Source organism: Luteimonas sp. A649 (assembly GCF_054072735.1).
In genome coordinates, this window is the sequence record NZ_JBSVRQ010000002.1 from 337,071 (window position 1) to 392,562 (window position 55,492).

Here is a 55,492-nt window from a genome sequence, read left to right on the forward strand (position 1 = left end):
TATGATGTGGTGGACCTTGGGATCGGCCTGGAGCAGGGGGTCAGCAAGGCGCCTGCCCAGTTCGACCTGAGCACCATCGACTTCGACCGGTTGCGGGCGGAGTTCCAGAACATCAAGCAGAAGAACCTGGTCGCGCTGAACCTCATGGAGAAGATCGAGGAAGGGCTGAAGGCCATGGTGCTGGAGAACCCGACGCGGATCGACCTGTACGAGAAGTTCCAGCGCATCGTGGCCGAGTACAACACCGACAAGGATGAGGCCGAGATCCAGAAGGTGATGGGGGAGCTGTTTGCCACCCATGACGAGATGGACGAGGAAGCCAGGCGTTTCCAGCGGGAAGGCCTGGAGACCGAGCAGCAGCTCGCCGTGTTCGACCTGCTGCGGAAGAAGTCACTCAGCCGGAAGGATCACGAGGCGGTCAAGAAGGCGGCTGTCGAGCTGCTGGCCAGGCTGGAGGAGCGCAATCTGCTGATGGGCCACCTGCGCGACATGGCCGCGAAGCAGGCGCAGTTGCGTCACGAGATCGAGAACCATCTGTGGGGCAGCGGAATGGCCGACATGGGCTATTCCGAAGACGAGGTGGTGAGCAAGGGCGATGCCGTGTTCGCCTATCTGTTTGCCGGTGCTGCCAGCGGCAGCGCACGGATGCTTCATTGACAGGAGGCCGAGCGGCTCTCGCATCTGCTCCGGTAGCCAAATCGCCCGGATTCCAAAGCAGACCGTTCGCACCCAACTGACGACGCCAACCTTCTAGGCAGGTTGGCGGCGGAGACGGCCAAGCTGCCGCCACGGGTGACGAAGCGTATCGACCCGGACCTCTGCTGATTGGTAGCGGATGGGGGTTGGGGTGGGGCCAACCACGACTGCGTCACGGCCGGAGAACGGATCGCGTGGGCAGTGACGGAACGGGGAGCAATGGCTCCCCGTTCGCGTATGTGCTTGATTCCGCAGCCGATCGTTCCGTGGCCAGCGTTGATTGGTAACGGGGCAGTGACGTTTGCAAAAACCTTGATTTTTTCTCCATGGGCTTCCGTTTCGCCGTGGGGCCAAATGCTCCCCGCTGGATCACCTCCAGCCAGGAACTCCGGCCGGATTCCTTCCTATCACGACCCAAATCAAAGGAATCCAACATGGAACACCACACGAACCGTCCGTCGTCGAACGCGGACTGCAACCAGCCTACCCATGGAGCCGCGCGTGCGGATGGGGTTGCCACCGGCTGGCCGGATAGCCCGACCCTGCGCCTCAAGGACCTTCTCAAGGTGCTCTCGGTCAGCAAGAGCAAGGCGTACGAGCTGATGAAGACCGATCCGGAATTCCCGAAGGGCGTCCCGCTCTACGACAGCGACCGGTCTCCCAAGTTCTACTGGTCCCACGAAGCGATCGCGTGGATCGAAGGCCGCGCCTCCAAGTTCCGCACGCAGCAGGAGGGCAACTGATCATGAGCATCCTCACTGAAACCTGGCCAGATGCGAGCAACCCGCTGAAGGAGCTTGAGCTGGCCTTGCAGCAGGAACTCACTGGGGGCAGGAGTAAGGTCGAAATCGACTTCAAAGAGGCCTATCCACTGTTCGAACAGGGCATTGCGCAGAAACTGCGCAAGCGCAAGCTGATGGACCGGTTCAATGCCGCCTACAAGCACGAGCTGAATCTCGCCCAGTTCCGCAAGTTGCTGAACGCTGAGCGCGACCGTCGCAATGCTTCCGGTGACACGGTGACATGCGCTGCCTGCAGTCAACCATTGGTTGCCGCAGCCGGTGCAGAAACCCTGGAGGATGCGTGATGAATGCGATGTTCTCGCGGCTGCCGCCGATGTACCCCATGGACGCGTTTCTTGCAGTCGTGCGTAATGCCGGGCACGAAATTATCCGTAACGTGCAGGCGCCTGACGCACTCGTCGGAATGAGCCTTATCAACGCGATGTCCATGGCCTGCCAAGCGCTGATCGACGTGAAGCTGCCGACGGGTCAGGTGCGACCAGTCTCGCAGAATCTGTTGATCGTGGCCGAATCGGGTGAACGCAAATCGACCGTAGCATCGCTTGTGATGGCGCCTTTTCGCGAAGCAGACACTATCGCACTGGCGTCCTACAAGCTGACGATGGCGCGATATCAGGCTGAGATTGGATCGTGGCAGGCGAAGGCGAAGGGGATGCGCTCCGCCATCAGCACTGCTACCAGCCAAGGCAAACCTACGAACGACTTGGACAAACAGCTACTTGACCACGCTTTGACCAAGCCGGCCGAGCCGCGCCTTCGCTACTTCCTGCGCGAAGACGTTACCGCCACTGCTGTCAGGGAGGCCTTGCAGGGCGATGGCGAGTCGATCGCCATCACTACTGACGAGGGCCACATGCTTTTCAAGGGCGACGCCATGCGCCACATCGGGTTGCTCAACCGTCTGTGGGACTCCCCCGAAGTCTTGCCGCGCGATCGGGGCGACGACGAACACTTGCTGGTGATGAACCCGCGCGTGTCCATCAGCATCATGACTCAGCACGCGCCACTGAAGGCATTCCTGGAGAAGGCTGGGACGATCGCCAAGGGAAGCGGACATTGGGCCCGCTACTTGGTCGGCTGGCCGAAATCGACGATGGGCTATCGCATTGTCAACGGTGAGGAGCCGACCTGGGAGTATCTGCCAGCGTTCCACGCGCGCATCCGGGAGCTGTTGGAGCAGCACCGAGAAATGATCGAATCGGGACAGGTCGAACGGATGCGCGTCGGCTTCACGGTCGACGCGAAGGCGAGGTGGGTTGACTTGGCGGGCCAGACGGAGCGCATGCTGCGTGAGGGCGAGTACCTCAACGACATCAACGACTTCGCCTCGAAGGTGATGGAAATCCTCGCTCGGCTCGCAGCCACCATGCATTACTTCAGCAATGAAGCCGGGGACATCACGCTCGACACCCTTGAGCGTGCCTTCGCGATCGTCCAGTGGCACATCGAGGAGTATAAGTACCTGTTCTCACCGCAGTTCGTGGCGTCACAGGAGCTGGTCGATGCGCAGGCGGTAGCGGCTTACCTCCAATCGCGCATCTGGCTGGGTCCGAACTCGGACACCCACGTTCCGAAGAACCATGTGTTGCGTAGCGGCCCCGTGCGCGACCGCGGCCGACTGAATGCTGCACTGGACGTTCTCTGTGCGCGAGGAGCGATCTGGATTTGTACAGGCGCACGAGACAAGAAGACCTATCTGCGCTTGTGCAACGCCTTCCTTCGTCAGACGCCAATGCCTCTGTAGGCCGCTCCCTGGAAACACCGCCCCGGCCCTGTGCCGGGGCTTTTTCTTGCCAAGGTGAAGGCAACCCGTGCGATTCCGCGACTTTGTCGCAGAGTCGCCCCCTCAGCGGGCGGCCGCGGGACTGTCTAGCTGGCCGTGCCGCCGTCCGCGGTCCCGGTCCGAAATGCAGCATATCGCGCCCTCTCGGCTGGTGCCATGCCCTCGATAAATCGCGGCCCCAAGTGGCGTTCTGCACGCCGTTGCAGGCCTTGGTCCCGAAGGCTGCGATGGTCGACCCGGGCTTCATGTCCGTGCTGGGCGAGCACCTGGTTCTTGGTGTCGGCGACCAGCTCACCTGCTGACGCAGCTCCATGGGGCTCTTGCCCCCACTGCCCTTGCGGCATCCCCCAGCGCACGGCTTGGCGGTGTTATAGCGGCCGAACCATCGTTCCGGCGAGCGGTCGATTCCGTCTGGGATCCTGTCGGAGCACATCAGGTGCACATGTGGGTTCTGGATTCCGCCCAGTTTCCCGTCGGGCGCATGGATCGCGTACTGGTATGGTTTGCTGCCGATCAGATTGCGAACCAGTTGCTCTGTAAGGTCGATCAGCTGCGCTTGGTTCAACTCGTTGGGCAGGGCGATTTCATGCTCGCGGTATGCCGCCCCATTGGCTCGTTCATGGCGATCGGCCATGCTCCAGAATAGGGTTGGATCGCCCTCAGCCCACCCCGGCATGTTCCCGTAGCTGGAATGGACTAAGTCCTCTTGGGTGCTATGCGCACCTTGGCGTTCGATGTAGGTAGCGTGTCTGCGTGCGCTGCCCTTTTTGCCGCTCTTGATGCTGTAGTGGAAGCTTGCCATCGTTATATCACCCTTTCTCCGTAGACAGAAAAAAGCCGCCAGGATCGCTCCTGCCGGCTGTCTTGGAGATGGGTTCGCACGCTTCTAGTCGGGCTCCTGCGGGAAACGGTAAGTGCGCGTGCACTTCCATCTCCCTATCCGCTGCATCAGTCAGTCATCTTTCTGTGCCATCGGACTATTGGTTCCATCTCCATAAGCATATGGGTTGTGGTGTAAATATTTACCGATCGAGTGCAGGTGATCGATAACAATATCCTTAGCCTTATCCAGGCAGAGGAAATTAATACCCATCACGCCGGTGACCATGGCGACGATGTCGTTGAGCTGGATGATGCGCAGATACGCCTTCGTGCGTGACCCTTGGTACTGTACCCATGCCTGATGTACTTCGGTCGTTCCCGTGAATGCAGCCTGGAATTCGTAGAACCGGTTCAGGTAGATCTGGAGCACACCTTGGTGCTGGTGGGGATCGCTCTTTCTCAGTCCTTTATCGAATAGTCGTTGTGGGTCCTTTCCTTGATCGACTTGTCCGTGCCAATAGGGCTTGTACTCGGTGCGGACCTTCTGCTGGTATCGGAATGAGCAAAGCGCCGCAACGATGTCACAAACAGACAGAATGCTTGCGTCTGCGTCGGTGCTGTCGAGTGAGCGATATGCATACGAGCTCAGTAACGCTTTAGCTCTGATTATATGGTCTTCAAGTTGTCTCGGTGTGGTTTCGAATCCTGTTGCTACCTTGACCAAGGATGTGACTTCTTTGGGCCACCCGAGGACCAAGTGATGAAAGTTATTGAGTGTGAACTGCTGGTCGAAGGGGCTCAATTCAGAATGGCGATCTTCACTGACAAGCGCACACAGCTTCGATGCGCCTTCGTAGAAGTCTCCGATGTCGTGCTTGATCCGTATCTCTTCCGCATGTCTCGGATACTTCTGTACGAAATGACGGAATGCCAAGGTCTCCAAGTACACGAAGGCGGATTCGCTCGCGGCGGTGGTTGATTCGTCAGTGCGCCTGATGTGGATGGAGTCCATCAAATCGGAGAGCGTCCTGTAGGCGCGGGCGAGCTTCTCGTGATTCCCGGCAAGCTCGCCAGTCAAGATATGTGTTACCTGGTCATTGGCATGTTCAGCGTGGAGCAGAAGCTTCTCGGCTGTGGTGTGTAGTTTCTTGTCGCCCAGCATCCGAGAGAAGAGCTTGATTTTCTCTGGATCAATATCGATAGACAAGATCTGCACCATGGACCTGATGAGCGCAGAAGCGTCTCTGTCGCGTGGAATAGTGGTGACGGTACTGAACTCCATCGTCGCTCCGTCACTCGAGCTCGGCGGCGCGAGTAGGCGGATGACGTTACTATTGGAGTTGGCGTCCTCGACGTAGAACATCTTGATCGTTCTTAGCGTCGAAAGGGGCAGCTCCTGATCTGCGCTGGCTACTTCAATGCCAATGGCCTGGCTGATAAATACAAGTGTTCTTTTGAGGCTCTTTGGCGTAATGGGTTCGCCGCTAGCCTTGGCGTGTTGAGCGTTGAGATTTGCGATTAGGTCGCGAAGGGTCCCGAGGTCCTCGGTGCGTTGGAAGTCATAGCGCGACACACGGCTGCTGTCTTGGTTGGCGTTCATGAAGCCAAGTCTAGTTCACTCGAACGGAGCTGCTCCTGAGGTTTTGCCGCTATTTGATGTGCCTGCCCGCTTTATGGCCCGGAGTGCTCGACGGTGCAAACCTATTTCAGTTCCGGTTGAAGCCGTGATCTCGCGACAGAAGAACGGACTTCCAGTGGTTTTCTCGTTCGCGAAGGTCGGCCTCAGTAGCCGACAAGTCTGCGATTTCCAAGACGGCAAAGCGCAGGGCGTGACGGCGCTCGTCGGTTGCCTCGATGCCGAACTCTTGGCGCAGGGCTACGTTCCCTCCGTGTCCGTTTGCCGCGTACGCACACCAGCGGCCCCAGATGCCGTCGGCGCCCGATGCCTTGCCGACGTAGAGCCGGCCGGTGGCCGTGTCAGTGATGACGTAGACCCCCTTAACCGACGAAAGAGCTGCGCGCCAGGCGGCGGATTGGCTGCGCACCACTATGTCTAGCTGCGCTTTGGTGAGGTTCGCTGCCTTGAAGCCGGGGAAGTCGGCGATTGACAGCCGCTCGGGCAGCAGTTCGACCACCGTGAGATCGTCGGCCAAAGTTTCGCCGCGGGGGTAGGAATGTCGTTCGGTGTAGACGCTTCCCAGATAGAGGCGACCCACCCACTCCTCGCAGGCGGGCACCCGCTCAAGGGTGTAGAAATAGTGGGGCTTCGGGGCGGCCTCTTCCACGTAGCCGAGGGATCGAAACAGCCCGGCGTAGAGCCAGCGCGTGGGGGAGCCCGTGTTGACCAGCGACACGACGAACTCGCGCTGGAAGTTGCGCTTGGTCTGCCAGCGCTGCCACAAGTCAAATTTCCCTTCCAGGAACACGTCCAGCGGCCGCTCGTTGCCGTTGTAACGCGCCAGGTGGACCTTGGCCTTCGGCGCGTCAAACGCGGGCTCCCACACCTTGAGCAGGTCGAAGAGTCGCATCGGCTTATGGTCCCGAGTGGCGAGCTTGGCACCGCGCCGCGTGATCGGCCAGGTGAGCCGCCTTGGGGCGGTGGACCGGTGAAGCGGGCAAGGCCAGCGCCTTGCCCTGCAAGGCGGCGTAGTCGGTAGTGAGCAGGGACGGCGCCAAGGCCACCGTATGCACGGGGGTGATCCACAGTAGTTGGCAATCAAAGAGCGTGTGGAGGTCGGCGCGCAGCAGTAGGCCGTTATCTACCCGGTTGGTATGTGTGCCCTTGTAGGGCAGCACGTGCGCGGCTTCCAGCACCTCAAGCGCCGAGCACCCGGTGATGGCGCAGCGACCGCCGTAGGCGTCCAGCAGCTTCGCGCGGAACAACGGCTGGCCGCGGCGCTGGGCCACGGCGCGCATTGCCCACACGCGGGCGTCGTGGTCGCTGTCCACTGGAGCGGCGAACGCCCCTGCTTGCGCATCTGCCTCCGCCTGCGCCTGCTCATCCATGACTAGGGGCATGACCTTCCACTTTCCGTCGCCACCCTTTTTCAGGTCCACGTGCCCGTGGTCCGCTGGATTGAACTGCACATAGCGGGTGCGCCGCGGCGGGCCGGAATCGACCAGCTTGAACAAGCGGTCGTGTGGGTGATCCTGGTCACTTCGCCAGTTCGTGCGCGAGTAGTTGTAGTGGATTCGGCTGGGCGAGTTGACCGTGAACAGCTCCAGGTCGGCGCGGGCGTTGCCCAGCGGGTCGTGAGGGTGGTGCGACAGGTCCCACTCCTCGACCTCGGCCAGCGACGCGCTGCCCAACGCCTCAATGGCGTCGACGGCTCGCCAATACTTGACGCCATCGCGTCCCGGCTTCTGTGTGGCGGCCATCGGCTACGTCCCCTGTCCAATTGTCCCCACGGCCCATGGAGGTGAGCCCCAAGCGCGGCGCGATGAAGAAGACTGGATAGTACTTTCCTGTACAGCGTGGGACTATTGCTCAACTACTTACAGCGATCGTCAGGCTTCGAATCCAGTCCCTTTCTGGGAATGTGAGTAACGATGCGAGTAACTGCGTCCGGCCGCTTGAGATAATTTCTTCCCCAACAAGCTCTTGGGGACTGAATGTGGCTGCTGGTGGGCCACCAACACTCAGCCCTTCGGCTGCCCCTTGTTCGTTAAATCAAAGTTTGTCCCACGCTGCACCTAACGCCGCACAGCCGACGAGAAGAACAAGCAGCAGGATCGAATGGTGGTATTCCTTTGATTCTGTCATGTGCATGCGAGTCACATTTGCATGACCGGTCCCGGCTGGGCCCTCTGCCGTTCTTCCAATTGCTGCTGTTCCAAGGCTTGTTGCTGGTCCAGCGATCGGTCGGCCAGATCGCTGTCGCCGGCCATGACGGCGGCGAGGTAACGGTCCACAAATGGGTCATTGAACGGGCCGGTCTGGGGCTGGAGCATGCCTTGGCGATCTTCCACCGGGCCGTTTCCTTCCTGTGCCGGTTCTTGTCGCGGCTGTTGTGCGTTCTGAGCTTCCTCCCTTCGGCGGATCACCTCGACAGCTTCGGGTAGGTCGCGCTCCACTGCGCGGGCATTGATCGCGTCGCGGGTCTGCTCATCCGCCAGTCCGCTCTCGGGGACGATGTTCTCGTCGCCTTGGAACCGACGAACGGCAGCTTGCGTATCCGCATCATAGCGACGGCTGATGCGCAGGAACTGCCCATCACTTCCACGGTAGCCGAGCCCACTCAGTTGCTCCTGCAGGTCGGCGACCGCATCGCCGCGGTCGCCGGGGTCGAGCACGCGGTCGTTCAGCGGTCCGTACAGGTCCATGATGGTCTTGAGCCGGAAATTCGGATCGGCTCGCAGCACCTCGCCCCGGATCTGGTCGAACAGGGCCTGATCCACCGTTCCGGTCCGCGGAGCGATACCTGCCATGTCCTGGTAGCTGAGCACCGCCCGCTCGGTCGAAGGCCCGAAGTCGCCGTCGGCAGACAAGGGCCGGCCCGCTGCATGGGTGATATTCAGTGCCGACAGGTATTGCTGCAACTCGAACGCGCGCGCGTTCGCGTCGCCTCGCTGCAGGGGTGCGTCGGCCTCGCGTGTCGCAGGCACCGGCGTCAGGTCGACGCCGTCGCGCTGGACCGAGGTCACCAGATCGGCGACATCCGGCTCCCGTGCGCGCGCCAGCGCGGCGATATCTGCGGCCCGGTCAGTTCCGTTGACGATCCTGCGGGCGTTTTGATAATCGGCATTGTCCGCCGTGATGTAATCGTCCAGGCCGCGTCCGGTAGTTTTGATAGTGGGTGAGATGTGCCTAACCGCGGCCGAAGTATTCCTCGCCGCTCCCATAGCCTTCTCGCTCACCGCCCTTGTAGCCTCTCACCGCTGCCTGCTTGCGGCCATAGTCTTCTTCGAGGCTGGTAAAGTTCCGGCTTTCGTGCTCCGCGGTCGCCAGGACGTAGGCGATCTGACGTTCGTCCGTGACCCCTTCTTCCAGACAGGTCTGCACGATCAGTCGGACCGTTTGCTCCCGGGTGATCGGGGAGGCCGCGCTGTATCCGTATCCATCACTCACCGCGCTTCTCTTTGCGATTCTGATTGCTCGCGGGCGTCATCAAGCTCCGGACCGTCCTTGCCGCAAGTACTGTAATTCGTGCTCTCCACGATCCTGGGAGCGCCGTATCGCACCTCTATCGTTCTCTCGCCGCGATCGCACGGTCCGCTGCGGTACCACGCGAACAGGCGGCCATCGACGATTCGCGACAAGGAATGGCCTTCCATCAGCTCCGCCAGCGCGGTGTTCTCGACCAGTCGTTGGGTCTTCGGGTCGTACAGGTAATAGGTGTACGAGGGGTCGCCATAGCTGCCGTCGGGACCACTCCAGACCATCAAGTCTTCGTGCTCGTCTGCATTGACGTCGGACAGCATGATCCCATGCCAGCTCTCGGCGAAGCCCGCGTGCGATGGTCCGCGGAACCCGGTCTCAGCTGGGTAGCGATCTGTAGGGAGTGCCCTTGGAAGCCAGACTTCCGGTAGCAACAGCGTCTGCCGGTGCAGCGTCGGAGTCGAGACGCTCAGCCGGGCGTTGCTGCAGATCAGTTTGCTTGGCAGGCGATCAGAACAGCCATCCGATTGCATGGTGATCACGGCATCGCCCAGTCGCATTTCCAGCGTGCCATTGGCGTCGGGCATATCCTCGGCCCAGTGCCCCGCTGTGGCGTTTGATAGCCGGCGGTTCAGTACGTCGTATCGCGCCATGATGCGTTCCAGCCGGCAGACCTGGCCGACGGGTGGGGCTCCGGCTGCCGGGCCACACAGCCGGTCGGTCTCCTGCTGCCAAGTGCGATGTTCAGCGTGCAGGACACCGCGCTGCGTTGAGTCGAGTTTGGCCGCCCATTCCTGATAGAGCGCGCCCATGCTCCGTTGCCGATAGGCCAGCTCCTCGTCCAGACAGAGCCCCCGTGCTTGAGAGTCGTCGCCTGCGGTCGCAACGCACTCCCGGAATTTGCGGCTACCCGATTCAAATGTGCTCCGAACCTGAATGCCGCACGATGGGGGTATGCCGTCTTCGCGCCGCAGCGACATGCCGGAGTGCATCGTGCCCGCCACGGCGCACCAAGGCGTCAGATCCGGAGATGTCCATGAATACTGCCAAGACCCTTCTTGCCCTCGGCTTCGCCACGGCCCTCGCGGCCTGCAGCAACACCGACCAGGCTGCCAATTCCGCCCAGGAAGCCGCCGAGTCGGCCACCGAAGCGCAGCAGGCCGCGCAGCACGCTGCGGCCACCGGTGACAGCGCTGCGGCCCACTCGGCCCAGGCCGCTGCCGATGCGGCCGACGCCGCAGCCGATGCCTCCGCGCAGATCGCGGGCCAGGTCGGCACCGGCGATGAAATGACCCGCCGCGACGACCTGTCCGACGCCGCCGAAAAGGCTGCCGACGCGGCCGAGCAGGCGCAGGACGCCGCCGAGGAAGCCAACGCGGCCGCCGACGGCGAGAACAACACCGACGGGATGTAATCCGTCACTTGACGAACCGTGCGACGGTCCAACGTCGCGGGATCGTGTCGCGTGGTCGTGGTCAGTCCTCGTCGTCTGGCCACGGCCGCGCGATTTTTCGTTGCAAGCCGCGCAATTCGCGCGGTCGTTCTTCAGGCGCGCCAGTGTCCGGCAATCATCACCAGCGCCCCGGCCAGGATCAGCCCGCCGCCGAGCAGGTCGATCCGATTGAGCGGCACCCGGTCCACCCAGACCAGCCAGGCCAGCGCGGTCGCAACGTAGATGCCGCCGTACGCGGCATAGATCCGGCCCGACGCGACCGGATGCAGGGTCAGCAACCAGGCAAACAGCGCCAGGCTGGCCGCGGCCGGCACCAGGAGCCACGGGCTGCCGCCGTCCTTGCGCCACAGCAGCACCACCCAGCAGCCGACGATCTCGGCCAGCGCGGTGACCGCGAACAGCGTGGCGACCTTGAAAACAAGCAGGGGACTCATCGGCTGCGGCGGCCCGCTGTCATGGCAATCCACGAGTATGTCATCGCCACCTCACCTGGCCGGCGCACCATACGCAAGCGCATTGGTCCGCGTCCGGGAAGTGCGCTCCGGGACGTTGACCTGCGTCAATGCGCCGCCCGCCAGTGTGGTAAAAATGACGGTCTTTTTCGGCCCTCCGGCCGTCCGTGAACAGGAGCCTCATGACCCGTCCTTCTTCGCTCGATCGCGAGCAGCTGCTGGCCTGTGGCCGCGGCGAAATGTTCGGCGAGGGCAATGCCCGCCTGCCGGCCCCGCCGATGCTGATGATGGACCGCATCACCCACATCTCCAGTGATGGCGGGGCCTACGGAAAGGGCGTGATCCAGGCCGAGCTCGACATCGATCCGGGCCTGTGGTTTTTCGAATGCCACTTCCTGGCCGACCCGGTGATGCCGGGTTGCCTCGGCCTTGACGCGATGTTCCAGCTCGCTGGCTTCTACTTGCCTTGGCTGGGCGAACCCGGCCGCGGCCGGGCATTGGGCTGCGGTGAACTCAAGTTCTCCGGCCAGGTACTGCCGAGCGCGAAGCGCGTGGGCTACGAAATCGACATCCGCCGGGTGATGCGCGGCAAGGTGCCGATGGTGATCGCCGATGGCCGCACGTTCGTCGACGACCGTGAGATCTACGTCGTGCGCAGCATGCGCGTGGGCCTGTTCAAGGACCTGGAGGACAACTGATGCGTCGCGTAGTCGTGACCGGCATGGGCATCGTCTCGTGCCTTGGAAACAAACTTGATGACGTCTCGCGCGCGCTGCGCGAGGGTCGCAGTGGCATCACCGCGGTGCCGAAGTACGCCGAGCTGGGCCTGCGCAGCCAGGTTGCCGGCGTGCCGGTGATCGACCTGGAGGCCGAGATCGACCGCAAGCGCAAGCGCTTCATGGGCGATGCCGCCGCGTATGCGTGGGTGGCGATGCGGGATGCGATCGCGCACGCGGGCCTGTCGCCCGACAAGGTCAGCGACCCGCGCGTGGGCGTGATCGCCGGCTCCGGCGGTGGCTCGGCGGAGTGGCAGGTCGCCACCGCCGACCTGCTGCGCGACAAGGGCGTGCGCAAGGTCGGGCCGTACATGGTGCCGCGCACGATGTGCTCGACGGTCTCGGCCACGCTGGCCACCGCATTCGGGATCCTCGGCCTGAGCTATTCGATCTCGGCCGCGTGCGCGACTTCGGCGCACTGCATCGGCGCGGCCGCGGACCTGATCCGGCACGGCGCGCAGGACGTGGTCTTTGCCGGCGGCGGCGAGGAAGAGCACTGGGCGATGAGCGTCATGTTCGATGCCATGGGCGCGCTGTCGTCCGGCTTCAACGACACGCCCGCGGTAGCCTCGCGTCCCTATGACGCCGGCCGCGACGGCTTCGTCATCGCCGGCGGCGGCGGCATGCTCGTGCTCGAGGAATACGAGCACGCGAAGGCGCGCGGCGCGACCATCCATGCCGAGTTGGTCGGCTATGGCGTGACGTCCGATGGCGCCGACATGGTCGCACCCAGCGGCGAAGGCGCGGTGCGCTGCATGAAGAACGCACTGGCATCCGTGCACGCGCCGGTGGACTACCTGAACACCCACGGCACATCGACCCCGCTGGGCGACATCGTCGAGCTCGAGGCGGTGCGCGCGGCGTTCGGCGACGCGATGCCGCCGCTGTCGTCGACCAAGGCCTTGACGGGGCATTCGCTCGGTGCGGCCAGCGTGCACGAGGCGATCTACAGCCTGCTGATGATGCGTGACGGCTTCATCGCCGGATCGGCGCACATCGACCAGCTCGACCCGCGCGCCGAGGGCTTCCCGGTCGTGCGCGAAAGCCGCGAGGCGAAGCTCGACACGGTGATGTCGAACAGCTTCGGCTTCGGTGGCACCAACGGCAGCCTGGTGTTCGCGCGCGTCTGATACGCAGCGTCGTGCCGCGGCCTTGAATGACGCCGCGGCACGGCGTGTCCGGGATCCATCGTTCCACTGCAGGACTCCCGCCAGCGGGGCCTGCGACGTAGATTGACCGCATACGTCACTGGAACACCGGACCCACTGCATGAGCACACTTTTCGACCGTCATGACCTGCGCGGCCTTGCGCTGCGCAACCGCATCGTCATGGCTCCCATGACCCGTTCTCGCGCGCCGAGCACCGTGCCCGACGCGCTCACCGCGACCTACTACGCGCAGCGCGCGGGCGCCGGGTTGATCGTCACCGAAGGCGCGCAGGTTTCGGAGCAGGCGCGCGGCTACCTGTTCACGCCGGGCCTGCATTCCAGGGCCCAGGTGGAGGGTTGGAAGGCGGTCACCTCCGCGGTGCACGACGCCGGCGGCGCGATTTTCGCGCAGCTGTGGCACGTGGGTCGCGTCGCGCACTGCTCGGTGCAGCCGGGTGAGCGCGCACCGGTGAGCTCGGTCGCGAAGGCCGCGGAAGGGGTGCAGGCCTTCGGTTATCGCGAGGACGGCACGCCCGGGCAGATACCGACCAGCACGCCGCGCGCGCTGGCCGCGGACGAACTGGCGGGCATCACCGCGGACTTCGTCGCCGCCGCGCGCAATGCGATCGAGGCGGGCTTCGACGGCGTCGAGATCCACGGCGCCAACGGCTACCTGTTCGAGCAGTTCATCAACGGCGGACTGAACGTGCGCGACGACCGTTACGGCGGCGCCGACATCGCCAATCGCCTGCGCTTCGTGCTCGAGACCGTCGACGCCGTCGCCGCGGCCGTGGGCAACCATCGCACGGGCATCCGCCTGTCGCCGTTCAACCGCGTGTTCGACATGCAGGCGTTCGATGGCGAAGCGGACACGGGGCTTGCGCTGGCCCGCGAGCTGGCCACGCGTGATCTCGCCTACGTGCACCTCAGCAACCGCGATGCGATCCTGGCCGGTGGCGGCGAGGACTTCCTCAAGGCTTACCGCGCGGCGTATGCCGGTGGAACGCTCGTCCTGGCGGGCAACTACACGCGCGAACTTGCCGAAGCAGACCTGGCCGCCGGGCTCACCGATCTGGTCGCCTTCGGTCGCCCGTTCATCGCCAATCCGGACCTGGTCGAGCGCCTGCGCAACGACTGGCCGCTGGCCGAGGCCGACAACGCCAGTTTCTATGGTGGCTCCGCGGCCGGCTACATCGACTACCCGGTGTACCAGGCGGCTGCCGAACCCGCCTGACCCGGCCCGGGCGGGGTGCCCGGCGGCTGCGGATGCGTAGTGCGATGATGCGGCGAACGTGCCGCATCATCGCGCCGCCGAACCCACCGGGAGCCGCCCCATGATCGAACTCGTCATCCAGCAGCGCCGCCGCGACCTCGGCGCGTTCGAGGTGGGCCGCGTGCTGCCCTACGCGAAGCGGCGCATGGTCGGCCCCTACATCTTCTTCGACCGCATGGGTCCCAAGGACCTTGCGCCGGGACTGCCGCGGGAAGCCGACGTGCGCCCGCATCCGCACATCGGCCTGTCGACGATCACCTATCTGTTCGACGGCGAGATCATGCACCGCGACAGCGTGGGTTCCGAGCAGGGCATCCGGCCGGGCGAGGTCAACTGGATGACCGCCGGCCGTGGCATCACGCACTCGGAACGCTTCGAACGGCTGCGCCGCGAGGGCGGTCCGATCGACGGCATCCAGGCCTGGGTGGCGCTGCCCGACGAGCGCGAGGAAATGGCGCCGGGGTTCTGGCATTACGGCAGCGAAGCGCTGCCGGTGTTCGATGGCGACGGCATCGTGGGACGCCTGATCGCGGGCCGGCTTGCGGGCGTGCAGTCACCGGTGAAGACGGACTCGCCGCAGTTCTACGTGCTCTGGGAATTACGCGCCGGTGCGCGCGCGTCGCTGCCGGCCGAATACCCGGAGCGCGCGGTGTACGTCGCACGCGGCGAAGTCGAGGTGGACGGGCAGCGGGTCGAGTCCGGGGCGATGGCGGTGCTGGCGCCCGGCAAGGCGGCGACCGTCACGGCGATCAGCGATGCGGTGGTGATGGCGCTTGGCGGCGAGCCGGTGGGTCCGCGCTTCATCGACTGGAACTTCGTGTCGTCGTCGAAGGAACGCATCGAGCAGGCGCGCGAGGACTGGAAGGCGGGGCGCATGAAGTTGCCGGACCTGGATGACGGCGAGTTCATTCCGTTGCCGCCGAAGATCGGGGAGGCGCGGGAGCCTGAGCCGATGTCCTGATGTGTTTGATTGAGCGCGCTGCGGCGATGGCTGCGGCGATGGCTGCGGCGGCGGAGGGTGCGTGGGGTACTCCGCCGGCTGCCCACGTGGTGGGCTTTATGCCGGCTGCGTACCCCACGCACCCTCCGCTTTCAGCGTTGGGGCAAGCAGGGAGTAGTTGGAAGCGCGCGCCCTTTGTAGGGGAGAGGTAGGAGCCTGCGCGCTTGTGCGGCTCAGGGGGCGGGCTGGAAGGTCACCTTGGTCGACACTGCGACATCGTTGGGGATGATCGAAAGATCGCCCCAGTCGCCGGCGCCGACGCCGAAGTCCAGGCGCTTCACGGTGCCATTGCCGGCCAGGACGGGAAGGTCGCCGGGGGTCCAGGTGAAGGTGAGGGTGACCGGCTTCTTCACTCCGCGCAGTTCCAGGGTGCCGTCTGCGGCATAGCGGTTGTCGCCGAGGCTACGGAAGCCGTTGGCCGTGTAGCGCGCCTGTGCGAACTTCGCGATGTCGAAGAATTCGGCGGTCTTGAGGGTGCTGTCGCGGTCGCCGTTCTTCGTGCTTGCGCTGGCCAGCGGGATGGTGACGTCAAGCTTCGCGTCCTGCGGTGCGGCGGGGTCGAAGCTCAGCGTGCTGCTGAAGTCCGGAAACAGGCCGACGAAGGTCTGGCCCTGGTATTCGCTGGCGAAGCTCAGCGCGCCCGAGGACTGCACGTAATCGGCGGCGGTGGCGGGTGCGGCGGCGGCGAGGGCGGCCACGAGGGCGGCGACGAGTGCCGTGGAACGCGTGCGGTTGCGGAAGGTCATGTCAGTGTTCCTGTGTCTGGTCGGCAGGGGCGCGACGCAGCGCGGGCAGCATGCGCCGCAGGGTGTCGTCGCCCTGGAAGAGGTGGTGGTAGAAGGCGGCGCCGGCGTGCATCACGACCAGCAGCAGGAGCAGCCAGAAGCCGTACTCGTGGACCTGGATGGCGGTGGCGGCCAGGTCTTCGCTGCGCCCGGCGATCGCCGGCAGGTTGAACCGCTTGAACCACTGCAGCGGATAGCCCGAGGCCGAGTTGAACACCCAGCCGCTGAGCGGGATCGCGAACAGGAGTGCGTACAGCGCCCAGTGGGTGACCGAGGCGATGCGTTCCTGCCAGGTGGGCGTGCCGGGCACGGGCTTGGGCGTGCCGGCGAACAGGCGCCAGGCCAGGCGCAGCACGACCAGCGCCAGCAGGGTCAGGCCCACCGACTTGTGCAGCGCGTAGGCGTTGATCTTGGCCGGCGTCGGCGGCATGTCGACCATGGTCAGGCCGCGCCAGGCCATCCAGGCGATCAGCGCCACGATGGCCCAGTGCAGCAGCTGGCTGATCGGACCCCAGCGGTCGGCGGAATTGCGCAGTTGCATGTGTAGCTCCGTCTTATTGAAGGCGTGGCAGGTCGAACACGAGGATCTCGGCGCCATCGCCGCGCGCGATGTCCACGCGTGGCTCGTCGGCATACAGCAGAGCGTCGCCGGCCGACAGGCTCATGCCGTTGACCACCGCGGTGCCGCGCGCCACGTGCACATAGGCCAGACGGCCGGCGGCGATGTCCAGCGCCGCGTCCTCGTCGCCGTCGAACAGTCCGGCATACATGCGCACATCCTGCTGCATGCGCACGGAACCGTTGCTGCCGTCGGGGCTGGCGACCAGGCGCAGGCGGCCGCGTTTTTCGGCGTCGGGGTAGGTCTTCTGCTCGTAGCCGGGCGCGATGCCCATGGTGTCGGGGATGATCCAGATCTGCAGGAAGTGCGTGGTCCGGTCGGCTTCGTGGTTGTACTCGGAATGGGTGACGCCGGTGCCGGCGCTCATGCGCTGGACCTCGCCGGGCACGATGCTGGCGGCGTTACCCATCGAATCCTTGTGCGCCAGGCTGCCATCGAGCACGTAGCTGATGATCTCCATGTCGCTGTGGCTGTGGGTGCCGAAGCCCTGGCCGGCCGCCACCCGGTCTTCGTTGATCACGCGCAGGGGGCCCCAGTGCACGTGGCGCGGGTCGCGGTAATCTGCGAACGAGAAGCTGTGCCAGGAATCAAGCCAGCCGTGCTGGGCGTGGCCACGTTCGTTTGCGGGTCGCAGGGTGATCATCGGTGATGCTCCATCATTTTTCAGGCGGCAGCGCCGCGTTGGAGCCCAGTCTGATTGGCTTCGATTTCAGAATAAACATGATAATATAGCCATCATTGTTCTGTAATCAGAACAGTCGCGATTGATTCAGTAGCAAGGCCGGCATGCAGGAATCAAGCCGATCATTCCATAAACGTTATCATTCGTTCTGAATTCTGCTGTTTCAAATCGAAATCAGAACGATATTCTGTGCGTCCCCGGTCGACGGATCACCGTGCCGGCCTGTTCGACCCATTCCATCCATGCAGCCATCGGAGCATCCCATGATCAACCTTCTTTCCCGCGGCGCCCTTGCCGTCAGCCTGCTCGCCGCGTCGACCTACGCGTTCTGCGCCCCGGTCACCTATACCATCGACCCGACGCATACCGATGTCGTCGCGCAGTGGAACCACCTCGGTTTCTCCAACCCGATCGCGCACTTCGGCCAGGTCGAAGGCACCATCACCTATGACGCCGACAATGTCGCCGCGTCCAGCGTCGAAGTCATTCTGCCGCTGGCCGGCCTGTCATCGCACGTGCCGGCCTTCGACGACCACCTGCGCAGCGACGACTTCTTCGACGCCGCGAAGTTCCCGCAGGCGACCTTCAAGAGCACGGCCGTGGAGGCCGTGGGCGAGGGCAAGCTGAAGATCACCGGCGACCTCACCATCAAGGACATCACCAAGGCGGTGGTGCTCGACGCTACGATCAACAAGATCGACAGCCACCCGATGACCAGCCAGCCTGCCGCCGGCTTCGATGCCGTGGCCACGCTCAAGCGCACCGACTTCGGCCTGGGCATGAATGCGCCCTACGTCAGCGACGAAGTGCAGCTGCGCATTACCACCGAGGCTTCGGTGCCGAAGCAGGGCGAGTAAGCCCGGCGCACGCAAGGGTCGCCGCAGCGCAAGGTGCGGCGGCCCTGTGCTGTCCGCGATCCAGAGGGATCAGGAAGCGGGCGGGTCGAGGTACGACGGATCGCGGGCCATCGCGTGCAGGGCAAGATCGACCGCGGGCAGTCCGTCTCGCTCGAGATCGACCTCCTCCGGGGCAAGCAGGTGCATGCGCAACGCGCCGCTGATGATGAAATGCAGGCTCCGCGCGCAGTGTTCGGCCGTCAGGTCCTCGCGCAGCTGGCCCAGCGCTTCGGCACGCTGGAACGCGGCGGTGATCCGGGCATGGGTATTGCGCATGCCTGCCTTGCGCAGCACGTTGATCGCGTCGTCTTCCGCCGGGACCTCGCAGCGCAGCTCGATCACCTCCAGGGCATTGCGCACCCGCGGGTTGTGCACGAGGTCGGCGAAGGACTGGCGCAGCATCTCGCGCAGGTCAAGCAGCGGCGTGGTGCCGTCAGGCCGCGACACGCGTTCCAGGCCGTGGAAGAAGGGCACGCTGACGCGGCTGATCACCGCGTCCAGCACCTCGGCCTTGTTCTTGAAGTGCCAGTAGACGGCGCCGCGGGTTACCCCGGCGCGGACCGCGATGGCCTCCAGGCTGGTGCGGTACAGGCCGCTCTCGCGGAAGCAGTCCTCGGCCGCGTCGAGGATGCCTTCCCGGGTCGCCTGTGCGTCCTCTTTGGTCCTGCGCGCCATTAATGCCTCCCGTACGGGGTGTCCCCCATCTGCTTTGACCAACATACATCCGTGTATGTATACTACGCCGGTTCGCTTCCGATGCCCAGCGCCGACCCCGTTCATTCGAACCCCGGCGGCTGGGCTTTCCATTTTCTGGATACCACCAAGGCTGCCTTTCATGACCACGACCCCCCGCCGTGCCCGACCCTTGCTTGCCGTCCTCGCCCTCGCGCTCGCCGCCTGTGGCGGTGGGCAGGAGGGGGGCGAGCCGCCGAAGCCGGCGGTCACCGTTGCCACCCTGCAGGCCAGCCCCGTGACCATCACCCGCGAGCTGCCCGGGCGCACCAGCGCCTGGCTGGTGGCCGAAGTCCGGCCGCAGGTCAGCGGCATCGTGGCCAAGCGGCTGTTCACCGAGGGCAGCCCGGTGGAAGCCGGCCAGCCGCTCTACCAGATCGATGACGCGACCTACCGCGCCGCCGCGAACAGCGCGCGCGCGCAGCTCAAGCGCGCCGAGGCGACCGTGGTGGCGGCGCGGCTCACCGCCAGGCGCAGCGCCGAGCTGGTGGAAATCGACGCCGTCAGCCGCCAGGACAATGACAATGCCGTCGCCGCGCTCGCGCAGGCCGAGGCCGACGTTGGCGCCGCGCGCGCCGCGCTCGATGCCGCCAACGTGACGCTTGGCTTCGCACGCATCACGTCGCCGATCAGCGGCCGCATCGGCAGGTCCAGCGTCACCCAGGGCGCCTTGGTCACCGCGAACCAGCCTGCGGCGCTGGCGACGGTGCAGCAGCTCGACCCGATCTACGTCGACCTCACCCAGTCCAGTACCGAACTGCTCGACCTGCGACGCGCACTCGCCGAGGGCAGCCTGCAGAGCACCGAAGGCATGCCGGTGAAGATCCAGCTCGAGGGTGGCGGCGAATACGCGCACCCGGGCAGCCTCAAGTTCTCCGAAGTGGCCGTCGACCCGAGCACGGGCAGCTACGCGCTGCGCGTTGAAGTACCCAATCCCGACTATGTGCTGATGCCCGGCATGTATGTGCGCGCGATGCTCGGCGCCGGCGTGCGCCAGGATGCGCTGCTGGTGCCGCAGCAGGGCGTGGCGCGCGACGCCAAGGGCAACACGTCGGCCATGGTGGTCAACGCCGAGGGCGTGGTCGAACTGCGCCCGGTGGTGGTCAGCCAGACCATCGGAAACCAGTGGCTGGTTGAATCCGGCCTGGCCGCAGGCGACCGCGTGGTGGTCGAGGGGCTGCAGAAGATCGCTCCGGGAGTCGAGGTGGAGGTCACTGCGGAAGCGAACACCCCGCGCCAGCCTGACGCGGCCGCGGCCGGATCCGGTGCCGCCGATCCGGCAGACGCTGCCGACGCCCCGGCAGCCCAGGAGTAAGCCCCGATGGCACGTTTCTTCATCGATCGACCCATCTTCGCGTGGGTCATCGCGATCATCATCATGCTCGCCGGCCTGCTGTCGATCTTCAGCCTGCCGGTGTCGATGTACCCCACCGTGGCCCCGCCCGCGGTCGAAATCCGCGCCACCTATCCCGGCGCGTCGGCCAAGGTGGTCGAGGACTCGGTGACTCAGATCATCGAGCAGAACATGAAGGGCCTCGACGGCCTGATGTACTTCTCCTCGCAGTCGTCGTCCAACGGCATGGCGACGATCACGGTCACGTTCGAAAGCGGGACCGATCCCGATATCGCCCAGGTGCAGGTGCAGAACAAGCTGCAGCTGGCGATGCCGCTACTGCCGCAGGAGGTCCAGCGCCAGGGCGTGAACGTCAGCAAGACGACGTCGAGCTTCCTGCAGGTGGTCGGCTTCGTGTCCGAGGACGGCAGCATGGACAAGGTCGACATCTCCGACTACGTCAGCGCCAACATCGTCGACCCGCTCAGCCGCGTGCCCGGCGTCGGCACCATCCAGGTGTTCGGTGGCAAATACGCCATGCGCATCTGGCTGGACCCGAACAAGCTGCACACCTACGAACTCGCCATTCCCGAAGTGACCGCGGCCATCCGTTCGCAGAACGCGCAGGTCGCCATCGGCTCGCTCGGCGGTGCGCCGGCGATCGACGGCCAGCAGCTCAACGCCACCATCAACGCCCAGGACCGGCTGCAGACGCCCGAGCAGTTCAGGGACATCATCGTGCGCTCCAACCCCGATGGCTCGGCCTTGCGCCTGGGCGACATCGCGCGGGTGGAAATGGGCACCGAGATCTACGAGTTCGACTCCCGCTACAACGGCAACCAGGCCACCGGCGTCGCGATCTCGCTGTCCACGGGCGCGAACGCGCTCGACACCGCCGCGGGCGTCGAGGCGGCCATGGCCGACCTCGAAACCTATTTCCCGCCGGGCCTGAGGGCGGTCGTGCCCTTCGACACCACGCCCTTCGTGCAGGTGTCGATCAAGGGCGTGATCGTGACCCTGGTCGAGGCCATCGCGCTGGTGGTCCTGGTGATGTACCTGTTCCTGCAGAACTTCCGCGCCACCCTGATCGTGACGATCACGGTGCCGGTTGTGCTGCTGGGCACCTTCGCCGTGCTGGCCGCGCTCGGCTTCTCGGTGAACATGCTGACCATGTTCGCGATGGTGCTGGCGATCGGCCTGCTGGTCGACGACGCCATCGTGGTGGTCGAGAACGTCGAACGCATCATGAGCGAGGAAGGACTGTCGCCGGTCGAGGCCACGCGCAAGTCCATGGACCAGATCACCGGCGCCCTGGTGGGCATCGGCGTGGTGCTGTCGGCGGTGTTCGTGCCGATGGCCTTCATGTCCGGTTCGTCAGGCGTGATCTACCAGCAGTTCTCGGTCACGATCGTGTCGGCGATGGCGCTGTCGGTGTTCATCGCCATCGTGCTCACCCCGGCGCTTTGCGCGACCATGCTCAAGCCGGTCGAGCAGGGCGCGCAGCACGACGAAGGCAAGGGGCTCTTCGCCCGGTTCTTCCGCTGGTTCAACCGCAGCTTCGAGAAGACCAGCGGCAAGTACCAGAACGGCGTGCGCGGCATCCTCGGTCGCCCGTGGAAGTTCATGGCCGTGTTCGCGGTGCTGGCGGTGCTGATGGGCCTGATGTTCGTGCGCCTGCCCACCGCCTTCCTGCCCGACGAGGACCAGGGCGTGCTGATGGCGATGATCCAGACGCCGGTCGGTGCCACCCAGGAGCGCACGCTGGAGTCGATCGCGAAGCTCGAGCAGCACTTCCTCGAGAACGAGACCGATGCGGTCGAGTCGGTGTTCGCGGTGCAGGGCTTCAGCTTCGCGGGCATGGGCCAGAACACCGGCATCGCCTTCATCAAGCTCAAGGACTGGAGCGAGCGCGCCAACGCCGAGCTCAGCGCCTCCGCGGTCGCCGGGCGCGGCATGGCGGCGATGAGCCAGGTCAAGGATGCCGCGATCTTCGTGTTCGCGCCCCCGGCCATGCCCGAGCTGGGCATCGCCACCGGCTACTCGTTCTATCTCCAGGACAACGGAGCCCAGGGCCACGACGCGCTGATCGCCGCCCGCAACCAGTTGCTCGGCCTGGCCGGGCAGAGCGGGATGCTGGCCAACGTGCGCCCCAATGGCCAGGAGGACACGCCCCAGCTGCGGATCGACGTGGACGTGGCCAAGGCGGGCGCACTGGGCCTGTCGCAGGACGCGATCAACGCCACCCTGGCGCCGGCCTGGGGCGGCCAGTACATCGATGACTTCATCGATCGTGGCCGCGTCAAGCGCGTCTACATCCAGGCCGATGCGCCGTTCCGCATGACGCCGGCAGACTTCAACGCGTGGTCGGTGAAGAATGCCTCCGGCGAGATGGTGCCGTTCTCGGCCTTTGGCAGCTCGGACTGGGAGTACGGTTCGCCGCGGCTGGAGCGCTACGACGGCGTGCCGTCGGTCGAGATCCAGGGCGAGGCCGCGCCGGGCGTGTCCTCGGGCGAGGCCATGGACGAGATCGAACGCCTGGCGCAGCAGTTGCCACCGGGCTTCGGCGTCGAGTGGACGGCGGTGTCCTTCCAGGAGCGCGAATCCGGCTCCCAGACCCCGCTGCTGTACGCGATGTCGCTGCTGATCATCTTCCTGTGCCTGGCCGCGCTGTACGAAAGCTGGACGGTGCCCACGGCGGTGCTGCTGGTGGCCCCGCTCGGCATCCTTGGCGCGGTGCTGGCCAACACGATCATGGGCATGCAGCGTGACGTCTACTTCCAGGTGGCGATGCTCACCACTGTCGGGTTGACCAGCAAGAACGCCATCCTGATCGTCGAGTTCGCAAAGGCCAACGTAGAGAGCGGGATGGAGGTGGTCGCCGCGACCATGCAGGCCGTCCGTGACCGCCTGCGCCCGATCATCATGACCTCGCTGGCCTTCGGCCTGGGCGTGCTGCCGCTGGCCCTGGCCACCGGCGCGGGCTCCGGCGCGCAGCGCGCGATCGGTACGGGCGTTGTCGGCGGCATGGCGGTCGGCACCCTGCTGGGCGTGTTCTTCATCCCGCTGTTCTTCGTGGTGATCCAGAAGATGTTCGGCGGCAAGGCCAAGGCCGGCGAACAGTCCGCGGCCGCAGGAGTGATCGAACATGAGTAAGCACGCGAGCCTCGCGCTGGCCCTGGCGGCGGTCCTCGTCGCCAGCGGTTGCGCCACCCTGGTGCCCGCGACGCCCGAGGCGCAGGCCGGTATCCCGGCCGCCTGGCCGATGCCCGAAGTGACGCAGGCAGGCGTGGATGCCGCCGGTGCCGAAGCCAGCGGTGCCGAAGCCGCGTTGCCGATGGCCGACATCGGCTGGCGCGACTTCTTCGCCGATCCGCGACTGGAGCAGGTCGTGGCGCTGGCGCTGGACAACAACCGCGACCTGCGCGTGGCGATCCTCAACGTCGAGCGCGCGCGGGCGCAGTACCGCATCCAGCGCGCCGACCGCCTGCCGTCGTTCGGCGCCGAGGCGATGATGGAGCGCGTTGGCGGTGACATCCCGGTCAGCGAGACCTACACCGCGGGCGTTGGCCTGGCGGCGTTCGAACTCGACCTGTTCGGCCGTGTTCGCAACCTGAGCGAGGCGGCCCTGCAGCAGTACCTGGCGACCGGGGAAGCGCAGCGTGCCGCGCAACTGTCGCTGGTGGCGGAAGTCGCGGGCGCCTGGCTGGGGCTGGCCGCGGACCAGGAGCAGCTGCAGCTGTCGGAGCAGGCGCTCGGCACCTACCTGCAGACGCTGGACCTGAGCATGAAGCGCCACGAACTGGGCGCCACCTCCGCGCTCCAGGTCGAGCAGGTGCGGACCCAGGTCGCGACCGCACGCACCGACGTCGAACGGCTGAAGGGCCAGGTCGCGCGCGACCGCAACGTCCTCAACCTGCTGGCGGGCGCGCAGCTGGACGCATCGCTGCTGCCGACCGCCGACGCCCGCGTTGTCCCGGTCACCGGCATCGCCGCTGTTCCAGCGGGCCTGGATGCGCAGGTGCTGCTGCGCCGCCCGGACGTGATCGCCGCCGAGCACCGCCTGCTTGCCGCCAACGCCAATATCGGCGCGGCGCGCGCGGCGTTCTTTCCGTCCATCAGCCTGACCGGCAGCATCGGTTCGGCCAGCGATGAACTCTCGGGCCTGTTCGACAGCGGCACGAGGGTGTGGAGCTTCATCCCGCGCATCAACCTGCCGATTTTCCAGGGCGGCCGCCTGAAAGCCGGCCTGGGCATGGCCACCGCCGACCGCGACATCGCTTTGGCCGAGTACGAGCGTGCGATCCAGTCCGGCTTCCGCGACGTGGCCGACGCGCTGGTGCAGGCCGAATCGCTGGCGAAGCAGGTCCGCGCGCAGCAAGACCTGGTCGACGCCGCCACGCGCGCGGAAGCGCTCGCGACCGCCCGCTACAAGGCGGGCGTCGACAGCCACCTGGTCCAGCTTGATGCACAGCGCACGCTCTATGCGGCGCAGCAGGCACTCGTCGCCACGCGCCTTGCGGAGCAGGCGAACCGGGTCACGCTGTATCGCGTGCTTGGCGGCGGCTGGCGTGCGGACAGCGCGTCGCTTGCCGTGGGTCCAGGCGAAGGCTGAGCTTCACTCGCTGTCTTCGGGCGGCGTAGGCGGCAGGCCGAGGTCGCTGGAAGCGGTCGTAGTCCCGGCCGCCGCGGCGTGTGCTTCGTACGCGCGCCGCAGGTCGTGCTGCAGCGCATCCGGATGCTTGACCATGGCCTTGAAGCGGGGCTCCAGCGCCTGCACCCGCGCCTGTGCCGCGGCGATGTCCCGGAACACCGACTGCCGCATCGTCGGCAACGCGTCCTCGCGCAGCGAAAGATAGTCGGCCACGCGCAGGCGCAGGGTCGACACCGCCACCTTCGCCTTGCCCTTCGGGCTCCACAGCGATGCCAGCACGGTGATCACCAGCACCGAAACGATGACCACCAGCGAGTCCCAGGTCCCGACCTCGATCACGGGCACCGGCGCGCCATCGTTGATGAAGGGCAGGTTGTTCTCGTGCAGTGCGTGCAGCACCAGCTTCACGCCGATGAAGGCGAGGATCGCCGCCAGGCCCAACGACAGGTAGACCAGGCGCTCGAGCAGTCCGCCCACCAGGAAGTACAGCTGGCGCAGGCCGAGCAGCGAGAACGCAGTGGCGCTGAACACGATGAAGACGTTCTGCGTCAGGCCGAAGATCGCCGGGATCGAGTCGAAGGCGAACAGGATGTCGGTGCCGCCGATGGCCAGCATCACCAGCAGCATCGGCGTGAGCGCGCGCCGTCCCTGGTAGGTGGTGAACAGCTTGTCGCCGTCGTAATGGGGACTGGAGTGGAACATCCGCCGCACCATGCGTACCACGATGTTGGGCCGGTCCTCGTCGTGGTCGTCGGGCGCAAGCAGGTTGCCGGCGGTCGCCAGGAGCACCAGGCCGAACAGGTAGAACACCCATGAGAAGCGCTCGATCAGCGCCGCGCCCAGCAGGATGAACACCGTGCGCGCGATCAGGGCGAAGGTGATGCCGAACAGCAGCACCTTCTGCTGGTCCTCGCGCGGGACCTTGAAGCTCGACATGATCACCAGGAACACGAAGACATTGTCGATCGACAGCGCCTTCTCGGTGATGTAGCCGGAGAAGTACTCCGCGCCCATGTCGGCGCCGCCCCAGCTCCACACCGCGACGCCGAACAGCAGCGCGATGCCGACGTACAGGGCGGACCAGATCGTGGCTTCGCGCAGGGTGGGGGCGTGCGCCTTGCGCACGTGGAAAAAGTAGTCGAACGCCAGCAGACCGATGATCAGCGCGATCGTCGCCTCCCAGACGAAAGGAGTGGTATTTGGCATCGGCATCCTTGGGCACGCAGCGGTCGGAGCATTGCACGCTCGGTGTGGCGCCTGCGTCACTCGAGGCGGCCAATTCGTTATCCGCACGTGAAAGTCGCGCCCCGGTGCGCGCTATATTCCGCCGCCATCCCCTTGTTCCCCGGCGAACACCTTGCATCGAAGAGAACTCCTGCTGGCGGGCCTGGCGCTGCCGGTGGCTGCGGCGCTGCCCGGCCGATCCATCGCTACCGCCACGCAGCGCGACGTGCCCTTCGACGACGACACGGTGCCGGCGCTGGCTGCGACGCTTGCCGCAAGCGCGTACCGGGCGCCGACACGCGAACTGCCCCCCGCCCTCGCCGACATCGGCTATGACCGCTACCGGGACTACCGCTACCGGCCCGAGCGGGCGCTGTGGCACGGGCAGGGCAGGGGCTTCGAGGCGCAGTTCTTCCACCGCGGTTACATGTTCCGCGAGCGCGTGGACGTGCACGTGGTCGAGGACGGGCGCAGCAAGCCGTTCGCGTACTCGCCGTCCCTGTTCCGCTTCGACCACGGCGCACCGGCACCGCCGGACGACAGCGACCTCGGCTTTGCCGGCTTCCGCCTGCATGGATGGTTGCAGGGTGGCGCCGAGGCACGGGCAGCTACGCCGCCGGACGAGATCGCCGCCTTCCTCGGCGCCAGCTACTTCCGCGCGGTCGCGCGCGGCTTGGGTTACGGGCTGTCGGCCCGTGGCCTGGCGCTGGGCAGCGGCGACCCGGGTCCCGAGGAATTCCCGGTATTCCGCGCCTTCTGGCTGGAGACGCCCGCGCCAGGCGCGACACAGCTGGTCGTGCATGCGCTGCTGGATTCGCCCAGCGTCGCCGGTGCGTACCGTTTCGTCATCGTGCCCGGCGACGAGACCGTGTTCGAGGTCGACGCGCGCCTGTATCCGCGCGTCGAACTCGCGGCGGCCGGCATCGCGCCGTTGACCAGCATGTACGAGTTCGACGCCCACGACCGCGCGCGCATCGATGATCCGCGGCCAGCGGTGCACGATTCCGACGGCCTCGCGCTGCTGGCCGGCAGCGGCGAGCAGGCCTGGCGCCCGCTGCGCAATCCGCGCGTCGTCGAGCACAGCGGCTTCCAGGACCGCGACCCGCGCGGCTTCGGGCTGATGCAGCGCAAGCGCGGTTTCGATGACTACCAGGATCTCGAGGCGGGCTACGAGCGGCGCCCCGGCTGCTGGGTCGAGCCGATGGATGCCTGGGGCGAAGGCGAGGTCCACCTGGTCGAAATCCCGACCGACAGCGAGTACGCGGACAACATCGTCGCCTTCTGGCGCCCGCGCGCGCCGCTGGCCGCGGGGCGCGAGCACCGCTGGCGCTACCGCCTGCACTGGGCGGCGGGCCACGGCTGGAACCCGTCGCTGGCACGCGTGGTGGCCACGCGCAGTGGCGCGCTGGACCGGACTGAAGGCCGCCAGTACCTGGTCGACTTCGCGGGCGGCGCCCTGCCCGAAGGAGAAGGCAGCGTGCGCGTGCACGCATCGGACAACGTCGGTGCGCTGCGCAATGCGGTCGTCTATCGCAATCCGCAGAGCGGCGGCTGGCGCGTGGGCTTCGAGCTCGAGCCCGGCGACGCGCCTGCGGTCGAAATGCGCCTCTGGCTCGAGGGCGACCAGGGGCGCGTGTCCGAAACCTGGCTGTCGAGATGGACGCCTTGAGCGCGCATCACAGCTCCCGCGCGGGCGGCGACGTCCCGCAGATGCCGCCGCTGCCACCCGATTCACCGCTGGACATGCGCGTGCAGGCGCTCGGCCACGGCCAGGTGGCCAACCCGACACGCCCGACCACGCCGCCGAACATGGCCTGGCGCCGCTTCGCGGTGATCGGTGGCGCGGCGCTGCTGACCCTCGTCGCCACCTACCAGATGTGGTGGCTGCTGCGCGGCGATGGGATCGACCCGCTCGAAGGCACGTTGCTGGTGCTGTTCGTGGCCCTGTTCGCCTGGATCGTGCAGGCCTTCGTCGGCGCGATCGCGGGCTTCGTGCTGCTGCTGCAGCGGCGCCCCTTGCGCATGGGCATGAGTGCGCAGGGCCCGCTGCCCGTGCTGTCCACGCGCACCGCGCTGCTGATGCCGATCTACAACGAGGATCCGGAGCGCCTGATGGCAGGCCTGCAGGCGATGCACGAGTCGCTGGCGGTTGCCGGGCAGCTCGGACGTTTCGACTTCTTCGTGCTCAGCGATACCCGGAAGCCGGACATCCAGGCCGCCGAGGCCGCCGCGTTCATGGCGCTGCGCGAGCGCCTGGACCCGGATGCGCGCGTGCACTACCGCCTGCGCGAGGACAACAGCGAACGCAAGGCCGGCAACATCGCCGACTGGGTGCGGCGCTGGGGCGGCGCCTGGCCGCAGTTCCTGATCCTCGACGCCGACAGCGTGATGGACGGCGGCACGATCGTGCGCCTGGCCGCGGCGATGGAGCGCCACGACGATGTTGCGCTGATCCAGACGCTGCCGGTGATCGTCAACGGCAACACCCTGTTCGCGCGCATGCAGCAGTTCGCCGGCCGCGCGTACGGCCCCGTGATCGCCTATGGCGTGGCCTGGTGGCACGGCGCGGAGAGCAACTACTGGGGCCACAACGCGATGATCCGCACCCGCGCGTTTGCCGAGTGCGCCGGGCTGCCGCAGCTCAGCGGCGTGAAGCCCTTCGCCGGCACGGTGCTCAGCCATGATTTCGTCGAAGCCGCACTGATGCGCCGCGGCGGCTGGGCGCTGCACATGATCCCCGGTCTTGGCGGCAGCTACGAGGAAGGGCCGCCCTCGCTGACCGACATGCTGGTGCGCGACCGCCGCTGGTGCCAGGGCAACTTGCAGCACGGCGCGGTGTTGCCGGCACGCGGCCTGCACTGGGTCAGCCGATGGCACCTGCTGATTGGCATCGGCCACTACTTCACCGCGCCCATGTGGGCGATGTTGATGCTGGTAGGCGTAGCGATCCCGCTGTTGCATGCCGGGTTCTCGTGGGGCCATTTCTCGCTCGCGGGCTTCACGCCCACGGCCTACTGGCGCGAGCAGGACAGCGCACGCTTCATCGGCGTCTTCATCGTCACCATGACGATGCTGCTGGCGCCGAAGCTGATGGGCTACCTCGCCACGGTCGTCGATCCGGCGATGCGCCGCGGCTGCGGCGGCCCGCTGCGCATCGCGGCCGGCGTGCTGCTGGAAACGGTGCTCGCCGCGCTGATGGCGCCGGTGACGATGTGGGTGCAGTCGCGCGGCGTGGCGGAAGTGCTCGCGGGCAAGGACTCGGGCTGGGAGTCGCAGCGGCGCGACGATGGCACGCTTCCATTGCGCGAACTGCTGCGCCTGTATGGCGGTTTGACGCTTGCCGGCATCGTGGCCGGCGTGGCCGCCTGGATGGTGTCGCCGGCGCTTGCCGCGTGGATGTCGCCGGTGGTGCTCGGCCTGGTGCTGGCGATCCCGGTCGTCGCCCTGGGCGCGTCGCGCGCCGCGGGGCAGTGGCTGCGCCAGCGCCGCATCTTCGCCACCCCCGAAGAGCTGGCGCCGCCGCCGGTACTGGTGCGTGCTGTCGAGCTGCGCGCAGCGCGCCTGCAGACGAAGGATTGACCCGCCACCGAAGCAGGATCGTCATCGAAGCCTCCTATCGTGTGCCCCACAGCCACAGGGGGCTAAGGAATGAGGCTTCATCTCGTGGGCGCGGCGCTCGTCGCGGCCCTTGTCACCAGCGCGTGCGGACAGCAGGCGCCCTCGGTCGAGGATGCGGAAACCGGGGAGTCGTTCGTGGTGCCGAGCGAGCCCGCCGAAGCCGTGGACCTGTCGCGCCGCTCGAACGCGGAGCTGATCGAGGCCGCTGACCACGCGCTGCGCGAGGGCCGTCTGTACGCGCCGGCCGGGGACAGTGCGATCGAGTACTGGCTCGAGGCCCGGAATCGGGATCCGGATGATGCGGCGGTGGTCGCCACCGTGGTCGAGCTCCAGCCCTATCTCCTGATCGCATGCGAACAGGCGATCGCACGCAACGACCTCGTCGAAGCGCAGCGGCTGCACGGATTGATCGCGACCAGTGACCCCGAAGCGCCCGCGCTTCAACGCCTGGCCACGGGGATCACTGCGGCCCAGGCGCAGGCAGAGCGCGCGGTCGCTGCCGCGCAGGCGATCGCGGGACAGGCTGCCGCCACGCAGCGGGCCGAGGTGCCGGGTGCATCGCCTGCCACATCGACACTACCTGCTCCGCCCGTCCTCGCCACGACCGGGCAACCGCAGCCGCCATCGGCGTCCCCATCGCCGCCTGCGTCAACGCGCGAGCCGCCCAAGGCCCCGCCGCAGGCCCGGTCGACGCCCGCGCAGGAGCGCACCAGTACCGCGCCGCCGGCCGCACTTCCGCGGGCGCTGCATCAGCCACCACCGCGCTATCCGTCACTGGCGCTGAATCGCCGGATCGAGGGTGCAGTGCAGGTGGCCTTCACCATCCGTCCCGACGGCAGCGTGGAGGACGCGCGCGTGCTCAGCGCCGATCCCCCCGGCGTGTTCGACCGCTCGGCATTGGCGGCCGTGGGTGGCTACCGGTTCGAGCCGATCGGTCGGCGCATGGCGTCCACGGTCACCCTGCGCTTCAGCCTCGCCCCATAGGCCACGCGGCCGGCCCGGCGTTCGCGCCTGTGCATAATGGCGCGCCAGGCCATAGAGGGTTGCCATGTTGCTGGAGTGCATCGAACGCGAGACCGGGCCGGACCCGGCATGGAGCATCATCTGGCTGCACGGCCTCGGCGCCGACGGCAACGACTTCGTGCCGATCGTGCCCGATCTGCTGCGCCGCGACTGGCCGGCCTTGCGCTTCGTGTTCCCGCACGCACCGGTGCGCCCGGTGACGATCAACAACCGCGTGCCGATGCGCGCCTGGTACGACATCGTCGACATCGCCCTGGACACCCGCGCCGACGAGGCCGGCGTGGCGGAGTCGACGGCGCAGGTCGAGGCGCTCATCGCTCGTGAAGCCGAACGTGGCGTGCCGCGCTCGCGCGTGGTGCTGGCGGGTTTCTCGCAGGGCGGCGCGGTCACGCTGGCTGCAGGCCTGCGCAGCGCCGAGCCGCTGGCCGGGCTGGTCGCGCTGTCGACGTACATGCCTTCCGCAAACAAGGCGCGCGATGCCTTGGTCGCCGGCGCCGAAAAGCAGCCGGTGTTCATGGGCCACGGCAGCCAGGATCCGGTGGTGCCGTTCCAGGCCGGGCAGCAGAGCGCGGCCCTGCTGCGCGATCTGGGCTTCCAGGTGGACTGGCATGCCTACCCGATGCCGCACTCGGTTTGCGCCGAGGAAATCCGCGACCTCGGCGACTGGCTCTCGCAGCGGTTCGCGGCGGGCTGAGGACAATGGGCGAGCAGCGCGCCGACGAGCCGTGGCTGCCCGACCTGTGCCGGCTGCCGCGGCTTGCGGCGATGCTTGGCATCGCGCAGCTGGTGGTCGTGGTGGTGGTGCTCGTGCCCGACGCCGGCAGGTACTGGGATGTCACCCGCGTGTTGTCCACCAGCGGCTTCGCGCTGTGGCTGGCGCTGTCGGTATCCGTCCTGCTGTGCGTGTCCCGCCGCGCGCTGTCGCGGCTGCCGCGGCGGACCGGGGCCCTGGTGGCGGTCGCGCTCGCGGCCGCGGTCGCGGCGGCCGTCGCGGCCGTGGTGCACGCCCTGTTCGCCAGCGTGGGAGAGACCGGCAGCTGGCCCACGGCGATGCGTTTCGTCACCGGTTCGGCGGGCGTGGTCACGCTGATCACCGCGCTGGCGCTGCGCTACTTCTACGTCATCGACCGCTGGCAGGCGCAGCTTGCCGCGCACGCGCGCGCCGAGGCCGACGCATTGCAGGCGCGCATCCGCCCGCACTTCCTGTTCAACAGCATGAACATGATCGCCACCCTGCTCAAACGCGACCCCGACGTCGCGGAGCGCGCGGTGCTCGATCTTTCCGACCTGTTCCGCGCAGCGCTGGGCGCGGGCGAGGATGACTCCACGCTTGCCGAGGAGGTCGGCCTGGCCGAGCGCTACCTCGGCATCGAGCAGCTGCGCCTGGGCGACCGCCTGCGGCTGAAGGTGCGCAATCCGTCGCTGCCATCCGATGCGCCCGGCGTGCACGGTGCCGGACATGCGCAGCGCAGCATCGCCCATCGCCTGGGTTACGCCTTCGGTCCCCGGGCGCGCATGGCCTGCGGCTGGGACGCGGGCTACTATGCCTGCGAGCTGGAGCTGCCACTGGCGACGGGGAGGAGAACGCCATGAAGGTGGTCATCGCCGACGACGAACCGTTGGCACGCGAGCGCCTGCGCACGCTGCTGGGCGCGTACGCCGATATCGACGTGGTTGCCGAGGCCGGCGACGGCCGCACGGCGCTGCAGGCCTGCGCCGAGCACGAGCCCGACCTGGTGCTGCTGGATATCGCGATGCCCGGCATCGACGGCCTCGAGGCCGCGCGCCACCTGGCCGCCTTCGAACCACGCCCGGCCGTGGTGTTCTGCACCGCCTACGACGCCCACGCGCTGTCGGCCTTCGACGCGGCCGCGGTCGACTACCTGGTCAAGCCCGTGCGTCCCGAACGCCTCGAAGCGGCGCTCGAGCGCGTGCGCACGTTTACCGCCGGCCTCGAACGCGGGCGCGGCGAGGGCGGCCCCGGCAAGCGCCGCACCCACCTCTGCGCGCGCCTGCGTGGCAGCCTGCGCCTGATCCCGATCGAGGACGTGCACTACCTGCAGGCCGAGGAGAAGTACGTCGTGGTGCACCACGCCCGTGGCGAGGACTTGATCGAGGAGTCGCTGAAGTCGCTGGAGGAAGAGTTCGGGGACCGCTTCCTGCGCATCCACCGCAACTGCCTGGTCGCCCGGCACGAACTGGTCGAGCTGCGCCGCGACCCCGAGGGCCACGTGCATGCCATCCTCCGCCACGGCGCCCAGCCGCTGGAGGTCAGCCGCCGCTGCGTGGCGCCGTTGCGCGAGATGCTGCGCGAGCGCTGAGCGACGCAGGTCCGGCGGCGCGGGCATGGCCCGTGCGCAATCGGGGTCAGGAGCGCTCGACCACCTGCCGCGTCGCCCGCTTCAGCCCCGTCAGCAGCCGGTACGGGCTGTTCCCGCTGCGCGCCGCGACTTCTGCGACCGGGAGGCGCGCGCCCCACAGTTCGATATCGCTGCCGATGCCGGCGCCGGGGTGGTCGGTCAGGTCCACGGTCAGCATGTCCATCGAGACGCGCCCGATCAGCTCGCCCGGCTGGCCGTCGATGATCACCGGGGTGCCCGAGGTTGCGTACTGCGGATAGCCGTCGGCATAGCCGACAGCGACCACGCCCACGCGCGTCGGGCGCGAGGTGGTGAAGGCGCCCGCGTAGCCGATCGGTTCGCCCGCGGCGAGCTCGCGTACCGCGATGACCTTTGACGCCAGCGCCATCACCGCGCGCAGCGGCTCGGCCTCCGCGCACGGCGCATCGAGCATGTGCGAACCATAGAGCATCAGGCCGGGGCGCACCCAGCCGCCGCGTGCCGCTGGCCAGGCCATCAGCGCGGCGGAGTTGGCAAGACTGGTGGTGGTGCCGGGTGGAAGCGCCGCCAGCACCGCGTCGAAGGTGGCCAGCTGCGCGGGCGTACTGGGCTGGCCAAGTTCATCGGCGCGCGAGAAGTGGCTCATCGCGACCATGTCGCCCACCCACGGCAGTGCGCGCAGGCGCCGCCATGCATCGGGATAGTCCTCGGGGGCGAGGCCCAGGCGGTGCATGCCCGAGTCGAGCTTCAGCCAGACCGGCAGCGGCTGTTGCAGCGGAAGGCGCTCGAGCACGTCCACCTGCCAGGGCGAGGCCACCACCGTCCACAGCGCATGCCGTTCGATCAGCGGCAGCTCGTCGGCGTCGAAGAAGCCTTCCAGCAGCAGGATGGGCGCGCGGATGCCGGCCTCGCGCAGCTCGATCGCCTCCTCGATGCAGGCCACGCCGAAGCCGTCGGCTTCGCCGTCGAGCGCGCGTGCGCAGGCCACGGCGCCGTGCCCGTAGGCGTCGGCCTTGACCACGGCCAGTGCCTTGCCGCCGCCCAGCGTTCGCGCGTGGCGGTAGTTGTGGCGCAGGGCGTCGAGGTCGATGGTGGCGCGCGCGGGCCGCATCAGCGCAGCCCCGTGGGCGCTGCGGGCCAAGGGCGCCCGTAGCGGGACATGTCGAGGCCTTCGCCGTCGATCGCGGGCGTGCGGCCGTCGACCAGGTCGGCGAGGTAGCGCCCGGAGCCGCAGGCCATCGTCCAGCCCAGGGTGCCGTGGCCGGTGTTGAGCAGCAGGTTGCGGTACGTCGTGGTGCCGACCACGGGCGGGCCATCCGGCGTGGATGGGCGCAGGCCGCTCCAGAAGCTGGCGTTGGCGAGGTCGCCGCCGTCGGGATACAGGCTGCGCACCACCATCTCCAGGGTGTCGCGGCGGCGCTGCGGCAGCGACAGGTCATAGCCGCTGACTTCGGCCATGCCGCCGACACGGATGCGGTCGTCGAAGCGGGTGATCGCGACCTTGTAGCTTTCGTCGAGCACGGTCGAGTGCGGCGCCAGCTCGGGGCAAGTGATCGGGATCGTCAGCGAATAGCCCTTGAGCGGATACACCGGCAGGCGGATGCCGAGCGGCGCCAGCAGGCGCGGCGACCACGCGCCCAGGGCGAGCACATAGCGGTCGGCGGTCTCGGTCCGGCCCTGGATGCGCACGCCGGCAATGCGATCACCGTCGCCCAGCAGGGCTTCGACGTCCTGCCCGTAGCGGAACTCGACGCCTGCGGCCTCGGCCATCGCCGCGAGCCTGGTGGTGAACAGGTGGCCGTCGCCGGTTTCATCGCCCGGCAGGCGCAGCGCGCCGGTCAGTGTGTCGGCGACCCTGGCCAGCGCCGGCTCCACGCGGGCAATGCCCGTGCGGTCGAGGAGTTCGTAGGGCACGCCGTACTGGCGCAGGATCGCGATGTCCTTGGCGGCACCGTCGAGCTGCGCCTGTGTGCGGAACAGCTGCGTGGTGCCGAGCGTGCGCTCCTCGTACGCAATGCCGGTGTCGCGGCGAAGTTCCTCCAGGCAGGCACGGCTGTACTCGGCAAGCCGCACCATCCGCGCCTTGCTGATGGCATAGCGGTGGTGGGTGCAGTTGCGCAGCATCTGCCACATCCAGCGGTACTGCGCGGGGTCGGCGGTCGGCCGGATCGCCAGCGGCGCGTGCCGTGACAGCAGCCAGCCCACCGCTTTCAGCGGGATGCCCGGCGCGGGCCAGGGCGAGGCGTAGCCGGGCGAGACCTGGCCGGCATTGGCAAAGCTGGTTTCCATCGCGGGCCCGGACGCGCGGTCGATGACGACGACGTCGTGCCCCTGTTGCCGCAGATACCACGCGCTGGTCACTCCGATCACACCGGAGCCCAGGATCAGGATACGCATTGGATTGACTCGGTCGGGCGGGTCGGCCAGGGGGCGGCGTGGCCGGCGGGTTCATGGAATCCGCCAGTATATGGATCGGAATCCACGGTGGCTCGTGCGGAAGGCGATAATGGCGGCGTGAACACACTCCGCATCGCCACCCGAAAGAGCCCGCTCGCCCTCTGGCAGAGCGAACACGTCGCTGACCTGCTGCGCGAAGCCCACCCGGGGCTGCAGGTGGAGCTCGTGCCCATGTCCACCCGCGGCGACGAGGTGCTGGACCGTTCGCTGGCTGCGATCGGCGGCAAGGGACTGTTCCTGAAGGAGCTGGAGCTGGCGATGCTGCGCGGGGACGCCGACTGCGCGGTGCATTCGCTGAAAGACGTGCCGATGGAGGTCGATGCGCCGTTCGCGCTGCCGGCCTTCCTCGCGCGCGCCGACCACGCCGATGCCTTCATCAGCAACCAGTTCGCGACCTTCGACGCGCTGCCTCCGGGCGCCTGCGTCGGCACGTCGTCGCTGCGGCGGCAGGCGCAGCTGCGTGCGCTGCGCCCGGACCTGGAGATCCGCGACCTGCGCGGCAACGTCAACACCCGGCTGGCCAAGCTCGACGCCGGCGAGTACGACGCGATCATCCTGGCCTGCGCCGGACTCGAGCGGCTCGGGCTGGGCGGACGCATCCGCGCGCGCCTGGATGCGCCGGAGTGGCTGCCGGCACCGGCGCAGGGCGTCATCGCGATCGAGTGCCGTGGCGACGACGAAGGGGTGATGGCGCTGTGCCGCGTGCTCGACCACGGGCCGACGCGCATCTGCGCCGGGGCGGAGCGGGCGCTGAATCTCGCGCTGCATGGCAGCTGCCACGTGCCGGTGGCGGCGTTCGCACGGCTGGATGGCGATGCCCTGTCGCTGCAGGCGCTGGTGGGGTCGGCGAGTGACGGGCGCGCGGTGCGTGCGGAGGCCGGAGGTTCGGCGTCGGCGTCGGACGCGCTGGGGCGCGAGGTGGCCGCGAAGCTGATGGATGCTGGCGCGGGCGAGTTCCTGCCGGAGCGCTAGAAGCGGTACTTCACGTGCACCGAGCCTTCGGTGTCGGTCGCGCCGCTGCCGCCGTTGCCGGCGCTGTCATGCCGCAGCTCGAAGTTCGAATGCAGCGTCCACTGGTCCTGCAGGCGCAGGTCCAGCCCGATCACCTGGCGGGTGGTGGTGTTGAACCGGCCGGTTTCGACCAGCAGGTTCTGGGTCAGCAGGGCGCGGTTGGCGATGCTCTGGCGCAGCTCCAGCCGGCTGCGGACGATCATGCCTTCGCCGGCGGTGCCATGGTCGGCATAGGGCTGCAGGCGATAGCCCGTGCCGAACTCCAGCTTGATGTTGGTGTCGGGCGTGCGCACGGCCTCATAGCCGAAGCCCGCGGTGAAACGCGAGTGGCTGCCGTGATTCACCCGCCAGTCGCGGCGCGAGGCCGGCGAGTACAGCGGGTAGCGTCGCGCGGCGATCGCCGGCAGGCGCATCGGCACCAGCGGGTCGACGGTACCCGGTATCGGCGGCTGCTCGATGCGCGTGAAGCGCGACGGTGCCTTCCAGCCCGCGTCCGCGCAGACCAGGCGATAACAGGGCAGGCGCAGGTCGGCGCGGCCCGAAGCCAGCGCGATCACCGCCGGCTCGCTCGGGGATTCCGGCAAGGGCTGGAGGATCACGGGCGGGGCGGCAAGGACCAGCCAGAGGGCCGCGAGCATGCGCTGTGGCTCCGAAGTAAACGGTTACATCGCCATTATCGCGGCCAATCGCCGCCGTTCCAAGACACTCGCCGCCCTGCGGTTCAGTAATAGGCGCTGACGACGTGCCGGGCCTGGGCAAAGAACAGCCAGCGCTCGGCAAAGGCACCCGCCAGCAGCCCCAGCGCGGCCAACGCCGTCGCGGCCAGGGCGGGCAGCCAGCCCAGCACCATCAGCACGCTGGCCAGTAGCGGTGCCACCACCAGCCCTGCCACCGACGCCAGCCGCAGCCGGAATGCGTGGCGGCGCGCGAGTTCGAACACCATCTCGCGGGTGACGTAGTTGGCCTCGGTGTGCGGGCGCTCGAGCACGCGCACCTGGCGATCGGGCAGGCCGACCGCGGCGCCGCGCGTGGCCGGCGCGGGCGCGGCGTCGATCGCGCGCCAGTACAGCCACTTCAGCACCGCCAGCACCAGGCCGAACAGCACCAGCGTCGGCAGCATTCCGGCGGGGCCCTGCCCGCGCAGCATCGCCGCCATCGCCACCAGCTGCAGCGCCAGGCCGGTGAGCAGGGCGAACAGCAGGTACACCGGCACCACCAGCGGATGGCGCCAGGCCGGGATCGGCTTGAGCGAGGCATAGATCATCGCGGTGCAGGCCACCGTCACCAGCGCCAGCACGGCCAGCAGCAGGCCCAGGCAGGCCAGCCACGCGGCGCGCGTGGCGCCGGGCTCCATCCACAGCAGCAGCACGATCGCCGCCAGTACAGGCAGCGGCGTGGCCACGGCCAGCACGCCCTCGCGCGACAGCCACGAGGTGCGCCACTGGCTGAAGGCGCGCCAGGCGCGGCCGGGCTTGCCCAGGTGCGCGAACGAACACAGCAGGCCGATGGTCGAGAGCAGCAGGCCAAGCCCCAGCCCGGCGAGCTGCACGCCCTCCAGCGCCGGCGACAGGCCGCCGCGCAGTGCCAGCAGCGCGATGGTCAGCCCCGACCAGGCGAGCAGGCCATAGCCGGCGCCGGACAGGGTGGTGAAAAAGATGACCGACAGGGCGGGATGCATGCAGTTCAGCGCCTCAGGATGCGGTTGAGCCAGTGCAGCGGCGAGGACGCGCGCGTGGGCGCGCTTTCCGTGGCCTCGCCGCCGCCGTCGCGCCGCGGCCGCGGCGGCAGGTAGCGGTTCACCGGCTGGTAGCCGAGCTCGGGCATCAGCGCGACGCCGCCGCGTTCGGCCACCAGCTTGGAGACGTCCGACTCCGGATCGCCCAGGTCGCCGAAGTGGCGCGCGCGCGTGGGGCAGGCCTGCACGCAGGCGGGCACGCGCTCGGATTCGTCGAGGTTTTCGTTGTAGATGCGGTCCACGCAGAGGGTGCATTTCTTCATCACCCCCTCGGCCGGACTGTATTCGCGTGCGCCATAGGGGCAGGCCCAGCTGCAGAGCTTGCAGCCGATGCACTTGTCCTCGTCCACCAGCACGATGCCGTCCTCGGCGCGCTTGTAGCTGGCGCCGGTGGGGCAGACGGTGACGCAGGCGGGGGTGTCGCAGTGCAGGCAGCTGCGCGGGAAGTGCAGGGTCATGGCCGGCTGCGTGGGCTCCTCGGCGACTTCGTAGCTGTGCACCCGGTTGAACCAGACCCCTTCCGGGTCCTTCCCGTACGGTCGTTCGTCGGTCAGGGGCCCGGTGATGCCGCCGGCGTTCCACTCCTTGCAGCTGGTCGCACAGGCATGGCAGCCCACGCAGGTGTCGAGGTCGATCACCAGGCCGAGCTTCTTCGTCGACGGCGGTGGCAGTGAGGTCATGGCAGTTCCCGGTGGCGCAGCTTGCCGCTGCCGAACAGCAGCAGCGCGATCGACAACACCAGGCCGAACGCGGCGCGCCAGCGTGGCGAGGGCGCGTCGAAGGCACCCAGTGATGTGGGCGACATGATCGAGGGATCGATCAGGGCCCAGGTGCTGGCCAGCGCGCCGGCGAAGCCGCCGACGAGCATCAACACGCCGATGATCCGATGCAGTGTCTTCATGGGATGAAGGGGAAGTAGCGCGGGATCAGCACCACCGCCATCGCGATGAAGATGACGTTGAGCGGCAGGCCGACCTTCACGAAGTCGCGGAAGCGGTAGCCGCCGGCGGCGTAGACCATGGTGTTGGTCTGGTAGCTGATCGGCGTGGCGAAGCTGGTGGAGGCGGCAAAGGCCACCGCGACCAGGAAGGGCTTGCTGTCCAGGCCAAGGGATTCAGCGGTGGCGATCGCGATCGGCACCACCAGCGCGGCCGAGGCGTTGTTGCTCATGATCTCGGTCAGCGCCGAGGTCATGATGTAGATCACCGCCAGCGTCGCGACCGGGCCGAAGCCGCCGACCAGGCCGATCGAGAAATCGGCGATCAGCGCCGCGGCGCCGCTGTTCTGCAGTGCGATGCCCAGCGGCAGCACGCCGGCCAGCAGCAGCACCACGCGCCAGTCGATGGCGGCGTAGGCCTCTTCGGGCTTGAGCACGCGCAGCACCAGCAGCGCACAGCAGCCGATGATCGCCGAGGCGACGATGCTCATCAGTCCGGCGGCCGCCACCGCCACCACCGCGCTCAGGATGCCCAGCGCCAGCAGCGAGCGACGGATCGAGGTGCGCGTCTGCTCGCGTTCGCCCATTACCACCAGGCCGGGGTCGGCGCGCATCAGGTCGAGCGCGCTTTCGGGCGCGTCGAGCAGCAGCACGTCGCCGACCGCCAGCGGCACGTGGTCGAGCGGCTGCCGGATCGCCAGGCGGTGCCGGTGCAGGCCCTGCACGCGGGCGTGGTAGACGTGGGCGAAGCGGACGTCGGCCAGCGAGTGGCCGACCAGGTGCGAACCCGGCGCCACCATGGCTTCCGCGTGCACGCGCTCGTCGTCCTCGTCGCCCTCGAGGTCGGTGGCGACGTGGTCGAAGGCGAGCTTGAGCTTGCGTCGCGCCTGTTCGATGTCGGGCCAGCTGCCGCGTACGAGCAGGCGGTCGCCGGCCTCGATCCCGGTGCCACGCGGCGATGGCAGGGCGGTGCGGCCGCGGAAGACCTCCAGCACCACGACGTCGCCGCTGTCGTTGGGCAGGAGTTCGGCGCCGCGCTTGCCGATCGCGCCGGACTTCTCCGGCACCAGCAGTTCGGCCACGTAGCGCCCCGCGTGGCCGCTGTCGGCCTGTTGCGGCACGCCGAGGTCGGGCAGCAGGAAGACCCGCGCCACCATCATGTAGATGGTCCCCACCACCACGAAGATGATGCCCAACTGGCTGAACTCGAAGATGGTGAAGCCGGCGTGCCCCGCCTGCCGCGCCATCGAGTCGACCAGCAGGTTGGTGGACGTGCCGATCAGCGTGCACACGCCGCCGAACTGGGCCGCGTACGACAGCGGGATCAGGAACTTCGATGGCGGCAGGTTGTTGGCCACCGCCGCGGCGATGATCAGCGGAAGGAACACCGCCACCGCGGCGGTGTTGTTGATGAAGGCCGACACCGACGCGGTCAGCAACATCATCACCAGCGCCAGCAGCCAGCCCCAGCGGATCCGCGCGATGGCTTCGCCCAGGCGGTTGAGCGACCCGCTGTGCTGCAGGCCGGCGCTGAGCACGAACATGGCGGCCACGGTCACCGTCGCCGGGCTGCTGAAGCCCGACAGGGCTTCGTCGGTGGTGACCAGGCGCAGGGTGAGCAGTGCGGCCAGGGTCAGCATCGCCACCACTTCCGGCGGCATCTTCTCGCTGACGAAGAGCGCCACAGCGCCGGCGAGCACCAGGAAGGTGAGCAGCATGTCTGGCGTCATCGCTTGCGAGCCCCGTAGCGCAGGGGGCCGCCGGGCGCGTCGCCCAGGGCAAGCGGTTCGAACTGCGGCTGCGTCAGCCTGGTTCCGTTGTCCCGGTCGCCGGCCTCGGTGCTGTCGCCGCTGTCGCCCGTCTCGCCGGTTGCACCGCCCGGCGCGCGTCGCAGGTTCACGCGCAGGTCGAACCAAGCGGCCTGGCCGGTGACCGGATCGGCATTGGCATAGTCGCCGCGCGGGGTGATGTGGGAGATCAGATGGTTGAGCAGGAAGCCCTTGCGGCCCTCCGGCGCATCGGTGTCCAGGCGCCAGGCGCCACGGCGCTTGCCGATCGCGTTCCAGGTCCACAGGGTGTCGGGCTGCACGTTGCCGGCGAACTTCGCCTGCACCGTGATCTCGCCAAGATGCGATGCCACCACCACCCAGTCTTCGTCGGCCACGCCGTGGCGGGCGCCGGTGTCGGGGTGCATGTACAGCCAGTTGCGCGCCGCGATCTGGCGCAGCCAGGCGTTCTGTGAACCCCAGGCGTGGTACATGAACATCGGTCGCTGGGTGATGGCGTGCAGCGGGAAGTCGGCTTCGTCGACCTGCGCCTGCTCGAAGGGCGTGTACCACATCGGCAGCGGGTCGAAGTACGTATCCACACGCTCGCGGTGTTCTTCGGGAGGCTGGTGCGCGCCGTGGCCCTGCGCCGCGAGCCTGAACTTCTGCAGTTGTTCCGCATACAGATGCAGCGTGATCGGCGCCGACGAGCCGATGAAGCCCAGGCCGTGCGACCACTCGAGATAGCCGCGGTTGGCCATCTTGAAATAGCGCGCATGCTCCGGCACTTCCTCGCGCCAGAAGCCGCCGTTGTCGATGTAGCGCTGCAGCTGCTCCGGGTTGGGCGCGCCCTTGCCGTGCGTGCCGCCGTCCTCGCCGCGCCAGCCGGCCAGCAGGCCGACGCCGGGCGTGCGTTCGTGGCGGACGATGTAGTCGGCGTAGTCGCGGTACTTCGGTGAGCCGTCGGCATGCACCATGCCCGGCAGCCCAAGACGCGCACCGAGATCCAGCAGCACCGACTGGAAACCTCGCACGTCGCGCGCGCGGCCGTCCTTGTCGGGCTGCGTGGCGGCATCGAACAGCGGCTGGCGGATCGCGTCGGCGGCGCCATCGGCGTCGGAGATCGGCCGATCGAGCATGCTGATCGCGTCAAAGCGCTCGAGGTAGGTGGTGTCGGGCAGCACCAGGTCGGCATAGGCGACCATTTCCGATGCATAGGCATCGGAATAGATGATGCGCGGGATCCGGTATTCGCCGTCGTCCCCCTTGTCGGTCAGCCAGGCGATGGTCTCGCGCGTGTTCATCGACGAGTTCCAGGCCATGTTGGCCATGAACATCATCAGCGTGTCGATGCGGTAGGGGTCGCCGGCGTGGGCGTTGCGCAGCAGGGTGTGCATCATCCCGTGCGCGGACAGCGGGTAGGCCCAGGAATAGGCGTGGTCGATGCGCCGCGGCTGGCCATCGGCGTCCACCAGCAGGTCTTCCGGGCCGTGCACGAAGCCCAGCGGGCCGGCATCGAGCGTGCCGTCTTCGCGGCGCGTGCGGCCGGGGCGGTTGGGCGGCGGGATCGGCTTCGGATACGGCGGCTGGTAGCGGAACGACCCCGGTGCATCCACCGCGCCGAGCAGCAGTTGCAGCACATGCAGCGCGCGGCAGGTATGGAAGCCGTTCGAATGCGCGCTGATCCCGCGCATGGCGTGCAGCGCGACGGGGCGTCCGACCATCTCGGAATGTTCGCGACCCCAGCTGTCCGTCCACGCGATGGGCAGGCTGAGGTTCGATTCGAACGCAGCCTCGGCCAGCTCGAGCGCGATGCGGCGGATGGTGTCGGCGGGAATGCCGCAGCGCTCCGCCACGGCATCGGGCGCGTACTCGGGATCGAGATAGCGTTCGGCAACGAGGTGGAAGGCCGGTACCGCGATGCGGCCGTCGGGCAGGATGTATTCGCCGACCACGGCGGGCGAAATGTCGGGAGCATCGGCGGGATGGAGCGCGCCGCCTGCCGTGGCCAGCGCATCCGCCACCCAGCATTGCGGGCGCCCTTCGCCGTCGCGCACGAACATCCCGTCTTCCGCCCCGCCCGGATCCTTCACCACCAGCCAGTGCGCATCCGCATAGCGCACCAGGTAGTCGAGGTCGATGCGGTCCATGCGCAGCAGCTCATGGATCAGCGCGAACGCGAACAGCCCGTCGGTGCCGGGCCGGATCCCGATCCATTCATCGGCGATCGCGCCGTAGCCGGTGCGCACCGGGTTCACGGCCACGACCTTGGCGCCGCGGGCCTTGAGCTTGCCCAGCCCTAGCTTGATCGGGTTGGAGTCGTGGTCTTCGGCCACGCCCCAGAGCATCAGGTAGCGGGTGTGGTCCCAGTCCGGCTCGCCGAACTCCCAGAACGAACCGCCCAGCGTGTACAGGCCGCCGGCAGCCATGTTCACCGAGCAGAAGCCGCCGTGCGCGGCGTAGTTGATGGTGCCGAACTGCTGCGCCCACCAGCCGGTGAGTGCCTGCGACTGGTCGCGGCCGGTGAAGAAGGCGAACTCGTCGGGGTTGCGCTCGCGGATCGGCGCCAGCCACCCGGTCGCGATCCCCATCGCCTCGTCCCACTCGATCTCGCGGAACTCGCCGCTGCCGCGCTCGCCCACGCGCAGCAGTGGCTTCGTCAGCCGCGCCGGGGAGTGGTGCTGCATGATCCCGCTGGCACCCTTCGCGCACAGCACGCCCTGGTTCACCGGGTGCGACGGGTTGCCCTGGATGTAACGAATGGCGCCGTCGCGCAGCCAGACCTTGATGCCGCAGCGGCAGGCGCACATGTAGCAGGTGGTCGCCTTCACCTCGTCCCCGGGTGACGGCGAAAGATCCAGGACCGGCTCGTTCGGGATGTGCGCGCGCATGCCGGCCATTGTGCCCGTGTGCCGGATGCGCGGCGAGCGGGCGTCCGGACCGGCGCGCCCCGGTCAGTTTGGCGGCGCGATCACCAGGGAGGGGTCGTTGAAGCGGGAGTAGCGCATGGTCACCGTGCCGTCGCTCCCGTCCACCTGCATCTGCAGCGGCCAGCCTTCGCTGCCCACCCACAGCATCACCTCGTCGGGTCCGTCGGCGTGCACGATGCGGTACTTCGTGGCCGGCTTGCCGTCCAGCACGACCTTGCCCAGCGACTCGATGCGTGCGTTGTCCTGCGTCTCGCGGATGCGGGCCTGGTCCTGCATCGTGTCCAGGGTGCCGGCCGGCAGCGGCACGCGCATCGTGCGCCCGGCGATCTGCATGTACGCCTGGTTGCCGATGATGGTCTGCGTGGGGCCGCCCGGGATCACCATGCGGTAGCGGTCGGGCGCCACGTGCTGCAGTTCGATCCGGCCGCCGGCGCCTGCCTGCGGGGCATCGACGTGGACCACGTAGCTGCTGGCGCTGGCCAGCTTGCCGGTGGCCTTGACCACGTCGTCGCGCGGGGCGGCCGTGGCGGGGCCGATCGCGGCAGCACACAGCAGCGTGGCCAGGGTTGCGGAAATAAACGGGTGTTGCATGGTTCCGGGCTCCATCCGATGGATTGCCCCTCAATACGACAACCGGTACCGGTTCGGGACAGCGCGGCCCGGCCCGCGCCCGCAGCCGGGTGTCGGGCGGCGTCTCCTGCGGTGGCAATATGCCCATAATCCGCCCATGGACCGATACGAACGCATCCTCACGCTGCACCGCATCCTTGGCACCGCGCGCTACCCGGTCACGGTGGCCCGGCTGCAGGACGAACTCGGCTGCTCGCGCGCCACCGTCTACCGCGACGTCGCTTTCCTGCGCGACGCGCTGATGGCGCCGATCATCGGCGACGGTGAGGCCGGCATCCGCTACGACCCGGATGAAAGTGGACGTTTCGAACTGCCCGGGCTGTGGCTGAGTTCGGAGGAGCTGCACGCGCTGCTTGCCGCGCAGCAGCTGCTGTCGCGCAGCGGCGGCGGGGTGCTGTCCTCGGCGCTGGCGCCGCTGCAGTCGCGCATCGAGAAGCTGCTCAGCGAGCACGCCAGCGGCAAGCAGTGGCCGATGGAGCGCGTGCGCGTGATCCCGCACCGCACCCGGCGCCTGGACGAACATTCATTCCGCACGGTGTGCTCGGCGGTGCTTGAACGCCGCCGCCTGGTGTTCGAATACCGCGCGCGCTCGACCGACGAGAAGACCCGGCGCACGGTGTCGCCGCAGCGCATCACCCACTACCGCGACAACTGGTACCTCGATGCCTGGGACCACGAACGCGAGGGCCTGCGCAGTTTCTCGGTGGACCGTGTCGCGCAGGCGCGCTGCCTGGAAGACGCCGCGATTGACGTCGACGAGGGCGAGCTCGACCGCCATCTCGGCGGCAGCTACGGCATCTTTTCCGGCGCGCCCAAGGGCGTGGCCACCATCGTCTTCAGCGCCAAGGCCGCGCGCTGGGTGGCCGACGAGCACTGGCATTCGCAACAGCAGGGGCGGCACCTGGCCGATGGGCGCTACGAGCTCAAGGTCCCGTACAGCGCTGCGCGCGAGCTGCTGATGGACGTGCTGCACTACGGCAGCGACGCCGAGATCCTCGAGCCGCAGTCGCTGCGTGAACAGGCACGGTCACTGCTGCAGCTGGCGCTGTCGAACTACGAGCGCTGACCCGCCCCGGCTCAGCGCCCGGGCGTCGGGCTGGCGGCCTGCTCGAAGCCCAGGCGGCCTTCCTGCTCCGGAAGCTGCGGCACCCGGCGCAGCTTGTCGGTGTTGACGCCATGGCTGCGGATGCGGCGCTCGAGTTCCAGGTAGGCCTCGTCCTCGACCTGTCGCGCGCGGGTCAGGATCCAGGCATGGTCACGCCCGGGTGAATCGAGCAGCATCCAGCTGCCGTCCTCCGCCACTTCCAGCATTCGAAGCCGCGTGGGCAGGACGCCATAGGTGCGCATCTTCCAGATGCGGTCACTGTGGCCATCGCGCCGGGCGATCGAGGTGTCGGACTCCACGGGTTCGGCGAAGCCCTCGCGCCAGCTGCTGGTGATATCCAGCCGGTTGCCATCGTCCATGGCCAAGCGGATCCGCGACGCCACGCGCCCGCGTTCGCCAATCCAGGGCACTCGGCCCACCACGTGCCAGTCCCCCATCAAGGCGTCCAGGGGCGGCATGGATACGTCGCGGGCGCTGTCGTCGCCTTCGCCACGCCCTCCGGCACAGGCCGCGAGCATGAGGCACAGCGCGAACGCGCAGAACGCCAGGATCGGGGGAGGGCGGGTGGCGAGTCGTCGGGAGTCCGGGGTCATCACAGGGTCCAGGGCGCCGCGGCAGACTGGCAGTGGTCCGGCGAAGGCGGCGTCATGAAGGTCGCAGTCCGTGAGATGGGATGGTTGCAGGCTTGGGGTCGACAGTCTGGAGAACCATCATGACAGCCAACCCTACGACAGCACATGGCCCCAGGGCACGCCGCTCCACAGCAAACCGGACCACGGCACGCCGCCCGGCGACGGGCCGTTTCATGGCGCGGCCCACCAGCCTCCATCCGTCAGTCGCGAGGGCGGCAGCTCCCGACTGGCCTGCACGCGTGGTCGTCGCACTCGTATTCCTGGCCGCCATGGCCATGCTGTCGCTGCCGCCTGCCCGCGCCGCCAGCGCCACCTTCGGCTGGCTTCCCCTGTGGTTGCCGGGGCTGCCGGCGACCGCCTGGCTCGCGCTGGCCGTCGCCCGCCGCCGCGCCGGGGAGAGCTGAGCCCGACTTTCGGCCCGGGTCCGCGGCGCAGGCGCTGTGCTAGGTTTGCCGGTCAATTCGACCTGCCGGAGCCTGTTGCATGCCCAAGCTGCCCCATGCCTGCCTGTTTGCCGCGCTTGCCGTGGCCTCCTTCGGCGCGACTGCACAGGAGGACGCCAAAGTGACCGACCCGCACCAGTGGCTCGAGGACGTCGAGGGCGAAAAGCAGCTCGCCTGGGTCCGGGAGCAAAACGCGAAGGCCGAGGCCGAACTGGCCGACACGCCGGGCTTCAAGGCGCTCGAGGCCGACCTCCTCGCCATCTACGATTCCGACGACAAGATCCCCGGCGTCTACAAGCAGGGCGAGTGGTACTACAACTTCTGGAAGGACCGGAACCACGAGCGCGGCGTCTGGCGCCGGACCACGCTTGACGAGTACCGCAAGCCGCAGCCGCAGTGGGAGACCGTGATCGACCTCGACGCGCTGAACAAGGCGGAAGGCGAGAACTGGGTCTGGCATGGCGCAAATTGCCTGCGTCCCGAGTACGAGCGCTGCCTGGTCGCGCTGTCGCGCGGTGGCGCCGACGCCGACGTCACCCGTGAATTCGACCTGTCCACGAAGCAGTGGGTCGATGGCGGTTTCCTCCGCCCGGAGGCCAAGGGAGGCCTGGCGTGGATCAATCGCGACACCGTGTACGTCTACACCGATTTCGGCGACGGCACGATGACCAGCTCGGGCTACCCGCGCATCGTCAAGGAATGGACGCGGGGCACGCCGATGGACGCCGCCAGGGTGGTCTATGAGGGCCAGGCCGGCGACATGTACATCTCGGCCGGCCATGACCACACGCCAGGTTACGAGCGCGACTTCGTCAGCCGCACACTCGCCTTCTACAACGACGAGCTCTACCTGCGTAACGCGGACGGCTCGTTGACCAAGGTCGACGTGCCGAACTCGGCGCAGAAGTCGGTGCAGCGCGAATGGCTCGGCCTCGAGTTGCGCGAGTCGTGGGACGTCGGCGGCAAGACCTACAAGGCCGGTTCGCTGCTGGCGGCGAAGTTCGACGACTACATGGCCGGCAAGCGGGAGTTCCAGGTGCTGTTCGAGCCCACCGACACCAGCTCGCTGGCCGGCGCCTCGTTCACGAAGAACCACCTCGTGCTGAACGTGCTGGACGACGTCAAGAACAAGCTGACCGTGCTCACCCCCGGCGCCGACGGCTGGACCCGCAGCGAGCTCGCGGGCGTGCCGGAGTTCGGGACCGTCTCCGCAAGCGCGGTCGACAGCGACGAGTCCGACGCGCTCTGGCTGACCGTCACCGACTACCTCACCCCCACCACGCTGATGCTCGCCAGCGCCGCCCCCGGTGCGCCCGCGCCCGAGGTGCTGAAGACCCAGCCGGCGTTCTTCGACGCCTCCAAGCACGTCGTCGAGCAGCACTTCGCCACCTCGAAGGACGGCACCCGCGTGCCGTACTTCCTCGTGCATCCGAAGGGCGTCGAGCTCGACGGCAGCAATCCGACGCTGCTCTACGGTTACGGCGGCTTCGAGATCTCGCTGACCCCGGGCTACTCCGGCGGCGTCGGCAAGGGCTGGCTGGAGAAGGGTGGCACGTACGCTGTCGCCAACATCCGCGGCGGCGGCGAGTACGGTCCGCGCTGGCACCAGGCTGCGCTCAAGGCCAACCGCCACAAGGCCTACGAGGACTTCGCCGCGGTCGCGCAGGACATGATCGACCGCAAGATCACCTCGCCCGAGCACCTGGGTATCCGTGGCGGCAGCAACGGCGGCCTGCTTACGGGCAACATGCTCACGCAGTATCCGGAGCTCTTCGGTGCGGTGGTGATCCAGGTGCCGCTGCTGGACATGCAGCGCTATCACAAGCTGCTGGCCGGCGCGTCGTGGATGGCCGAGTACGGTGATCCGGACAAGCCGGAAGAGTGGGCCTTCATCAAGACCTTCTCGCCCTACCACCTGTTCGACGCGGCGAAGGACTATCCGCCGACGCTGATCCTGACCTCGACCCGCGACGACCGCGTCCACCCGGGTCACGCCCGGAAAATGCACGCGCTGATGTCGGACGCCGGCAAGGACGTGCGCTACTACGAAAACATCGAGGGCGGCCACGGCGGCGCGGCCAACAACCGCCAGGCGGCGCACATGGATGCGCTGTACCTGACCTTCCTCTGGCAACAGATCGGCCGCGACACCGACTGATCCGACCCCGGGGGCGCCGCAAGGCGCCCCCGTTGCATCCAGCCTCCCCGGACCCCATTCCATGAAGCCCATCGCACTTGCAGGCCTGTTGCTCATGACCGCCACCAGCCACGCCGCCACGCCGACGCCGCCCGACGTCGAAAAGCGCGCCCACGAAGTGCGCGCGCCGCACGGCGCCGTGCGCCAGGACGAGTACTACTGGCTGCGCGACGACACCCGCGAAGACAAGGCCATGCTGGCCTACCTCGAGGCCGAGAACGCGTACGTCGGCCAGGTGATGGCGCCGCTGAAGCCGCTCGAGGACGCGCTGTACGAAGAGTTCGTCGCCCGCATCAAGCAGGACGATGCCAGCGTGCCTTTCCGCGACAACGGCTGGTGGTACTACTCGCGCTACGAGACCGGCAAGGACTATCCCGTGCATGCGCGCCGGAAGGACGCCGATGGCCTGGGCGCGGCGGAGATCATGCGCCTCAACGAGGCCGGTGTTTTCGCCGCCGAGCAGGTGCTGCTCGATGTCAACGCGATGGCCGCGGACAAGGAGTACTTCTCGGTCGGCGTGTACGAGACCAGTCCCGACAACCGCATCCTGGCCTGGGCGGACGACAGCGTCGGCCGCCGCCAGTACACCATTCGCTTCCGCAATCTCGAGACGGGCGAACTCTATCCGGAGTCGATCCCCGGCCTGTCCGCGGACATGGTCTGGGCCGACGACAACAAGACCCTCTTCTACGTCGAGAACGATCCCGAAACGCTGCTGACCGTGCGCGTGAAGAAGCACGTGCTCGGCACTCCCGTGTCCGACGACGTGCTGGTGTACGAAGAGCACGACGACAGTTTCTACATGGGCCTGTCGCGCACCCGCGACGACCGCTTCATCTGCATCGGCGTCGAGAGCACGGTATCCAGCGAGTTGCGCTGCACCCCGGCCGCGGACCCGGGTGAATTCACCGTGCTGGCCGCGCGCGAGCGCGACGTCGAATACGACGCCGATCACTTTGACGGCCGCTGGGTGATCCTTACCAACGCACCTGACGCCGAGGGCAACAAGGCGCCGAACTACCGCATCGCCACCGCGCCCACGGACGCGACTTCGCGCGCGGAGTGGAAGGAGTGGATCGCGCACCGCGACGACGTGCTGCTGGAAGGCTATGAATTGTTCGACGGCTTCACCGCCATTGCCGAGCGCTCCAACGCGCTCGAGCGCATCCGCCTGCTCAAGCCGGAGGGTGGAGAGGAGTACGTCGCCGCCGACGAACCCGCCTATTCGATGGGCCTGTCGATCAACGCCGAACCCGATACCGACTGGCTGCGCTACGGCTACACCTCGCTGACCACGCCCGGCACCACCTACGAGCTCGACGTGCGCACCGGCGAGCGCCGCCTGCTCAAGCAGCAGCCGGTGATCGGCTATGACCCGTCGAAGTACGCCACCGAGCGCACCTGGGCGACCGCCCGCGACGGCACCCGCATCCCGGTGTCGCTGGTCTACCGCAAGGGGTTCGAGAAGGACGGCACCGCGCCGCTGCTGCAGTACGCCTACGGCAGCTACGGCATGTCGATGGACCCGGGCTACAGCCTGACCACCACCAGCCTGCTCGACCGCGGCATGGTCTATGCCATCGCCCACATCCGCGGCGGCCAGGAAATGGGCCGCAAGTGGTACGACGACGGCAAGCTCCGCAACAAGGTCAACACCTTCACCGACTTCATCGACGTCACCGACCACCTGGTGGCCGAGGGCTGGGCGGCGAAGGATCGCGTGGCGGCGTATGGCGGCAGCGCCGGCGGCCTGCTGGTGGGCGCGATCGCGAACATGGCGCCGGAGAAGTACCGCCTGGTCCTGTCGCAGGTGCCGTTCGTGGACGTGGTCACGACCATGCTCGACCGCAGCATCCCGCTGACCACCAACGAGTACGACGAGTGGGGCAACCCGGAGCGCAAGGGTGACTACGACTACATGGTCACCTACTCGCCCTACGACAACCTGGAGGCGAAGGCTTATCCGGCGATGTTCATCGGCACCGGGCTGTGGGATTCGCAGGTGCAGTACTGGGAACCGGCGAAGTACGTCGCCCGGCTGCGTGACCTGAACACCTCCGACGCCACCCTCCTGTTCCGCACGAACATGGATGCCGGCCACGGCGGCAAGTCCGGCCGCTTCCGCCGCTACCGCGAACTGGCGGAGATGTACGCCTTCATGCTCGACCAACTGGGCGTGGTGGCCCCGGACGAAGTCACGGCGCGCTGACAGCTGCCGCCCATCGCGGCATCATGCCGCGATGGATGACGCTCCTCGCCACCGCTCGCGCTTCCGCTGGGCCTGGTGGCTGCTGGCCTACGTCGCGCTGGGGCTTGGCCTGCTCGGCGTGGTGCTGCCGGGCCTGCCCACCGTGCCCTTCATCCTGCTTTCGGCCTGGGCCGCGGCCCAGGGCTCCGAGCGACTCCACGCCTGGCTGCTGGCGCATCGGCACTTCGGGCCGATGATCCGCGACTGGCACGAGCACGGCGCGGTCACCCGGCGCTCCAAGCGCCTGGCCAGCGCCGCCATGGCCGCGTCGGCCGTGATCGTGCTGGCACTGGCCTGGCTGACCGGCTACCAGCGCTGGTGGGCGGTGGCCCTGCCGATCGGCTGCATGGTCGCCGTGGGTGCCTGGCTGTGGATGCGGCCGGAACCGCCGCCGCGCTAGACTGCCGGCCATGAACATCCGCGCCCTGATTCCCCTTGCCCTGCTGTCGTCCGTGCTGGTGCTGTCCGCCTGCGGCAACAAGGGTCCGCTGCTGCCGCCTCCCGCGCCGGAAGACGACGACTGGCCGGCGGAGCAGGTGGACGATGCCGATGTGCCGGATCCGGCCATGGATGCGGACGATCCGGCGCTCGAGGATGACGTCGATGCCGAGGAGATCGAGGACGGCGTGGATGGCGAAGGCGAGGACCCGGCCGTGGAGGGTTCTGGCGACGACCCCGGCGATGACGGTGATGGCGACGCCTGATCCCGTGGCGGCCTCGGCGTCTCCCGCCGGCCTGCGTTTCAGCAAGATGCACGGCGCCGGCAACGACTTCGTGGTGCTCGACCTGCGCGATGGCGCGGCGGCGCCCGATGCCGCGCTGTGCCGCCTGCTGGCCGATCGCCACCGCGGCGTCGGCTGCGACCAGATCCTGACCATCGCCGCGCCGCGCAGCGACGGTGCGATTGCGTCCTATGGCATCTGGAACGCCGACGGTTCCGCCTCGCAGCAGTGCGGCAACGGCGCACGCTGCGTCGCCGCCTGGCTGGTGCGCGTTGGCACCGCCACGGGCGATTTCGTGCTCGACAGCCCGCTGGCCAGCCACCGCGTGCGCGCGCTGGGCGGGGCCGGCTTCGAAGTCGCCATGGGTGTCCCGGTGTTCGCGCCGGCGCGGATCCCCCTGGCCGGCTTCGACGCGCAGGCCGATGCCTACATGATCGAAGTCGGCGGACGCACGCTGCGCGTGGGCGCGGTGTCGATGGGCAATCCGCACGCGGTGCTCGAGGTCGAGGACGTCGACCACGCGCCGGTCGGCGAGCTTGGCCCCGCGCTGCAGCGGCACGCCGCGTTCCCGCAGTCGTGCAACGTCGGCTTTGCCCAGGTGCTCGACGGCGGCCACATCCGACTGCGGGTGTACGAACGCGGCGTCGGCGAAACCCTGGCCTGCGGCAGCGGCGCCTGTGCCGCGGTGGCCGTGCTGGCCCGTCGCGGGCGCGTGGATGCGACCGCCGGCGTGGACGTGGCGCTGCCCGGCGGCACGCTGCGCATTTACCATGGTGTCGACGGCGACCTGCGCATGGCGGGGCCGGCGACATTCGTCTACGAAGGGACATTCAACGCATGAACGACACCACCGAGAAGCTTGGTGCCCACGAGGTCGCGGCTTGGCTGCGCCGGCACCCGAAGTTCCTGCAGCAGTTCCCGGACCTGGCGATCAGCCTCGTGGTGCCGCGCGAAGACGGCCCTGCGGCGTCGCTGGCCAGCTACCAGCTCGAAGTGCTGCGCGACAAAAACCGCGAGCTGTCGCGACGCCTGCAGGACCTGTATGCGGTTTCGCAGGAGAACGAGCGCCTGGCCGTGCGCACGCACCAGCTGACCTTGGCGCTGATGCGTCCGGAAAGCGCCGCCGGCGTGGTCCGCGCGATGGTCGCCACGCTGGCCGAGGACTTCAGCGGTGATCTCGTGAGCGTGGTGCTGTTCAAGCCGCTGCCCGGGCTGGGCGAGGAGCAGTGGCTGCAGGTCGTCGCGCGCGACGACCGCCGCCTGCAACCCTTCGCCGACTGCATCGGCGATGGCGAACCTCTTTGCGGCCGCCTGCATCCCGACAAGCAGGCGCTGCTGTATGCGGCGCGCGTCGACGATGTCGCCTCCACCGCGCTGCTGCCGGTCGAGGGCGTGGGCCTGGTCGCGGTGGGAAGCAGTGATCCCAACCGCTTCTACCCCGGCATGGGCACGCTGTTCCTGCGCATGATGGGCGAGGCCTTCGCGGCGGCGCTGCGGCGCCACCACGACTGAGCGACGCCGGAAGCACGGACCGATCGCGATGGACGCAGGCACGCATCCCGACGTCACCGACTTCCTCGGACACCTCGAGGTCGAGCGCCGCATGTCGGCGCACACGCTCGATGCCTACCGCCGCGACCTGGCCGCATTGGACGCGTGGGCGGTGGCATCCGGGCATGGGGACCTCCTGGCGCTCGACAGCGCGGCGATGCGCGCCTTCGTCGCCGCCGAGCATCGCCGGGGGCTGGCGCCCAAGAGCCTGCAGCGCCGCCTGTCCGGCTGCCGCAGCTTCTATCACTGGCTGCTGAAGCACGGCCGCATCGTCGCCAACCCCGCCGCCGGCGTGCGCGCGCCGCGCGCGCCGCGCAAGCTGCCGCAGGTGCTGGACGTGGACGAGGCCGTGGCGCTGGTGGCGGTGCCCACCGACGTACCGCTGGGCCTGCGTGACCGCGCGCTGCTGGAACTCTTCTATTCCTCGGGCCTGCGCCTGTCCGAACTGCGCATGCTGCGCTGGGCCGACATCGACCTCGACCAGGGCCTGGTGACGGTGCTTGGCAAGGGCAATCGCCAGCGCACCGTGCCGGTGGGTTCGCACGCTTGCAAGGCGTTGGCCGAGTGGCGCGCGGACACCGGTGCCGGCCGCGAAGCGCCCGTGTTCCCGGGCCGCGGCGGCGCGCCGATCAGCGCACGGGCGGTCCAGCTGCGGCTGCGCGAGCTGGCGCGGCGGCAAGGCCTGTTCAAGCGCGTGCATCCGCACCTGCTGCGGCATTCATTTGCCAGCCATGTGCTGGAGTCGTCCGGCGACCTGCGCGGCGTGCAGGAGCTGCTGGGGCATGCCGACATCGCGACCACGCAGATCTACACGCACCTGGACTTCCAGCACCTGGCCAAGGTGTACGACGAAACGCATCCGCGCGCGAAGCGTCGCAAGGGCTGACCCGTCCCATCGGGCGGACTTGCATCGGCCGCGGGCGATCCCCATCCAGTGGACTCAGCCCCCGGAGGCCGCATGGACCCCAGCCAGAACCCCCACGTTTTCCACGCCACCACCATCGTGTCGGTGCGCCGCGAGGGCCGCGTCGCCATCGCCGGCGACGGCCAGGTCACGCTCGGCCACACGGTGATGAAGGCCAACGCGCGCAAGGTGCGCCGCCTCGGCAAGGACGGCCAGATCCTGGCCGGTTTCGCCGGCGCCGCCGCCGACGCCTTCACGCTGTTCGAACTGTTCGAATCCAAGCTCGAGAAGCACGGCCAGCTCACCCGCGCCGCCGTGGAGCTTGCGAAGGACTGGCGCACCGAGCGCCGCTTCGGAAAGCTCGAGGCGCTGCTCGCGGTGGCCGACAAGGACACCTCGCTGATCATCAGCGGCACGGGGGATGTGATCGAACCCGAGGACGGGCTGGTCGCGATCGGCTCGGGCGGCCCCTACGCGCTGTCGGCCGCGCGCGCGCTGCTGGCGCATACGCAGATGGACGCGCGTTCGGTCGCCGTCGAGGCGCTCAACATCGCCGGCGACATCTGCATCTACACCAACCGCAACGTCGTGGTGGAGGAACTCTGAGCATGGCCATGAAGATCGACACCTCCCACGCCACCATGACCCCGCGCGAGATCGTGCAGGAGCTCGACCGCCACATCATCGGCCAGCAGGACGCCAAGCGCGCGGTCGCGATCGCGCTGCGCAACCGCTGGCGCCGCGCCCAGCTCGGTGACGAGCTGCGCAACGAAGTGATGCCCAAGAACATCCTGATGATCGGCCCCACCGGCGTCGGCAAGACCGAGATCGCGCGTCGCCTGGCGACGCTGGCCAACGCGCCCTTCGTGAAGGTGGAAGCCACGCGCTTCACCGAGGTCGGCTACGTCGGCAAGGACGTCGAGCAGATCATCCGCGACCTGGCCGATACCGCGGTCAAGCTCTACCGCGAGCAGGCCAAGCAGAAGATGCGCACCCAGGCCGAGGAGCGCGCGGAAGA

General features: G+C 67.9%; 54 protein-coding genes and 1 pseudogene (2 of these 55 only partly in view). 31 read left to right on the forward strand and 24 right to left on the reverse strand.

The features are described 5' to 3' along the window. From ACW5E8_RS11040 to ACW5E8_RS11055, 4 genes are all read left to right on the forward strand, one after another. Positions 1-657, forward strand: partial view of a type I restriction endonuclease subunit R gene (locus tag ACW5E8_RS11040; RefSeq protein WP_456965570.1) — the 3' end only. Its footprint begins 2,673 nt before the window's first position; 657 of the gene's 3,330 nt are visible here — the last part of the coding sequence; its start codon lies beyond the left edge, outside the window; the stop codon is at positions 655-657. A gap of 473 nt (positions 658-1,130) precedes the next feature. Next, positions 1,131-1,439 carry a helix-turn-helix transcriptional regulator gene (locus ACW5E8_RS11045; RefSeq protein ID WP_456965571.1) on the forward strand — a complete coding sequence of 103 codons (309 nt, stop codon included), beginning with the start codon at positions 1,131-1,133 and terminating at the stop codon, positions 1,437-1,439. A 2-nt stretch (positions 1,440-1,441) separates the two neighbouring features. Beyond that, positions 1,442-1,783, forward strand: coding sequence for a hypothetical protein (locus ACW5E8_RS11050; protein ID WP_456965572.1), 342 nt, complete (start codon positions 1,442-1,444; stop codon positions 1,781-1,783). After that, a complete protein-coding gene (locus ACW5E8_RS11055) occupies positions 1,783-3,243 on the forward strand; it encodes a YfjI family protein (protein WP_456965573.1) in 1,461 nt (486 codons plus the stop codon). The genes ACW5E8_RS11050 and ACW5E8_RS11055 overlap by 1 nt, the downstream gene beginning before the upstream one ends. 125 nt (positions 3,244-3,368) lie before the next feature. On the opposite strand, the gene ACW5E8_RS11060 is transcribed toward ACW5E8_RS11055, so the two are convergent. The 8 genes and pseudogenes from ACW5E8_RS11060 to ACW5E8_RS11095 all read right to left on the reverse strand — a co-directional run bounded on the left by ACW5E8_RS11060 (position 3,369) and on the right by ACW5E8_RS11095 (position 10,194). After that, on the reverse strand, positions 3,369-3,626 hold the full coding sequence (locus ACW5E8_RS11060; protein WP_456965574.1) for a MobA/MobL family protein: 258 nt from the start codon (positions 3,624-3,626) through the stop codon (positions 3,369-3,371). A gap of 131 nt (positions 3,627-3,757) precedes the next feature. Continuing rightward, positions 3,758-4,084, reverse strand: a pseudogene (locus ACW5E8_RS11065) (MobA/MobL family protein); the annotation flags it as partial. 150 nt (positions 4,085-4,234) lie between these two features. Then, positions 4,235-5,704 carry a hypothetical protein gene (locus ACW5E8_RS11070; RefSeq protein ID WP_456965575.1) on the reverse strand — a complete coding sequence of 490 codons (1,470 nt, stop codon included), beginning with the start codon at positions 5,702-5,704 and terminating at the stop codon, positions 4,235-4,237. Positions 5,705-5,810: 106 nt separating this feature from the next. Then, a complete protein-coding gene (locus ACW5E8_RS11075) occupies positions 5,811-6,632 on the reverse strand; it encodes a GIY-YIG nuclease family protein (RefSeq protein WP_456965576.1) in 822 nt (273 codons plus the stop codon). A gap of 4 nt (positions 6,633-6,636) precedes the next feature. Further along, positions 6,637-7,482 carry an HNH endonuclease gene (locus tag ACW5E8_RS11080; protein ID WP_456965577.1) on the reverse strand — a complete coding sequence of 282 codons (846 nt, stop codon included), beginning with the start codon at positions 7,480-7,482 and terminating at the stop codon, positions 6,637-6,639. 396 nt (positions 7,483-7,878) lie between these two features. Then, positions 7,879-8,961, reverse strand: a complete 1,083-nt coding sequence (locus tag ACW5E8_RS11085) for a peptidoglycan-binding domain-containing protein (protein ID WP_456965578.1) — start codon at positions 8,959-8,961, stop codon at positions 7,879-7,881. Then, positions 8,912-9,172, reverse strand: coding sequence for a hypothetical protein (locus ACW5E8_RS11090; RefSeq protein ID WP_456965579.1), 261 nt, complete (start codon positions 9,170-9,172; stop codon positions 8,912-8,914). Before ACW5E8_RS11090 ends, ACW5E8_RS11085 begins: the two co-directional genes overlap by 50 nt. Next, the gene (locus ACW5E8_RS11095) at positions 9,169-10,194 is read right to left on the reverse strand and encodes an XAC2610-related protein (protein WP_456965580.1); all 1,026 of its coding nucleotides are present in this window, start codon (positions 10,192-10,194) and stop codon (positions 9,169-9,171) included. Before ACW5E8_RS11095 ends, ACW5E8_RS11090 begins: the two co-directional genes overlap by 4 nt. Before the next feature lie 44 nt (positions 10,195-10,238). Between ACW5E8_RS11095 and ACW5E8_RS11100 the strand changes: the two genes are divergently transcribed. Then, positions 10,239-10,616: a hypothetical protein gene (locus ACW5E8_RS11100; RefSeq protein WP_456965581.1), complete on the forward strand. Its 378-nt coding sequence runs from the start codon at positions 10,239-10,241 to the stop codon at positions 10,614-10,616. 131 nt (positions 10,617-10,747) lie between these two features. On the opposite strand, the gene ACW5E8_RS11105 is transcribed toward ACW5E8_RS11100, so the two are convergent. Then, on the reverse strand, positions 10,748-11,089 hold the full coding sequence (locus tag ACW5E8_RS11105; RefSeq protein ID WP_456965582.1) for a YnfA family protein: 342 nt from the start codon (positions 11,087-11,089) through the stop codon (positions 10,748-10,750). A 200-nt stretch (positions 11,090-11,289) separates the two neighbouring features. Here ACW5E8_RS11105 and fabA point away from each other — a divergent pair, with 200 nt between their 5' ends. The 4 genes from fabA (at position 11,290) to ACW5E8_RS11125 (ending at position 15,265) form a co-directional block, all read left to right on the forward strand. Then, positions 11,290-11,805 (forward strand): bifunctional 3-hydroxydecanoyl-ACP dehydratase/trans-2-decenoyl-ACP isomerase, encoded by a 516-nt coding sequence (fabA, locus tag ACW5E8_RS11110; RefSeq protein ID WP_456965583.1) that lies wholly within the window; start codon positions 11,290-11,292, stop codon positions 11,803-11,805. Next, positions 11,805-13,013 (forward strand): beta-ketoacyl-ACP synthase I, encoded by a 1,209-nt coding sequence (fabB, locus tag ACW5E8_RS11115; protein WP_456965584.1) that lies wholly within the window; start codon positions 11,805-11,807, stop codon positions 13,011-13,013. The genes fabA and fabB overlap by 1 nt, the downstream gene beginning before the upstream one ends. A gap of 139 nt (positions 13,014-13,152) precedes the next feature. Further along, on the forward strand, positions 13,153-14,265 hold the full coding sequence (locus tag ACW5E8_RS11120) for an alkene reductase (RefSeq protein ID WP_456965585.1): 1,113 nt from the start codon (positions 13,153-13,155) through the stop codon (positions 14,263-14,265). Between the two features lie 100 nt (positions 14,266-14,365). Further along, positions 14,366-15,265, forward strand: coding sequence for a pirin family protein (locus ACW5E8_RS11125; RefSeq protein WP_456965586.1), 900 nt, complete (start codon positions 14,366-14,368; stop codon positions 15,263-15,265). Positions 15,266-15,477: 212 nt separating this feature from the next. Here ACW5E8_RS11125 and ACW5E8_RS11130 read toward each other — a convergent pair whose 3' ends face one another. Genes ACW5E8_RS11130 through ACW5E8_RS11140 form a run of 3 tightly spaced genes read right to left on the reverse strand, consistent with a single transcriptional unit; the run spans position 15,478 to position 17,351 of the window. Next, complete coding sequence (locus tag ACW5E8_RS11130; protein ID WP_456965587.1) at positions 15,478-16,050, reverse strand: YceI family protein; 573 nt, start codon at positions 16,048-16,050, stop codon at positions 15,478-15,480. A gap of 1 nt (position 16,051) precedes the next feature. Beyond that, complete coding sequence (locus tag ACW5E8_RS11135; RefSeq protein WP_456965588.1) at positions 16,052-16,630, reverse strand: cytochrome b; 579 nt, start codon at positions 16,628-16,630, stop codon at positions 16,052-16,054. Between the two features lie 13 nt (positions 16,631-16,643). Beyond that, positions 16,644-17,351 carry a pirin family protein gene (locus ACW5E8_RS11140; RefSeq protein WP_456965589.1) on the reverse strand — a complete coding sequence of 236 codons (708 nt, stop codon included), beginning with the start codon at positions 17,349-17,351 and terminating at the stop codon, positions 16,644-16,646. A gap of 302 nt (positions 17,352-17,653) precedes the next feature. On the opposite strand from ACW5E8_RS11140, the gene ACW5E8_RS11145 reads away from it, so the two are divergent. Then, on the forward strand, positions 17,654-18,247 hold the full coding sequence (locus ACW5E8_RS11145; RefSeq protein WP_456965590.1) for a YceI family protein: 594 nt from the start codon (positions 17,654-17,656) through the stop codon (positions 18,245-18,247). Between the two features lie 69 nt (positions 18,248-18,316). Here the strand turns inward: ACW5E8_RS11145 and ACW5E8_RS11150 are convergent, their stop codons facing one another. After that, positions 18,317-18,961, reverse strand: coding sequence for a TetR family transcriptional regulator (locus tag ACW5E8_RS11150; protein WP_456965591.1), 645 nt, complete (start codon positions 18,959-18,961; stop codon positions 18,317-18,319). A gap of 160 nt (positions 18,962-19,121) precedes the next feature. Between ACW5E8_RS11150 and ACW5E8_RS11155 the strand changes: the two genes are divergently transcribed. The 3 genes from ACW5E8_RS11155 to ACW5E8_RS11165 are packed head-to-tail and all read left to right on the forward strand — an operon-like array spanning position 19,122 to position 24,963. Next, on the forward strand, positions 19,122-20,333 hold the full coding sequence (locus ACW5E8_RS11155) for an efflux RND transporter periplasmic adaptor subunit (protein ID WP_456965592.1): 1,212 nt from the start codon (positions 19,122-19,124) through the stop codon (positions 20,331-20,333). A 6-nt stretch (positions 20,334-20,339) separates the two neighbouring features. Beyond that, positions 20,340-23,504, forward strand: coding sequence for an efflux RND transporter permease subunit (locus ACW5E8_RS11160; protein WP_456965593.1), 3,165 nt, complete (start codon positions 20,340-20,342; stop codon positions 23,502-23,504). Continuing rightward, complete coding sequence (locus ACW5E8_RS11165; RefSeq protein WP_456965594.1) at positions 23,497-24,963, forward strand: efflux transporter outer membrane subunit; 1,467 nt, start codon at positions 23,497-23,499, stop codon at positions 24,961-24,963. Before ACW5E8_RS11160 ends, ACW5E8_RS11165 begins: the two co-directional genes overlap by 8 nt. Positions 24,964-24,966: 3 nt before the next feature. Here ACW5E8_RS11165 and ACW5E8_RS11170 read toward each other — a convergent pair whose 3' ends face one another. Further along, positions 24,967-26,208, reverse strand: coding sequence for a TerC family protein (locus ACW5E8_RS11170; protein WP_456965595.1), 1,242 nt, complete (start codon positions 26,206-26,208; stop codon positions 24,967-24,969). 151 nt (positions 26,209-26,359) lie between these two features. Here ACW5E8_RS11170 and ACW5E8_RS11175 point away from each other — a divergent pair, with 151 nt between their 5' ends. From ACW5E8_RS11175 to ACW5E8_RS11200, 6 genes are all read left to right on the forward strand, one after another. Then, entirely contained in the window at positions 26,360-27,895 is a 1,536-nt protein-coding gene (locus tag ACW5E8_RS11175; RefSeq protein ID WP_456965596.1) for a glucan biosynthesis protein, read from the forward strand. Between the two features lie 41 nt (positions 27,896-27,936). Beyond that, positions 27,937-29,805 (forward strand): glucans biosynthesis glucosyltransferase MdoH, encoded by a 1,869-nt coding sequence (mdoH, locus tag ACW5E8_RS11180; RefSeq protein ID WP_456965743.1) that lies wholly within the window; start codon positions 27,937-27,939, stop codon positions 29,803-29,805. A gap of 69 nt (positions 29,806-29,874) precedes the next feature. Next, complete coding sequence (locus ACW5E8_RS11185) at positions 29,875-30,828, forward strand: energy transducer TonB (RefSeq protein ID WP_456965598.1); 954 nt, start codon at positions 29,875-29,877, stop codon at positions 30,826-30,828. Between the two features lie 64 nt (positions 30,829-30,892). After that, complete coding sequence (locus ACW5E8_RS11190) at positions 30,893-31,561, forward strand: alpha/beta hydrolase (protein WP_456965599.1); 669 nt, start codon at positions 30,893-30,895, stop codon at positions 31,559-31,561. 5 nt (positions 31,562-31,566) lie between these two features. Continuing rightward, positions 31,567-32,460, forward strand: coding sequence for a sensor histidine kinase (locus ACW5E8_RS11195; protein WP_456965600.1), 894 nt, complete (start codon positions 31,567-31,569; stop codon positions 32,458-32,460). Continuing rightward, entirely contained in the window at positions 32,457-33,188 is a 732-nt protein-coding gene (locus tag ACW5E8_RS11200) for a LytR/AlgR family response regulator transcription factor (protein ID WP_456965601.1), read from the forward strand. Before ACW5E8_RS11195 ends, ACW5E8_RS11200 begins: the two co-directional genes overlap by 4 nt. A gap of 46 nt (positions 33,189-33,234) precedes the next feature. Here ACW5E8_RS11200 and alr read toward each other — a convergent pair whose 3' ends face one another. Continuing rightward, on the reverse strand, positions 33,235-34,317 hold the full coding sequence (alr, locus tag ACW5E8_RS11205) for an alanine racemase (RefSeq protein WP_456965602.1): 1,083 nt from the start codon (positions 34,315-34,317) through the stop codon (positions 33,235-33,237). Then, entirely contained in the window at positions 34,317-35,603 is a 1,287-nt protein-coding gene (locus ACW5E8_RS11210; RefSeq protein ID WP_456965603.1) for a D-amino acid dehydrogenase, read from the reverse strand. The genes alr and ACW5E8_RS11210 overlap by 1 nt, the downstream gene beginning before the upstream one ends. Before the next feature lie 117 nt (positions 35,604-35,720). Between ACW5E8_RS11210 and hemC the strand changes: the two genes are divergently transcribed. Next, positions 35,721-36,635 carry a hydroxymethylbilane synthase gene (hemC, locus tag ACW5E8_RS11215; protein WP_456965604.1) on the forward strand — a complete coding sequence of 305 codons (915 nt, stop codon included), beginning with the start codon at positions 35,721-35,723 and terminating at the stop codon, positions 36,633-36,635. Here the strand turns inward: hemC and ACW5E8_RS11220 are convergent. The 7 genes from ACW5E8_RS11220 to ACW5E8_RS11250 all read right to left on the reverse strand — a co-directional run bounded on the left by ACW5E8_RS11220 (position 36,632) and on the right by ACW5E8_RS11250 (position 44,633). Beyond that, positions 36,632-37,312 (reverse strand): DUF481 domain-containing protein, encoded by a 681-nt coding sequence (locus ACW5E8_RS11220; RefSeq protein WP_456965605.1) that lies wholly within the window; start codon positions 37,310-37,312, stop codon positions 36,632-36,634. The two genes, hemC and ACW5E8_RS11220, sit on opposite strands and share 4 nt — an antisense overlap. A gap of 83 nt (positions 37,313-37,395) precedes the next feature. After that, on the reverse strand, positions 37,396-38,352 hold the full coding sequence (locus ACW5E8_RS11225; RefSeq protein ID WP_456965606.1) for a dimethyl sulfoxide reductase anchor subunit family protein: 957 nt from the start codon (positions 38,350-38,352) through the stop codon (positions 37,396-37,398). A 5-nt stretch (positions 38,353-38,357) separates the two neighbouring features. Further along, positions 38,358-39,089 (reverse strand): 4Fe-4S dicluster domain-containing protein, encoded by a 732-nt coding sequence (locus ACW5E8_RS11230; RefSeq protein ID WP_456965607.1) that lies wholly within the window; start codon positions 39,087-39,089, stop codon positions 38,358-38,360. Further along, complete coding sequence (locus ACW5E8_RS11235) at positions 39,086-39,310, reverse strand: hypothetical protein (protein WP_456965608.1); 225 nt, start codon at positions 39,308-39,310, stop codon at positions 39,086-39,088. The genes ACW5E8_RS11230 and ACW5E8_RS11235 overlap by 4 nt, the downstream gene beginning before the upstream one ends. Continuing rightward, positions 39,307-41,076 carry an SLC13 family permease gene (locus ACW5E8_RS11240; protein ID WP_456965609.1) on the reverse strand — a complete coding sequence of 590 codons (1,770 nt, stop codon included), beginning with the start codon at positions 41,074-41,076 and terminating at the stop codon, positions 39,307-39,309. The genes ACW5E8_RS11235 and ACW5E8_RS11240 overlap by 4 nt, the downstream gene beginning before the upstream one ends. Then, on the reverse strand, positions 41,073-44,003 hold the full coding sequence (locus ACW5E8_RS11245; protein WP_456965610.1) for a molybdopterin oxidoreductase family protein: 2,931 nt from the start codon (positions 44,001-44,003) through the stop codon (positions 41,073-41,075). Before ACW5E8_RS11245 ends, ACW5E8_RS11240 begins: the two co-directional genes overlap by 4 nt. 63 nt (positions 44,004-44,066) lie before the next feature. After that, positions 44,067-44,633, reverse strand: coding sequence for a hypothetical protein (locus tag ACW5E8_RS11250; protein WP_456965611.1), 567 nt, complete (start codon positions 44,631-44,633; stop codon positions 44,067-44,069). 136 nt (positions 44,634-44,769) lie between these two features. Between ACW5E8_RS11250 and ACW5E8_RS11255 the strand changes: the two genes are divergently transcribed. After that, positions 44,770-45,738 carry a helix-turn-helix transcriptional regulator gene (locus ACW5E8_RS11255; RefSeq protein WP_456965612.1) on the forward strand — a complete coding sequence of 323 codons (969 nt, stop codon included), beginning with the start codon at positions 44,770-44,772 and terminating at the stop codon, positions 45,736-45,738. A gap of 11 nt (positions 45,739-45,749) precedes the next feature. Here ACW5E8_RS11255 and ACW5E8_RS11260 read toward each other — a convergent pair whose 3' ends face one another. Further along, positions 45,750-46,370, reverse strand: coding sequence for a lipocalin family protein (locus tag ACW5E8_RS11260; protein WP_456965613.1), 621 nt, complete (start codon positions 46,368-46,370; stop codon positions 45,750-45,752). Positions 46,371-46,648: 278 nt separating this feature from the next. Here ACW5E8_RS11260 and ACW5E8_RS11265 point away from each other — a divergent pair, with 278 nt between their 5' ends. The 10 genes from ACW5E8_RS11265 to hslU form a co-directional block, all read left to right on the forward strand. Then, on the forward strand, positions 46,649-46,813 hold the full coding sequence (locus tag ACW5E8_RS11265; RefSeq protein ID WP_456965614.1) for a hypothetical protein: 165 nt from the start codon (positions 46,649-46,651) through the stop codon (positions 46,811-46,813). A 79-nt stretch (positions 46,814-46,892) separates the two neighbouring features. Next, positions 46,893-49,010, forward strand: a complete 2,118-nt coding sequence (locus ACW5E8_RS11270; RefSeq protein ID WP_456965615.1) for a prolyl oligopeptidase family serine peptidase — start codon at positions 46,893-46,895, stop codon at positions 49,008-49,010. A gap of 61 nt (positions 49,011-49,071) precedes the next feature. Next, complete coding sequence (locus ACW5E8_RS11275; RefSeq protein WP_456965616.1) at positions 49,072-51,258, forward strand: S9 family peptidase; 2,187 nt, start codon at positions 49,072-49,074, stop codon at positions 51,256-51,258. 31 nt (positions 51,259-51,289) lie between these two features. Next, the gene (locus tag ACW5E8_RS11280; RefSeq protein ID WP_456965617.1) at positions 51,290-51,697 is read left to right on the forward strand and encodes a YbaN family protein; all 408 of its coding nucleotides are present in this window, start codon (positions 51,290-51,292) and stop codon (positions 51,695-51,697) included. 10 nt (positions 51,698-51,707) lie between these two features. Continuing rightward, positions 51,708-52,001, forward strand: coding sequence for an LPS translocon maturation chaperone LptM (gene lptM / locus ACW5E8_RS11285; RefSeq protein ID WP_456965618.1), 294 nt, complete (start codon positions 51,708-51,710; stop codon positions 51,999-52,001). A 4-nt stretch (positions 52,002-52,005) separates the two neighbouring features. Further along, the gene (gene dapF / locus ACW5E8_RS11290) at positions 52,006-52,860 is read left to right on the forward strand and encodes a diaminopimelate epimerase (protein ID WP_456965744.1); all 855 of its coding nucleotides are present in this window, start codon (positions 52,006-52,008) and stop codon (positions 52,858-52,860) included. Next, the gene (locus ACW5E8_RS11295; protein WP_456965619.1) at positions 52,857-53,531 is read left to right on the forward strand and encodes a DUF484 family protein; all 675 of its coding nucleotides are present in this window, start codon (positions 52,857-52,859) and stop codon (positions 53,529-53,531) included. Before dapF ends, ACW5E8_RS11295 begins: the two co-directional genes overlap by 4 nt. Before the next feature lie 28 nt (positions 53,532-53,559). Beyond that, positions 53,560-54,456, forward strand: coding sequence for a tyrosine recombinase XerC (gene xerC / locus ACW5E8_RS11300; protein ID WP_456965620.1), 897 nt, complete (start codon positions 53,560-53,562; stop codon positions 54,454-54,456). A 72-nt stretch (positions 54,457-54,528) separates the two neighbouring features. Continuing rightward, a complete protein-coding gene (gene hslV, locus ACW5E8_RS11305) occupies positions 54,529-55,080 on the forward strand; it encodes an ATP-dependent protease subunit HslV (protein ID WP_456965621.1) in 552 nt (183 codons plus the stop codon). A 2-nt stretch (positions 55,081-55,082) separates the two neighbouring features. Next, positions 55,083-55,492 carry the 5' portion of an ATP-dependent protease ATPase subunit HslU gene (gene hslU / locus ACW5E8_RS11310; protein WP_456965622.1) on the forward strand. Its footprint extends 985 nt past the window's final position, so the window shows 410 of its 1,395 coding nt (coding positions 1-410); it begins with the start codon at positions 55,083-55,085; the stop codon falls past the right edge of the window.

Bases quoted from the DNA above. Each gene is read 5' to 3' on its own strand.
- ACW5E8_RS11045 (WP_456965571.1), top strand. From the start codon at position 1,131: ATGGAACACCACACGAACCGTCCGTCGTCGAACGCGGACTGCAACCAG.
- ACW5E8_RS11050 (WP_456965572.1), top strand. From the start codon at position 1,442: ATGAGCATCCTCACTGAAACCTGGCCAGATGCGAGCAACCCGCTGAAG.
- ACW5E8_RS11055 (WP_456965573.1), top strand. From the start codon at position 1,783: ATGAATGCGATGTTCTCGCGGCTGCCGCCGATGTACCCCATGGACGCG.
- ACW5E8_RS11060 (WP_456965574.1), bottom strand. From the start codon at position 3,626: ATGCCGCAAGGGCAGTGGGGGCAAGAGCCCCATGGAGCTGCGTCAGCA.
- ACW5E8_RS11070 (WP_456965575.1), bottom strand. From the start codon at position 5,704: ATGAACGCCAACCAAGACAGCAGCCGTGTGTCGCGCTATGACTTCCAA.
- ACW5E8_RS11075 (WP_456965576.1), bottom strand. From the start codon at position 6,632: ATGCGACTCTTCGACCTGCTCAAGGTGTGGGAGCCCGCGTTTGACGCG.
- ACW5E8_RS11080 (WP_456965577.1), bottom strand. From the start codon at position 7,482: ATGGCCGCCACACAGAAGCCGGGACGCGATGGCGTCAAGTATTGGCGA.
- ACW5E8_RS11095 (WP_456965580.1), bottom strand. From the start codon at position 10,194: ATGCACTCCGGCATGTCGCTGCGGCGCGAAGACGGCATACCCCCATCG.
- ACW5E8_RS11100 (WP_456965581.1), top strand. From the start codon at position 10,239: ATGAATACTGCCAAGACCCTTCTTGCCCTCGGCTTCGCCACGGCCCTC.
- ACW5E8_RS11105 (WP_456965582.1), bottom strand. From the start codon at position 11,089: ATGAGTCCCCTGCTTGTTTTCAAGGTCGCCACGCTGTTCGCGGTCACC.
- fabA (WP_456965583.1), top strand. From the start codon at position 11,290: ATGACCCGTCCTTCTTCGCTCGATCGCGAGCAGCTGCTGGCCTGTGGC.
- fabB (WP_456965584.1), top strand. From the start codon at position 11,805: ATGCGTCGCGTAGTCGTGACCGGCATGGGCATCGTCTCGTGCCTTGGA.
- ACW5E8_RS11120 (WP_456965585.1), top strand. From the start codon at position 13,153: ATGAGCACACTTTTCGACCGTCATGACCTGCGCGGCCTTGCGCTGCGC.
- ACW5E8_RS11125 (WP_456965586.1), top strand. From the start codon at position 14,366: ATGATCGAACTCGTCATCCAGCAGCGCCGCCGCGACCTCGGCGCGTTC.
- ACW5E8_RS11130 (WP_456965587.1), bottom strand. From the start codon at position 16,050: ATGACCTTCCGCAACCGCACGCGTTCCACGGCACTCGTCGCCGCCCTC.
- ACW5E8_RS11135 (WP_456965588.1), bottom strand. From the start codon at position 16,630: ATGCAACTGCGCAATTCCGCCGACCGCTGGGGTCCGATCAGCCAGCTG.
- ACW5E8_RS11140 (WP_456965589.1), bottom strand. From the start codon at position 17,351: ATGATCACCCTGCGACCCGCAAACGAACGTGGCCACGCCCAGCACGGC.
- ACW5E8_RS11145 (WP_456965590.1), top strand. From the start codon at position 17,654: ATGATCAACCTTCTTTCCCGCGGCGCCCTTGCCGTCAGCCTGCTCGCC.
- ACW5E8_RS11150 (WP_456965591.1), bottom strand. From the start codon at position 18,961: ATGGCGCGCAGGACCAAAGAGGACGCACAGGCGACCCGGGAAGGCATC.
- ACW5E8_RS11155 (WP_456965592.1), top strand. From the start codon at position 19,122: ATGACCACGACCCCCCGCCGTGCCCGACCCTTGCTTGCCGTCCTCGCC.
- ACW5E8_RS11160 (WP_456965593.1), top strand. From the start codon at position 20,340: ATGGCACGTTTCTTCATCGATCGACCCATCTTCGCGTGGGTCATCGCG.
- ACW5E8_RS11165 (WP_456965594.1), top strand. From the start codon at position 23,497: ATGAGTAAGCACGCGAGCCTCGCGCTGGCCCTGGCGGCGGTCCTCGTC.
- ACW5E8_RS11170 (WP_456965595.1), bottom strand. From the start codon at position 26,208: ATGCCAAATACCACTCCTTTCGTCTGGGAGGCGACGATCGCGCTGATC.
- mdoH (WP_456965743.1), top strand. From the start codon at position 27,937: ATGCCGCCGCTGCCACCCGATTCACCGCTGGACATGCGCGTGCAGGCG.
- ACW5E8_RS11185 (WP_456965598.1), top strand. From the start codon at position 29,875: ATGAGGCTTCATCTCGTGGGCGCGGCGCTCGTCGCGGCCCTTGTCACC.
- ACW5E8_RS11190 (WP_456965599.1), top strand. From the start codon at position 30,893: ATGTTGCTGGAGTGCATCGAACGCGAGACCGGGCCGGACCCGGCATGG.
- ACW5E8_RS11195 (WP_456965600.1), top strand. From the start codon at position 31,567: ATGGGCGAGCAGCGCGCCGACGAGCCGTGGCTGCCCGACCTGTGCCGG.
- ACW5E8_RS11200 (WP_456965601.1), top strand. From the start codon at position 32,457: ATGAAGGTGGTCATCGCCGACGACGAACCGTTGGCACGCGAGCGCCTG.
- alr (WP_456965602.1), bottom strand. From the start codon at position 34,317: ATGCGGCCCGCGCGCGCCACCATCGACCTCGACGCCCTGCGCCACAAC.
- ACW5E8_RS11210 (WP_456965603.1), bottom strand. From the start codon at position 35,603: ATGCGTATCCTGATCCTGGGCTCCGGTGTGATCGGAGTGACCAGCGCG.
- ACW5E8_RS11220 (WP_456965605.1), bottom strand. From the start codon at position 37,312: ATGCTCGCGGCCCTCTGGCTGGTCCTTGCCGCCCCGCCCGTGATCCTC.
- ACW5E8_RS11225 (WP_456965606.1), bottom strand. From the start codon at position 38,352: ATGCATCCCGCCCTGTCGGTCATCTTTTTCACCACCCTGTCCGGCGCC.
- ACW5E8_RS11230 (WP_456965607.1), bottom strand. From the start codon at position 39,089: ATGACCTCACTGCCACCGCCGTCGACGAAGAAGCTCGGCCTGGTGATC.
- ACW5E8_RS11235 (WP_456965608.1), bottom strand. From the start codon at position 39,310: ATGAAGACACTGCATCGGATCATCGGCGTGTTGATGCTCGTCGGCGGC.
- ACW5E8_RS11240 (WP_456965609.1), bottom strand. From the start codon at position 41,076: ATGACGCCAGACATGCTGCTCACCTTCCTGGTGCTCGCCGGCGCTGTG.
- ACW5E8_RS11245 (WP_456965610.1), bottom strand. From the start codon at position 44,003: ATGCGCGCGCACATCCCGAACGAGCCGGTCCTGGATCTTTCGCCGTCA.
- ACW5E8_RS11250 (WP_456965611.1), bottom strand. From the start codon at position 44,633: ATGCAACACCCGTTTATTTCCGCAACCCTGGCCACGCTGCTGTGTGCT.
- ACW5E8_RS11255 (WP_456965612.1), top strand. From the start codon at position 44,770: ATGGACCGATACGAACGCATCCTCACGCTGCACCGCATCCTTGGCACC.
- ACW5E8_RS11260 (WP_456965613.1), bottom strand. From the start codon at position 46,370: ATGACCCCGGACTCCCGACGACTCGCCACCCGCCCTCCCCCGATCCTG.
- ACW5E8_RS11270 (WP_456965615.1), top strand. From the start codon at position 46,893: ATGCCCAAGCTGCCCCATGCCTGCCTGTTTGCCGCGCTTGCCGTGGCC.
- ACW5E8_RS11275 (WP_456965616.1), top strand. From the start codon at position 49,072: ATGAAGCCCATCGCACTTGCAGGCCTGTTGCTCATGACCGCCACCAGC.
- ACW5E8_RS11280 (WP_456965617.1), top strand. From the start codon at position 51,290: ATGGATGACGCTCCTCGCCACCGCTCGCGCTTCCGCTGGGCCTGGTGG.
- lptM (WP_456965618.1), top strand. From the start codon at position 51,708: ATGAACATCCGCGCCCTGATTCCCCTTGCCCTGCTGTCGTCCGTGCTG.
- ACW5E8_RS11295 (WP_456965619.1), top strand. From the start codon at position 52,857: ATGAACGACACCACCGAGAAGCTTGGTGCCCACGAGGTCGCGGCTTGG.
- xerC (WP_456965620.1), top strand. From the start codon at position 53,560: ATGGACGCAGGCACGCATCCCGACGTCACCGACTTCCTCGGACACCTC.
- hslV (WP_456965621.1), top strand. From the start codon at position 54,529: ATGGACCCCAGCCAGAACCCCCACGTTTTCCACGCCACCACCATCGTG.